Source organism: Pseudomonas sp. B6(2017) (genome assembly GCF_002112765.1).
Taxonomy (GTDB): domain Bacteria; phylum Pseudomonadota; class Gammaproteobacteria; order Pseudomonadales; family Pseudomonadaceae; genus Aquipseudomonas; species Aquipseudomonas piscis.
This window is the reverse complement of record NZ_NEIQ01000009.1, coordinates 222,959-278,112: the sequence shown is the minus strand read 5'-3', so window position 1 is coordinate 278,112 and position 55,154 is coordinate 222,959. Positions and strand designations below refer to the sequence as shown.

Sequence of the window (55,154 nt, the reverse complement as noted above, 5' to 3'; positions counted from 1 at the left end):
CAGTGCGCCGTCGTCGACGAACAGATCTTCGGCCAGCGCCGGATGACCGGATAGCATGCCCAGCAGCAATGACAGGCGAAGGGGGGAGGGACCAGCGGGCACGGCGCAGCCTTGAAACGTGAAAGATGGCGCGCATGTTAACCGAGACGGTCGAGTTTTCCATTCGATGGGCCTGCATCCGCCGAGCGCCTGCGCGGGTTTGCGACAGATCGCCCGGACAGTTGACCGGGGCTGGTGGTCGGATGGCCGCCCCGTATAATGCCGCCATCGCCACTGCTATGGAAAAACGGATTGCATATGACACAACAGCGCCCTATTGCGGTCCTGGGAGGCGGAAGTTTCGGTACCGCCGTGGCCAACCTGCTGGCCGAGAACGGCCAGGCGGTGCGGCAGTGGATGCGTGATCCCGAGCAGGCCGAGGCCATTCGGCTCAATCGCGAGAATCCGCGTTATCTCAAGGGCATCAAGATCCACCCGGCGGTGGAGCCGGTCACCGACCTGCTGGCCACCCTCGAGGACAGCGACCTGTGTTTCGTCGCCTTGCCCTCCAGCGCTCTGCGCGCGGTGCTGGCGCCCCATGCACAGCGACTCAGCGGCAAGATGCTGGTCAGCCTGACCAAGGGCATCGAGGCCCAGACCTTCAAGCTGATGAGCCAGATCCTCGAGGACATCGCGCCCCAGGCGCGGATCGGCGTGCTCTCGGGCCCCAACCTGGCCCGCGAAGTGGCCGAGCATGCCCTGACCGCCACGGTGGTGGCCAGTGAGGACGAGCAACTGTGCCAAGAAGTCCAGGCGGTGCTGCATGGCCGTACCTTCAGGGTCTACGCCAGTGCCGACCGCTTCGGCGTCGAGCTGGGCGGCGCCTTGAAGAACGTCTACGCAATCATCGCCGGCATGGCGGTGGCCCTGGGCATGGGGGAAAACACCAAGAGCATGCTGATCACCCGGGCCCTGGCGGAGATGACCCGCTTCGCCGTGAGCCAGGGGGCCAACCCCATGACCTTCCTTGGCCTGGCCGGGGTCGGCGACCTGATCGTCACTTGCTCCTCGCCCAAGAGCCGCAACTACCAGGTGGGCTTCGCCCTGGGCCAGGGCCTGAGCCTGGACCAGGCGGTGAGCCGCCTGGGCGAAGTGGCGGAAGGGGTCAACACCCTCAAGGTGCTCAAGGCCAAGGCCCAGGAGCTGGGGGTCTACATGCCGCTGGTAGCCGGGTTGCACGCGATCCTGTTCGAAGGCCGGACGCTCACCCAGGTGATCGAGCTGTTGATGCGCGGCGAACCGAAAACCGATGTCGACTTTATCTCCACCAGCGGATTCAACTGAGCAGTACAGGAGCGAGACATGAACGATACGAATTCCGAGGCCAAGTACGAATCCATTCTCCTGCGGGTGTTGTGGATGCTGGTATTCGCCCTGGTGTGGCAGGTGGCGCAGTTCCTCCTGGGGGCGCTGGTGGTAGTGCAGCTCATCTACCGATTGGTCTACGGCGCTCCCAATGCCAGCCTGATGAACTTCGGCGACAGCCTGAGCCAGTTCCTGGCGCAGATCGGCCGCTTCGGCAGTTTCCACACCGAACAAAAGCCCTGGCCGTTCGCCGACTGGCCGGCGCCCCGGGCTCCGGAGGGCGAGGCGCCCCACAGCGTGCCTCCGGCGCCGCATCCGGTGCGTGACGAGGAGCCCAAGCTGTGAGGCTCTGGGTATTGCGCCATGGCCAGGCCGAAGCCCATGCGGCCACCGATGCCGAGCGCAACCTGACGGCCCATGGCCGGCAGCAGGTGCTGGCCAGCGCCGCGCAACTGATCGGCCAGCCCCTCACCGGGATCCTTGCCAGTCCCTATGTCCGGGCCCAGCAAACCGCGCACCTGGTGCGCGAGGCCCTGGGCTTTGAGGGCGAGGTGCGTACCGTGTCCTGGCTCACCCCGGATGCCAATCCACTGCGGGCGCTGGAGCAACTGGACAGCGCCGAGAACCTGTTGCTGGTCAGCCACCAACCCTTGGTGGGCAGCCTGATCGGCCTGTTGCAGCATGGTCACCTGCGTGACCCGCAAGCCATGGACACCGCCAGCCTGGCGGAGTTGGCGGGCGACTGGCCGCTGGCCGGGGCCATGACCCTGGTTCGCGTCGACCATCCCTGATGCCCTCGCCGCCGGGCCCCTGGGCTCCGGTGGTGGGTGTCGGCAAGGCTGATGCCGGCTACATTTCTTAACTTGCAGCGCTCCCTGGTGCGTGGAATAGTCGACCGAGCAAGTGCTTGGTTGGTTAGCGGCTGTTCCCGAACACAACAAGAACAAAGGAGCGCGTCATGTCTGCTGCTTTTCGTTTGCCGTTGCAAGTGTTCTACCAGCGTGAAGCAAGTCATCCCCAGCAACTTTTCCTGGTCCAGCCCTGCGCCGGTGGCCAGGTGCAGGAACTGAGCTGGGCCGAGGTCGCCCAGCAGGTCCGACGCGCCGCCCAGTGGCTGCGGGAGCGGCAACTGCCGGCGGGCAGCAATATCGCGATCATCGGCAAGAACTCCGCCCACTGGATCATCGCCGACCTGGCGATCTGGATGGCCGGGCATGTCTCGGTGCCGCTGTACCCCAACCTCACCGCCGAGTCGGTGGCCCAGGTGCTGGAGCATTCCGGGTCGGCCCTGGCGTTCATCGGCAAGCTCGATGCCTGGCCGGAAATGTCCCGGGGCATCAGGCCTGGTTTACCCACCATCAGCCTGCCATTGGCGCCGCAGGGCAGCTTCGATTTCAGCTGGGAGGCGCTGCAGCGTTGCCAGCCAATGACCGACAGCCCCTGCCCGGGGCCCGACCAACTGGCCACCATCATCTATACCTCCGGTACCACCGGATCGCCCAAGGGCGTGATGCACAGCTTCGGCAACCTCGGGTTCACCGCCAGCCATGGAGTCCAGATGTTCGGCCTGGGGCCCGGCGACCGGCTGCTGTCCTACCTGCCGTTGTGCCATGTGGCCGAGCGCGTATTCGTCGAGATGGGCGCGCTCTACACCGGGCAGACGATCTTTTTTGCCGAGAGCCTCGATACCTTCCTGGCCGACCTGCGGCGTGCCCGGCCCACGGCGATGTTCGGCGTGCCACGGATCTGGACCAAGTTCCAGATGGGGGTCTACGCCAAGATGCCGGCCAGGCGCCTGGACCTGCTCCTGGGCCTGCCGCTGATTGGCAAGTGGGTCGGGCACAAGGTCCTGGCGGGGCTGGGGCTGGATGCGCTGCGCGTGGCCCTGTCCGGAGCCGCGCCAGTGCCTCAGGCCCTGTTGCACTGGTACCAGCGCCTGGGCCTGGATGTGCTGGAGGTCTACGGCATGACCGAGAACTGTGGTTACTCCCATCTGGGCCGCTCGGGAGAATACATCCCGGGTTGGATCGGCCGGCCCTGTCCAGAGGTCCAGGTGCGCATCGCCGTGGACGGCGAGGTCCAGGTCCGTAGCCAGGCGGTGATGCAGGGTTACTACAAGGACCCGCAGAAGACCGCCGAGACCATCACCGAGGATGGTTTTTTACGCACCGGCGACAAGGGCGAGCAGGATGCTGCCGGCAACCTGCGCCTGACCGGCCGGCTCAAGGAAATCTTCAAGACCAGCAAGGGCAAGTATGTGGCGCCTGCGCCCATCGAGATCCGCCTGGCCGAGCATGCGCACATCGAGCAGGTATGCGTGGTCGGCGATGGCCTGAGCGCGCCGTTGGGTTTGTGCGTGTTGTCGGCGGCCGGCCAGCGCGAGGCCGATGGCAGCGCTCGCGAAGGCTTGCACAGCAGCCTGGAAAACCTCCTGGCCCATGTCAATGGCGGCCTGGACAAGCACGAGCGCCTGCATCGGCTGGTGGTGGTCAAGGGTAGCTGGGCGGTGGAGAACGGTTTCCTGACCCCGACCCTGAAGATCAAGCGCAATGTGATCGAGTCCGCTTATGGCGACAGCTTCCAGGCCTGGAGCGAGCGCGAGGAAGTCGTGCTGTGGCAGGATTGAGCGACCAACCTACAAGAAGGAAGTGGCGATGAGCCTGTGGCGTACCACCCCCAACCTCGAGCAACTGAACGCGCTCCAGAAGAACACCATCGGCGAAGTGCTGGATATCCGCTTCGAGGCTTTCGACGAGCAGTCCCTGACCGCCAGCATGGTCATCGACCATCGTACCCACCAGCCCTACGGGCTGCTGCATGGTGGGGCTTCGGTGGTGCTGGCCGAGACCGTCGGCTCCATGGCCAGCTACCTGTGCATCGATGCCAGCAAGTTCTACTGCGTGGGGCTGGAGATCAATGCCAACCACCTGCGGGGTTTGCGCAGCGGGCGGGTCACGGCGGTGGCCAGGGCCATCCATCTCGGTCGCACCACCCACGTCTGGGACATCCGCCTGAGCAGCGACGAGGGCAAGGCCAGCTGTGTATCGCGCCTGACCATGGCGGTGGTGCCGCTGGGGCAGAACCCGCCGGCCGCCTGAACCCGCGGCCATAGGCCGGGCCGGGGTGTCAGTATTCCTGGCGGTTACGGTCATTGCCCTGGCGGCGGAGCTTGCGGAAAATCGCCGTTGATTTGGTAAATGGATGAGTCGGTATGTCGCAACAGGTGTTTTTCGCTCACGCCAATGGGTTTCCCTCCGGCACCTACGGCAAGTTGTTCGCCGCCCTGGCGCCGGAATTCGAGGTGACTCATCTGCAACAGCATGCCCATGACCCGCGTTTTCCGGTGGACGATAACTGGCGCAGCCTGGTGGACGAATTGATCCACCACCTGCAACAGCAGTCCCAGCCGGTGTGGGGCGTCGGGCACTCGCTGGGCGGCGTGCTGCACCTGCATGCGGCCCTGCGCTGCCCGGAGCTGTACCGGGGCGTGGTGATGCTCGACTCTCCGGTGCTGACCCGGGCCGACCAATGGGTGATCCGTGCGGCCAAGCGCTTGGGTTTCATCGATCGGCTGACCCCGGCCGGGCGCACCCTGGGACGGCGTGAGGAGTTCAGCGATATCGAGTCGGCCCGCAGCTACTTTTCGCGCAAGACGCTGTTCCGCGCCTTCGACCCCGATTGCCTGGATGCCTACCTGGAGCATGGCCTGCAACAAGTGGGGGATCGCTTGCGGCTGCGCTTCGACCCGGCCACCGAGATCAGCATCTATCGTGGCGTGCCGCACACCAGCCCCGGCAGCGCCCATCAGCTCAAGGTGCCCCTGGCGGTGGTGCGAGGCCAGCAGAGCAGGGTGGTGATGCGCCATCACACCAGTGCCGTGGGACGCATGTCCCAGGGGGTGTCGCTGACCATGCCCGGCGGGCACATGTTCCCCCTTGAGCGACCCGAGGCCACTGCGCTCTTGCTCAAGGACCTGTTCAACCGCTGGCAGCACGGCCAGCAGCGGAGCCTTGCATGAGCCAGGGTGTGGAGGAAGTGCGCCTGAGCCTGCCGCATATCGAGCTGGCGGCGCATTTGTTCGGTCCAGAGGATGGCTTGCCGGTGATCGCCCTGCATGGCTGGCTGGACAACGCCAACAGCTTCGCGCGCCTGGCGCCCAAGTTGCGCGGCCTGCGCATCCTGGCCCTGGACCTGGCCGGCCACGGGCACTCCGGGCATCGCCCGGCGGGAGCGGGATACGCCCTGTGGGACTACGTGTACGACGTATTGCAAGTGGCCGAGCAGCTGGGCTGGCGGCGCTTCGCCCTCATGGGCCACTCCCTGGGGGCCATCGTGTCCCTGGTATTGGCGGCGGCCATGCCCGAGCGAGTCAGCCAGCTGGCGCTGATCGACGGCGTCATCCCGCCCACGGCCAGTGGCGAGGGCGCAGCCGAACGCCTGGGCATGGCCCTGCAAGCGCAACTGGCCTTGCAGGACAAGCGCAAGCCGGTCTACAGCAGCCTGGAGCGCGCCGTCGAGGCGCGGATGAAAGGCCTGGTGGCCGTCAGCCGGGAAGCCGCCGAGCTGTTGGCGCAACGAGGCCTGATGCCGGTGGCCGGTGGTTATACCTGGCGCAGCGACAGCCGCCTGACCCTGGCTTCGCCCCTGCGCCTGACCGAGGAGCAGGCCATGTCCTTCGTCCAGCGGGTGGCCTGCCCGACGCAGCTGGTGGTGGCGGCCGATGGCATGCTGGCCCGGCACCAGGAGTTGCTGCAGCGTCTACCCTTCAACCTTGAACAGCTGCCGGGCGGGCACCATCTGCATTTGAACGATGAAACCGGTGCCACCTTTGTCGCAGACTGTTTCAATCGGTTTTTCGCCGTTCCTTGACTTGACCTGGTCAACTGTCGAGGCTTGGCGGGTTGAAATGGGAGACAACCATGATAGATCTGTACACCGCTGCGACCCCCAATGGCCACAAGGTTTCCATCCTGCTTGAAGAGCTCGGCCTGCCCTATACCGTGCACGCCTTGAGCTTCGACAAGAAGGAACAGAAGGCGCCGGCGTTCCTCAAGATCAATCCCAATGGGCGTATTCCTGCCATCGTCGATCGCGACAATGGCGATTTCCCGGTATTCGAGTCCGGGGCGATCCTTGTCTACCTGGCCGAGCGTACCGGTCGCCTGTTGCCTGCCGATGCCAAGGGGCGTTCGCAGGTCATGCAGTGGCTGATGTTCCAGATGGGCGGCATCGGCCCCATGCAAGGCCAGGCCAATGTGTTCTTCCGCTATTTCCCGGAGAAGCTGCAGGGCGCCATCGACCGCTACCAGCATGAGACCCGACGTTTGTACGAGGTGCTCGACACGCGCCTGCAGCAGGTCGACTACCTGGCCGGCGACTACAGCATCGCCGACATCGCCACCTTCCCCTGGGTGCGCGGCCATGACTGGTCGGGAGTTCCGGTCCAGGGGCTGGAAGCGCTACAGCGCTGGATGGCGGCCATGGAGGCGCGCCCCGCGGTCCAGCGCGGCTTGCAGGTTCCGCAACGCAGTGACGACGCCAGCGTCGTCAAGGGCGCCCAGGCCATGCTGATCCGATGAGGGCCCCGATGCGTTCACTCAGTTTCCTGGGCCTGTCCCTGGCCAGCGCACTGGCGGTTGCCGCCGACCTTCCCGGAAGCCAGGACCTGCCCCTGGTGCCCCGTCTGACCGATGCCCAGATCGTCGATTACCGCCCCGAGGTAGAACAGGAGCGGATCTACCCCATGGGCTCGATCCGCAAGATCAGCGGCCAGTTGCGTTTCGACGGCCAGGTCAATGCCCGGGGCAAGCTCACCGCCATCACCTACCAACTGCCGGCCGAGCGCAGCTCCAACGAAGCCTTCACCCTGGCCCGCGAGGCTTTGCAGAAACAGGGCGCCGAGCTGCTGTTCTGGTGCCAGGCGCGGGACTGCGGCGAAAGCAGCCTGTGGGCCAATGAGGTGTTCGGCAACGCCAAGCTGTACGGCGCCGACGAGCAGCAGGCCTACTTGTTGCTACGCCTGGCGGCCCCCCAGGACAACTCCCTGGTGGCCCTGTACAGCATCACCCGCGGCAATCGCCGGGCTTACCTGCATGTGGAGCAGTTCGCCGCCGGTGCTCCACTGGGCGAACTGCTGCCCACCTCCGCGACGTTGCTCCGGCAATTGAAAGACACTGGCCGGCTGGACCTGGCCAAGCTGGCCGAGCCGCAGCCAACCTGGCTCACCTTGCTGTCCCGGGGATTGAACCTGGACACCACGTTGCGGGTCAGTCTTTGCGGCCAGCACGCCGAAGCCTGGCGCCAGGCCCTGATCGGCCAGGGCGTGCGCGCTACGCGGTTGGAAACCGGCGACACCCAGGCCGCCGGCCTGCACTTCGAACTGCTGCGTTAAGCTTTGCAGGCGACCCGCGCTGGCGGGTTCGCCTACTCTTCACTGGTTACTCTTGCGCGAGACATTTCATGCCCAATAACGATCGCCTGCTGGTGCAGATCCTGCTCCTGGTGCTGTTCGGTGCCAGCTTCTGGGTGATGGCGCCCTTTTGGTCGGCCCTGTTCTGGGGGGCGGTGCTGGCCTTTGCCAGCTGGCCGCTGATGCGTTTGCTGACCCGCTGGCTGCATGGTCGCGAATCCCTGGCCGCGGGCCTGCTGACCCTGGGCTGGATGCTGCTGGTGGCGGCGCCGCTGGTCTGGCTGGGCCTCAACCTGGCGGACCATGTACGTGATGCCACCGCCTTCATCAAGGACGTCCAGGTCGATGGCCTGCCCGAGGCGCCAGCCTGGCTGGGCGGCTTGCCGTTGGTGGGCGAGCGACTGGTGGGCGTCTGGAACAGCATCGACGAACAGGGCGCGGCGCTGATGGTGGCGGTCAAGCCGTACCTGGGGCAGGTGGGCAACTGGTTGCTGGCCCGTAGCGCCCAGGTGGGCGGGGGCATCCTGGAACTGACCCTGAGCCTGGTCTTCGTGTTCTTCTTCTACCGTGACGGCCCGCGCCTGGCGCTGTTCGTGCACAAGCTGCTGGAGCGGCTGATCGGCGATCGTGCCGGCTACTACATCGACCTGGTAGCCGGCACCGTGCAGCGCGTGGTCAACGGTGTGATAGGTACTGCGGCGGCCCAGGGCCTGCTGGCTTTGATCGGCTTCATCATCGCCGGGGTGCCCGGGGCGCTGGTACTGGGGATCGTCACCTTCCTGCTCAGCCTGATCCCCATGGGGCCACCGCTGGTGTGGATCCCGGCCACGGCCTGGCTGGCCTGGAAGGGCGAGTACGGCATGGCGGTGTTCCTGGGAATCTGGGGCACCTTCATCATCAGTGGGGTGGATAACGTGCTCAAGCCCTACCTGATCAGCCGTGGCGGCAACCTGCCACTGGTGATCGTCCTGCTCGGGGTGTTCGGTGGCTTGATCGCCTTCGGTTTCATCGGCTTGTTCATCGGCCCGACCCTGTTGGCGGTGGCCTACAGCCTGTTGCTGGACTGGAGTGCCAGCCAGGCACGCAACCAGGAACCGCGCTGAGCTCAGGGACGGGTCAGCCGCAGTACCGCAGTCAGGCCGCCGCCCGGGGTTTCCTCGAGCTGCAGGCTGGCGCCCATGCGCTCCGCGGCTTCGCGGGCGATGGTCATGCCCAGGCCGACCCCGCCGGAATTGCGGTTGCGTGAACCCTCCAGGCGGAAGAACGGCTCGAACACCGCTTCACGCTGCTCGGCGGCGATGCCTGGGCCGTGGTCGATGACCCGGATCAGCAACTGCTCGCGATTGTCCTCCAGGGCCAGGGTCGCTTGGCCGGCATAGCGCAGGGCATTGTCCAGCAGGTTGTTCAGGCATGACTGCAGCGCCATGGGTTGCACCAGCAGCGGTGCGCAATGTCCCTGGGCCTGGACATCGGCGCCCCGGTCCTGGGCGTTCTCGCACATCGACTCCACCAGCGCTTGCACGTCCATCAGCTGCCAGATCTCGCTGGTGCGTTGCTCGTGCAGGTAGCTGAGGGTGGCGTCGAGCATCTTGATCATGTCGTCCAGGTCCTGGCGCATCTGGCTTTGCAACTTGCTGTCCTCGATCTGCTCCAGGCGCAGCTTGAGGCGCGACAGCGGCGTGCGCAGGTCGTGGGAAACCGCGCCGAGCATGCGCCCACGCTGCTGGACTTGCTCGCGAATGCGCTTTTGCATCTGGTTGAAAGTGTTGGCTGCCTGTCGTGCTTCATGGGGGCCGAGTTCTTCCAGGGGCGGGCTGTCGAGGTTTTCGCTCAGGCGCTCGGCGGCGGCGCTGAGGCGTCGTATGGGCCGCGACAGCAGCTTGGCGCCGTACCAGGCGGCGATGATCAGCGAGATGAACTGGAACGTCAGCGGCACCAGCGGGCCGTTGAACCAGTGGCGTGGCCGCCGGGGAAAATGCGGTGGCGGGCCCGCCGGTCGGCCGTCGTCCATTGCCGTTGCGGTCGGCGGTGGGGGCGGCGGCGGGCGTGGAGGGCCGTAGTGTTGGAACCAGAAGAAGGCCAGCAGGTGGGCGAGTACGATCGCGATCAGCAAGACGCCGAACAGGCGGCCGAACAGCGTATCGAAGCGCCCACGCATCAGCCTATGTCCCGGGCGTCGAACAGGTAGCCTTCGCCACGCACGGTCTTGATCAGTTGCGGTGATTTCGGATCCTCGCCGAGCTTCTGCCGCAGGCGCGACACCAGCAAGTCGATGCTGCGATCGAAGGCCTCGATGGAGCGCCCGCGGGCGGCATCCAGCAATTGCTCGCGGCTCAGCACTCGGCGTGGACGTTCGAGGAATACCCAGAGCAGGCGGAATTCGGCGTTGGACAGCGGCACCACCAGGCCATCGGCGGATATCAGCTGGCGCAGGACGCTGTTCAGGCGCCAGTTGTCGAAGCGGACGCTGCTCCGCTGCTCGCTGCGGTCATCGCGTACCCGGCGCAGGATGGTCTGGATCCGCGCCACCAGTTCCCGGGGCTCGAAGGGCTTGGCCATGTAGTCGTCGGCCCCCAGTTCCAGGCCGATGATGCGGTCGGTGGGTTCGCAGCGGGCGGTGAGCATCAGGATCGGGATGTCCGATTCGTTACGTAGCCAGCGGCACAGGGACAACCCGTCTTCACCCGGGAGCATGAGGTCGAGCACCACCACGTCGAAATGCTCGGTTTGCAAGGCCTGGCGCATTGCGGCGCCATCGGTGACGCCACTGGCGTGGATGTTGAAGCGTGCCAGGTAGCCGATCAGCAGTTCGCGGATCGGTACGTCGTCATCGACGATCAAGGCCCGGGTATTCCAGCGCTTGTCGTCGCCATTGAGCGGGGCTTTGCTGTCGTCGCTGAAGGGGGCTGGGGTGTTGTGCATGGGCGATCATCTGCCAGGTAGGCTGTCGTTGCCGGGCGGCGACGGCGAGGTTATGGCTTCAGCATAGGCGTCCGGCCCGGAGGCTGGAAGTGCTGTTCGAATGTGTTGCGGCAGGCGAGGGTAGCGGCGGGGGATGTTGCCGACGTGTCGTCAGTGTATCGGGATTGATACACAGGTCGGCCTGATCGTCGGCCCGGCGCCTTGTCGCGGACGAATTAGCGCACAGCGGGTCCCGGAGCGACGCGGCTTGCGCTACAATCCGCGCCGATTTCGACTTGCCTGAGAGCCTTTTCATGTCCGCCTGCCAGACACCTATCATCGTCGCCCTGGATTTCCCCACCCGTGACGCCGCACTGAAACTGGCCGATCAACTGGACCCGAAACTGTGCCGGGTCAAGGTCGGCAAGGAGCTGTTCACCAGCTGCGCCGCCGAGATTGTCGGCACCCTGCGCGACAAGGGTTTCGAAGTGTTCCTGGACCTGAAGTTCCACGACATCCCCAACACCACCGCGATGGCCGTCAAGGCTGCTGCGCAAATGGGCGTCTGGATGGTCAACGTCCACTGCTCCGGCGGCCTGCGCATGATGGCCGCTTGCCGTGAGGAGCTGGACAAGCGCAGTGGCCCGCAGCCGCTGCTGATCGGCGTCACCGTGCTCACCAGCATGGAGCGCGAGGACCTGGCTGGCATCGGCCTGGACATCGAGCCCCAGGAACAGGTGTTGCGCCTGGCCGCCCTGGCGCAGAAGGCCGGCATGGATGGCCTGGTGTGCTCGGCCCTGGAAGCCCAGGCGCTCAAGAGCGCCCACCCGTCCCTGCAACTGGTGACTCCGGGGATTCGCCCTGCGGGCAGCGCCCAGGACGACCAGCGGCGGATCCTCACTCCGCGCCAGGCCCTGGATGCCGGTTCCGATTACCTGGTCATCGGCCGTCCCATCAGCCAGGCAGCCGATCCGGCCAAGGCCCTGGCCGACGTCGTGGCCGAACTGGCCCTGTGACACCCACGGGAGCCGGCGTGCCGGCTCCCGCAGCTTGACCCTGGGCTCAGACCTTGAGCACCAGCTTGCCGAAGTTCTCGCCGCTGAACAGCTTCGCCAGGGTTTCCGGGAAGGTTTCCAGGCCCTCGACGATGTCCTCCTTGCTCTTGAGCTGCCCCTTGGCCATCCAGCCGGCCATCTCCTGCCCGGCGGCGGCGAACTGCGCCGCATGGTCCATCACCACGAAGCCTTCCATGCGCGCCCGGTTGACCAGCAGCGACAGGTAGTTGGCCGGCCCCTTGACCGCTTCCTTGTTGTTGTACTGGCTGATGGCGCCGCAGATCACCACCCGGGCCTTGAGGTTCAGGCGAGTGAGCACGGCATCGAGGATCTGGCCGCCGACATTGTCGAAATACACGTCGACCCCCTTGGGGCATTCGCGCTTGAGGCCGGCCTGGACGTCTTCGCTCTTGTAGTCGATGGCCCCGTCGAAGCCCAGTTCCTCGACGAGGAAGCGGCACTTGTCCTGGCCGCCGGCGATGCCTATCACCCGGCAGCCCTTGAGCTTGGCAATCTGCCCGGCAATGCTGCCCACCGCGCCGGCGGCCCCGGACAGCACCACGGTTTCCCCGGCCTTGGGCGCACCGACCTCCAGAAGGGCGAAGTAGGCGGTCATACCGGTCATTCCCAGCACCGACAGGTAGCGTGGCAGTGGCGCCAGCCGTGGGTCGATCTTGTAGAAACCACGGGGCTCGCCAACGAAGTAGTCCTGTACCCCCAGGGCGCCATTGACGTAGTCGCCGACGGCGAAATCCGGGTGTTTGGAGGCGGTCACCTGGCCCACGCCGAGGGCCCGCATCACCTCGCCGATCCCCACTGGTGGGATGTAGGACTTGCCTTCGTTCATCCAGCCACGCATGGCCGGGTCCAGGGACAGGTACTGGTTCTGCACCTGGATCTGCCCGGCGCCGGGCTCGGTCACGGCCACTTGCTGGTAGGTGAAGGTATCGCGGCTGGCCGCGCCAACGGGACGCTTGGCGAGCAGGAACTGGCGGTTGGTCAGGCTGGTCATGGCAGGTCCTCGAGAACTGGATGAAACCCTAGTTGATAGACCCTCGGGCCGGCAGCCGCAAGGCGTGCCTGCCCGGCGAATGAGCCGCGATCCAGGGGCGTGATAAATGGCCCGGGGCCTTCATCACCGGGATGCATGGAGTGGCAAACGAATGCCTGATAGTGCTGCCGCGGCGTCTGTGCTCTATGGCTAGATGGGCCAGGGTATTGGGCCCGTACTGGATTGAGGAGCTTTGCATGAGCATGACGTTTTCCGGCCAGGTGGCCCTGGTGACCGGCGCGGCCAACGGGATCGGCCGGGCCACCGCCCAGGCGTTCGCCGCCCAAGGGTTGAAGGTGGTGGTGGCGGACCTGGATGCGGTCGGCGGCGAAGGCACCGTGGCGCTGATCCGCGAGGCCGGTGGCGAAGCGCTGTTCGTGTCCTGCAACGTCACTCGCGAGGCCGATGTCCAGCAACTCATGGCCCGCACCATCGAGGCTTACGGTCGCCTGGACTACGCCTTCAACAATGCCGGGATCGAGATCGAGAAGGGCCGTCTGGCCGAGGGCTCGCTGGACGAGTTCGACGCCATCATGGGGGTCAACGTCAAGGGTGTGTGGTTGTGCATGAAGTACCAGCTGCCGCTGCTGCTGGCCCAGGGCGGCGGGGCCATCGTCAACACCGCGTCGGTGGCGGGCCTGGGGGCGGCGCCGAAGATGAGCATCTACGCCGCTTCCAAGCACGCGGTGATCGGCCTGACCAAGTCGGCGGCCATCGAGTACGCCAAGAAGAAGATCCGGGTCAACGCGGTGTGCCCGGCGGTGATCGACACCGACATGTTCCGCCGGGCCTACGAGGCAGACCCGAAGAAGGCCGAGTTCGCCGCGGCCATGCACCCGGTGGGGCGCATCGGCAAGGTCGAGGAAATCGCCAGCGCCGTGCTCTACCTGTGCAGCGATGGCGCCGCCTTCACCACCGGCCATGCACTGGCTGTCGACGGTGGCGCCACGGCCATCTGATCGATATCGCCGCCCCGGCGACCAAGGCGCCGGGGCGATGATGGAATCGACCTCCAGCGTCCTGAAAACGACCTCTAGCCTGGTTTTTGCCACTATTGCGACACCAGAGGCTTGTGCGTCGGTGCACGCCGTTGCCACCCTTCGAAAAAAAACCATGGCCTTGCAGCCATTGGGGACTTGAGGGGAGTTCGCAGCATGACGACGGCCGCAAGTGGACGCTTTGCCAACCTGGGCATGGCCAGGAAGTTGGGGGTGGGCTTCGCCCTGGTGTTGCTGTTGACGGCCCTGGTGGCCGGCATCGGCCTCTGGTCCCTGCAAACCGTCAGCCAGCGCTTCGAGGGCCTCAAGCGCATGTCGCAGCTCAACAGTGGCGTGCTCAAGGTCCGGCTGCTGGAGCAGGGGTATGCGCTGCACGGTGACAACCAGAGCGTCGATAGCCTGCGCGAGAACCTGGATGCGCTGCTGGCCCTGGCCCGCCAACTCGAAGAGCCGGGCAATCCGGCGACCATGGGCCAGGTCGACGGGATGCTGGCGGACTATAGCCAGGCTTTCGATGGATTCGTCGAGCTGACCCAGGCCAAGGACCTGGCGCTGGAGATGGCCAGTTGGTCGGTATCCAGCGTGGCCAACAACCTCGACGTACTGCAAGCCGGCCTGGCGGACGACGGCGCCTATGGCTTGAAAGAGTCCCAGGGCAAGGAGGGCGCCGAGTTCATCGAGCAGGCCAACCAGATCAGCCAGGTCTCGCGCTTGATGCTGCAAGCCATGAACGAGGCCCGGGTGCGCCTGGACCAGAACCGCAAGGGCGGCGATCAGGAGGCGGCCGGGCAGGGCAAGATCGAACAGGCCGAGCAGGCCCTGGCCCTGGTGGAGCAACTGAAGGCCAGCGTCAAGGATGCCGGTTACCAGACGGTCCTCAACGAGGTCTCGGGGCACATCGGCAATTTCAGCGAGAAACTCAACGAGTACACCGACCTGCTGGTTCAGGAACAGCAGGTCTACCAGCGGTTGCACGAGCGGGCCGCCCAGGTGATGCAGCAGGTCGACCAGGCCTATGCCGCCCAGGACCAGGCGATGCAGGAGGAGCTTACGAAGAACTCGTTGCTGATCCTCGGTTCCTCGGCCCTGGCGCTATTGGCCGGGTTGCTGGCGGCGCTGGGTATCACCCGGTTGATCGTCCGGCCGCTGCGCAGTGTGATGCAGGTGGCCCAGCAGATTGCCGCCGGTGACCTTCGCGCCACGGTGAGCGTGACCCGGCGCGACGAGATCGGTCAGTTGATGCAAGCCATGCAGCAGATGGGCGGCGGCTTGAGCGGTATCGTCAGCGGCCTGCAATCCGGGATCGAGCGCCTGGCCAGCTCGGCACAATCGCTGTCGGCGGTGACTGAGCAGACCAACCTCGAAGTCAGCACCCAGAAAGAAGAGACCGAGCAGGTGGCCACTGCCATGAACCAGATGACCGCCACGGTTCACGATGTGGCGCGCAATGCCGAGGAGGCGGCCCTGGCGGCCCAGGCGGCGGACGACAAGGTCGAGAGCGGCCAGCAGGTGGTGCGCCAGAGCATGCAGCGGATCGAGCAACTGGCCGACTCCGCGAACCAGGCCAGCAGCGGCATCCAGAGCCTGAGCGCGGAAATCGACAACATCGGCAGCGTGCTGGATGTGATCAAGAGCGTGGCCGAGCAGACCAACTTGCTGGCCCTGAATGCCGCCATCGAAGCGGCCAGGGCCGGTGAGCAGGGGCGTGGGTTCGCGGTGGTGGCCGACGAAGTCCGGGCGCTGGCCAAGCGGACCCAGCAGTCCACCGAGGAAATCACCCGCCTGGTGGCGACCCTGCACGCCGCGGCCGATGCTTCGGTGCGACAGATCCAGGGCAGTGGGGAGTTGGTCAAGCAGGCGGTCAGCGATGCGTTGCAGACCGAGAGCGCCCTGGGCAGCATCGCCGCGGCGGTGTCCCTGATCCAGCAGATGAACCAGCAGATCGCCGCGGCCGCCGAGCAGCAGAGTTCGGTGGCCGAAGAGATCAACCGCAGCGTAACCAGCATTCGCGCCAGTGCCGATCAGTCTTCGCAGGCGATGCAGGGCAGTGCGGCCTCGAGCATCGAGCTGGCGCAATTGGGGAGCGAGTTGAAATCCATGGTGGGGCATTTCCGCCTGTAGCGGCGGGGAGGGCGGTGTCGCGCTGCGCAGGTGCCCGGCGCGGGGCCGGGCACCTGCGGTCGATCAGTCGTAGATGACCTTCTTCTTCCAGTCGGCGTCGGCTTCCACTTCCTTCAGGCCCTGGGTCAACTCGTTGACCTCATCCTCGGCTGGCTCCAGGGTCGACAACACCATGGCGTTGGCGCGGGCCAGGAGCTTGTCCAGGTACTCCAGTTGCTCGCTGTAGGCCTTGGGCTCCGGCTGCTTGCGCAGGTACTGCACGCCGCGTTCGAAGGCCAGGCGGGCCTGGCCGGGCTGGTTCTGCTGCAGTGCGTATTGCCCCAGGTTGTTGAAGAACTCGATGTGCAGCAGGACCAGGATATGGCGGATCTCCTTGATCCAGCGCTTGGCTTCGTTGGGCTGCAGGAAACCGTCGTGGGCGGCGCGGGTCACTTGACCGTGCATGGCCTCCAGCAGAAAGCGCACGTCCTTGGCCTTGGCTTCGGTCTGGATCGGCGAGGGCGGGTTGTTCACAGGAATCGATTCGCCCTGGCCCACCAGGGTGTTGAGCTCGGCCAGGCGGGCCTTGAGCTTGGCGTCGGATTTGTCGAGGTTGAGCATGCGCTGCACGACGTTGAGTTCCAGGCGAGTCAGCAGCAGCTTGAGGCCTGGCGACATGAACTGGCCGGGGAAGGTTTCGGTGATTTCGCCGCAGCGGCGCAGGCGGTCATTGAGTTCGACCTTGGTGCGGGCCTTTTCCAGTTTGTTGTTTTCCACCACATGGTTCATGTAGCCAATGGCGATCAATAGTGCGATCCCGGCTATTACCAGCAGGGTGATCATGAGTGGTGTCACCGTTAAAACCTCGTTATAGGATTTCGCGTGCGAGTGTAGTGGCTTGGCATTTGGACGCATAGCGCCGCTCGACGAGCCGGGACGGATTGTGCGTGCGCCTTCTACTTCTATCAGGCATAGCAGGGCAGGGCCGGAGGTGGCCACTGGGTTCAAATTGATATCACCGGCTGCGAGGACTATAACGCCTTGGCGGGTGACAGAATATAGGCGTCAAAGCCCGGACGGCATAAAAGCCTGTGGCGACCTGAAAACAGCCTCGAAGTCATTGATTTAAATAAAGTTATATCTGGGGGTTGACGACCTTCCAAAGCATCCATAGAATGCGCGCCACTTTCAGCGGAAAGCAAAGCGCGAAACGCTGAAGGGAGTGAATGTTGTAGCGTGTCCCCTTCGTCTAGTGGCCTAGGACACCGCCCTTTCACGGCGGTAACAGGGGTTCGAGTCCCCTAGGGGACGCCAATGCGGGAATAGCTCAGTTGGTAGAGCACGACCTTGCCAAGGTCGGGGTCGCGAGTTCGAGTCTCGTTTCCCGCTCCAATTTTAAACGGTCTGGCCTTTTCGGGCGAGGCTGAGTGAAACCAGAATCCAAGTCTTCGGATGCGGTTCTGGAGTCCGAAACACAAACCATGTGTTCCGGGTAGTGTGTCCCCTTCGTCTAGTGGCCTAGGACACCGCCCTTTCACGGCGGTAACAGGGGTTCGAGTCCCCTAGGGGACGCCATTTGCGGGAATAGCTCAGTTGGTAGAGCACGACCTTGCCAAGGTCGGGGTCGCGAGTTCGAGTCTCGTTTCCCGCTCCAATTTTAAACGGTCTGGCCTTCGGGCGAGGCTGAGTGAAACCAGAACCAAGTCTTCGGATGCGGTTCTGGAGTCCGAAACACACACCATGTGTTCCGGGTAGCGTGTCCCCTTCGTCTAGTGGCCTAGGACACCGCCCTTTCACGGCGGTAACAGGGGTTCGAGTCCCCTAGGGGACGCCATTTGCGGGAATAGCTCAGTTGGTAGAGCACGACCTTGCCAAGGTCGGGGTCGCGAGTTCGAGTCTCGTTTCCCGCTCCAATTTTAAACGGTCTGGCCTTCGGGCGAGGCTGAGTGAAACCAGAACCAAGTCTTCGGATGCGGTTCTGGAGTCCGAAACACACACCATGTGTTCCGGGTAGCGTGTCCCCTTCGTCTAGTGGCCTAGGACACCGCCCTTTCACGGCGGTAACAGGGGTTCGAGTCCCCTAGGGGACGCCATTTGCGGGAATAGCTCAGTTGGTAGAGCACGACCTTGCCAAGGTCGGGGTCGCGAGTTCGAGTCTCGTTTCCCGCTCCAAATTTTGATCCGCAGACTTTTGGCAATGTCTGCAAGTCATTGAAAACAGGGGCGAAAGCCCCTTTTTTCATTCCGGCAAGCGCCACTGAAATCCACTCACACCCGGGACTTTTTAGTCCAATTTTTAGTCCATCAATACGGTTGTGTGAGACTCCGCATTCTTGCTGGGCGAAGGCGGCAGGCGAGACCAGGATCCAGTCCTAACTCAAGTTAGGAGCTAGAACCATGGCACTTTCAGACATGGCCGCTCGCCAGGCCAAAGCAACCGGCAAGCCTTATACCTCGGTGACATCGACGGCCTATCTTTTGCTGTGAGCGAACAAGGCGGTCATTCTTGGCACTTTCGCTACGTTTGGGTCGGCAAGCAAAAAGCGCATGTCGCTAGGCACTTATCCTGAAGTCAGCCTTACGTCCACACCACGGCGGAGAAAGTGCGGGCATGGCTCAATCAGTTGTTTCGCTTTGCCATGATCAAGATCGATCGCCCTGATATCAATCCGGCCTCCGATCTGGACGTGGTGGCCTTGCCTAAGCCACCAGTGCTGCATACCCCCCTTCCTGCGCTTACCTGAACTGCCCGAATTGCTGCACGCGGTGAGCCCTCCACGCAACTTGGCATCCGCTTGCTGTTCCTGACTGGAGTCCGAACCGGGGAACTGCGTCTGGCCACGCCCGACCAGTTCGACCTAGATCGGGGCCTCTGGAGTATCCCCCAGAAGTGGTCAAGCAACTCCAGAACGATATGCGCAAGAAGGGTAAGCGGCCACAGGACATTCCGCCGTACATCGCACCGCTGTCCGTTCAGGCAATGGAGATCGTGCGCTACCTACTAGGTTCTGTACGAAAAGTATTGTCGCAAACACCGCATGGCACAGGTCAATGAAACCATCGCCGCAAAACTTGTCGCGAGCTTGTCGAAACGCATAGCGATGCGGCGGTTTTCCTTCAGCCAGCCGAACATGCGCTCGATGATATTGCGCTGCCGATATTTGGGCCGATCAAACAACCTGGGCAGACCTGGTTTGGGCTTGCGCTTCATGTCGCGCAGCGGGATCACCGGTTGCATCCGATAGCGATCACGGTAGAGACGCAGAGCTTCAGCATCGTATCCCTTGTCAGCCAGCAAGCATCGGCAGCGTTTGCGAGGGCGGCCGTGCTGGCTGGGGGATACAAGCCTTGTCCAGCAACGGTTGGGCATAGGCAATATCGCTGGCTTGCCCGCCAGACAGCAGGAAACGCAGCGGCACACCATTGGCATTGCACAGCATGTGGATTCTGCTCGTCAGGCCGCCCCGGCTGCGCCCGAGCGCGTGATCTTGCGGTTCTTCAGGCCCCCTTTTTTTCCGGCGCCTGATGAGGCTCGGGTGGCACTAACGGCAGTGGAGTCGATCAGCCAGGTTTCCAGGTCGATCAAGCCTTGCTCGTTCAATCGGATATGAAGGCGCTTGAGCATCTGATCGAAAGCGCCGCAATTACGCCAATCGCGAAACCGCTGATACACCGTTGACCAAGGGCCAAAACGCTCCGGCATGTTTCGCCAAGCCGCGCCGGAACAGAGTACTCAAAGGACGCCGCTGAGCATCAGGCGATCATCGGCTCGGGGGCACCCGCTGCGGCGGATTTCAGTGAAGAGATCGGCAAACAAATCCCAGGCTGCACCGGGGAGCTCATGCCGTTTTGCCGTCATGGTGTCCTGGCGTTAATGGCGGCGGATTCTATCCAAATCGATATTTCAAAGGATTTCGTACAGAGCCTAGCTGCGTAGCTGAGGTTTTCAGAATCGCCTGATTAAAACCTGCGGCCCCGCTGGGTGTAATACGACTCGCAAGCACAGGCGCAACAACCCAAGAGTTGGGGCGACCCTTGCAAGATCAATCAATCCTCTGAGGCAATCATGAAAAAATCGATAAAAGCGGTGACGATTATTGCGATGTTGAGCGGCGCAAGTTCGGTCTACGCGACAGGCCAGATCCAGGGCGACCTGGACATCCAGCTTGCCATTGGCGACGGCTGCGAAATCAGCAACGGTACCTCCTCCGGCAGCAGCACCGGCAACTCGTTTGGCAAGATCGATTTCGGTACCCAGTCTTCGCTGACGACCAGCGTGATCGACGCACAGTCCGTGGCGTCCACCGGTACCGGCACCATCCAGTTGAACTGCACCAAGGATGTGGCCTATACGATCAGCCTGGGCAACGGCCGCAACGCCACTAGCGGTCAGCGCAACATGAAGGCCTCCGGCACTGATCTGGTCGCCTACAACCTCTACCAGGATGCCGCCCGCAGCAAGGCCTGGGGCGACACTCCGAGCAACCAGCTCACCGGCAAGGGCACGGGCGCCCCAATCGACCTGACCGTGTACGGTCGCGTGCCCAAGGCCATGACGCCCCCCGCTGGCGTGTACACCGACTCTGTGCTGGTCACGGTGGCCTGGTAAATGCACCGCGCCTTCATGGGCGACGATCGCATTCGCCGCCCTGCCGCCACGGGAACTCTACTGATCCTAGTTCTCGCGTCGCTGCATGCCAGCGGCCCCGTGCAAGCCGCCAGCAAGAGCGCCACGATTGGCTTCAGGCTGATGGTGGCGCAGGCCTGCGAAGCCGGCGGCAGGGCGGGCGCCGCGGCGGTCAACTTCGGCACGCTGGACATGGGCACCGTGCCGTCCTTGCGCAACCAGGTTGAAGCCGCCGGCACCCTGAGCAACGCGGGCGCGATACGCGTGAAATGCGCGCCGGGCATCGCCTACAAGGTATTCCTCGGCAAGGGGCTCAACGACACCGGCGCGCAGCGCCGGATGATCGGACCTCAAGGCGGGCTGATCGAGTACGGGCTGTACCAGGACAGCGGCCACAGCCGCCCCTGGGACAGGACGAATGGGGTCAGCGGGCAGGGCTCGGGCGCTGACGCGCTGTTGCCGGTCTATTCCGTGGTCAAGCCGCAGCGCACGCCCGTAGCGGGCGTCTATCGCGACACGGTCCAGGTCGTGGTGGAGTGGTGATGCGTATGTCCAGACTGCGCACGGTACTGCTTGCCCTGGCCATTGTCACCTCACCCCTGACCGGCACGGTCCATGCCGGTTCAAAGCAACAGACCTTGACGGTCGCCGCCGCCATCACGCCCGGTTGCCGTCTGGGAAGCGGTCAGACCGATGTCAGCACTTACGGCGATATAGACCTGGGTTCGGTCGCCGATGTCGACGACGCCATATTCGCCACCTCCAGCGTCGGAGCCGGCACCATCGTCATGAACTGTACGCCGGGCACCGACTATCGGATCTCCATCAACAATGGACAGTGGTCCGTCGGGCCCCGCGGTCATCGGCGCATGAAGAACATGACGTCGAACGACAACTCTTTTGTCACCTACATCCTTTACCAGAATTCCAATCACGCGCAGATCTGGGAGGAAGGTTCATGGGCCAAGAGCGGTCTGGCCAAGGGCGGCGCCGAAGAGTTCCCGATCTACGTCGTCGTGCTTCCAACACCTAGTGCGAAGCCCGGCATCTACACCGATACCGTGGTCGTCACGGTTTCCTATTGAGTACCCACAACATGAGTTTTCTTGCCCGGACGCTGGGCGTCCTGATCCTCGGCATGGTTTTGCCCGCGGCAACGCAGGCGCAATCGTCGCTGCTGGTCTGGCCCATCGATCCCACGATCGAACACGACCAGAACGGCACCGCCCTCTGGCTGGAAAACAACAGCAAGATGCCGTCTCGGCTGCAGGTCCGCGTGCTGGGCTGGAACCAGGCAGAGGGAGAGGAAGACTATACGCCGCAGGACATCATCGTTGTCAGTCCGCCCGCCGCCGAAGTGCAGCCGGGACAGCGCCAGCTGCTGCGATTGATCCGTACCCAACCTGTGCCCGCCGGCACCGAGCGCGCCTTCCGCGTGCTGATCGACGAGATACCCGCAGCCCCATCTCCCGAGGCCGAAGGTCCGGCCGCGGCGCCCGGCAAGCGCTCCGTGGGGCTGGCCCTGCAGATGCGCTACTCGGTACCGCTGTTCGTCAGCGGCGAAGGCGTCTGGACGCGCCAGGACTATCAGAAACCCCGCGACATGACGAAAGCCACGCAACCACAGCTCAAGTTCCGCGTGGAATCCCGCGACGGCGGCCAATGGCTGGCCGTGCGCAACGATGGGCAGGCGCATGCGCGGCTGTCGGCGGTGACGTACCAGCAAGGCGGCCGCCCGACCTGGGAAGTGCCGGGCCTGCTGGGCTACGTGCTGGCGCATTCCGAAATGCGCTTCAAGCTCGCCGGCGTCGGCGCGGGCGGGGTATTGAAGGCCAAGGTCAACAGCAACCCGGACGCGCAAGCGATCCCCGCCTGCGGAACATGCTCGCCATGAAACGACGCCTCGTACGATTCCGCAACGTGCCTTGCACGCTGGCTTTCGCGCTGGTGATGGCCGCGAGCGCCCCCGCGCGGGCCAAGGACAAGCTCCGCGATTTCAAGCTGCCTGACTCCACGCTGTACCTGGAGCTGGTCGTCAACGGCAAGACGTCCGGCGAGATTCTGCCCGTGCCCTATCGCGACGGACACTACTATCTACCGACGGACAAGCTGCGCGCCATGGGCGTCTCGGTGAGCGTCGAGCAGGAATCGCTGGTGGCGGTGGATCTGATCCAGGGCGTCAAGGCGACGCACGACAACGCCAGGCAGCAATTGCTGATCGAGCTGCCGCCCGACTGGCTGCCCGACCAGATGTTCGGCGGCGAGAGCCAGCGCTACATGCAGGCCCGCAGCAGCGTCGGCCTGCTGATGAACTACGACATCTACGCCAACTTCAACCGCACGCGCGGCCTGCGCAACAACAACCGGCTGTCCGCCTGGAGCGAACAGCGCCTGTTCAGCCCCTACGGCATCTTCTCGAACACCGGCGTCTGGTATGGCGGCACCAGTATGGGCGGCGACAACGACCGCTCGCGGTACCAGCGATATGACACCGGCTGGTCCTACAGCGACCCCTTGTCGATGCGCAAGTACGCGGCGGGCGACCTCGTCACGGATGCCCTGGCGTCCTCCAGTTCGGTGCGCATGGCCGGGTTTCAGATCGGCAGGAACTTCGCCACGCGCCCCGATCTGGTGACCTACCCCCTGCCCAGTTTCGCCGGCCAGACGGCGGTGCCCAGCACGGTGGATCTGTTCATCAACAGCTACAAGATGGACTCCTACCGGGTGGACCCGGGCCCGTTCACCTTGCAGACCATGCCATACATCAATGGCGCGGGCAGCGCCACGGTGGTGACGCGCGACGCGCTCGGCCGGGAAGTCAGCAAGGACGTGTCGTTCTACGTCTCCAACGACCTGCTCAAGCCCGGCCTGACCGACTACAGCCTGTCCGCCGGCCTGCTGCGTCAGGACTACGGGCTGGCGTCCGGCCGGTATGCACATCCCGCGGCCTCGGGTGTGTTCCGCCACGGCGTGACGCCGGAGTGGACCGTGTTCGGCTGGGGAGAAGGCGCCAGTGGCCTGCACGATGGCGGGCTGGGCTCGAACGTGCAACTGGGCATGCTGGGCGTGCTGACCGGGTCCTGGGGCGCCAGCAAGACCGACCCGCGCGCCATCGGCCCGCAGCGCGCCTGGCGCAACTCGCGCTGGGACGACCGCTGGCCCTATCGCGACGAGGACATCGACCTGAAGCCCACGGAGGCCGACAGCGGCAGACAGCTTTCCTATGGCTACTCCTACAGCTCGTCGCAGTTCAGCCTGAACGCCAGGCGCACCCAGCGCAGCGCGCACTACGCCAATCTGGGCACGTACCGCAATACCGGCCGGCTGAGCCGGCGGGAAGACGTGGTCACCGCCAGCGTGGCGCTGGGCGACTACGGCACTGTGGGCGCCGGCTGGGTCGACACCCAGGACGCCACCGGACGACAGCTGCGCCTGATCAACCTGTCGCACAGCGTCAGCCTGTGGCGTAGTGCCTTCCTGTACACCAGCGTCAATCGCGAGGTGGGCGGCAACGACGTCAACGCGCAGGTCACCCTGTCCATCCCACTGGGCGAGCGTTCCACGACCAGCGTGTCGCTCATACGCGGCAACGACGGCCGGCGTTCGGGGCAGGTCAACTACAACCATTCCGCGCCGGCCAGCGGCGGCCTGGGCTACAGCCTGGGCCTGAGCGACGGTCAGGACATGGACCAGTACCGACGCGCGGACTTGTCATGGCGCGGCACCCAGTATGAAGTGCGCGGCGGCACCTATGGCACGCGCTCGTCCCAGAATGGCTGGGCGCAGCTCAGCGGTTCGCTGATTGGGCTGGACGGCCAGCTCTACGCCGCCAACAAGGTCAACGATGCCTTCGCGCTGGTGTCCACCGCCGGCTATCCCGACGTTCCTGTGCGCTACGAAAACCAGTACCTGGGCAAGACCAACAACAACGGCTATTTCCTGATTCCGTCCATGACGTCCTGGTACCCGGCGCGCATCCAGATCGATCCGATCGACCTGCCCGCCGACGTGAAGACGCCGGACGTCGAGACCCAGGTGGCGGTGCGCGCGGGCAGCGGCTACGTGGTGGACTTCAAGCTGGAAAAGCTGCGTGCCGCGCTGCTGCAACTGCGCGACAGCAACGACGAGGTTCTGCCGCGCGGCAGCCAGGTGACCGACATCAGCTCGGGCGCGACTGGCTGGGTGGGCTGGGAAGGCGAAGTCTACCTGGAGAACGTGCGCGACGCGCTGCGTTTGAACGTCGTGCGCGCCGACGATGGCAAGGCTTGCCAGGCTTCGGCCGCACTTCCGCCGATGGCTGGCATAACGCGTATCGGTCCTCAAACATGTCAATGATTAAAGTTTCAACCATGATCAGAATTTTTACTCATCGTTTCTCCTGGTTTTTGGCACTGGTTTTGCCGCTATTGACGAATATCGTCCAGGCTCAACCGAGAGCGGGCGAAAACTGTTCGGGGGGGCAGGTCTATATGGTCGATTTCGGACCGACCGACTCGATTCAACTATCCAATCAACGGATGGGACGAGAGTTCGACTCGAGCTTCCGATGCAACAAGTTCACGCTGACTTTCCTGACCCAATCCAAGCTCTGGATCAAGGTGAACAACACGAACGGCTACAAGCTGAACAACGCTGGCTCGGGCAGCATTCCGTATCGCATATTTCTTGACGGCAATATGTCGGACGAAATACGCAGTAACACCGAATTCGAGATTTCGAGCAAGATCAACATCATCCTCAACGGAGAGGCGTTGTCGAACAGAAAGCTCTATATCCAGACGCAACCTGCCGGCCCAGGGCTTGTCGCCGGGCGCTACACGGACACCTTGTCCATCACGTACCGTTGGCGCATCTGCACGGTGGGCTTTGTCTTTTGCGCATGGTGGTACGAAGACTCGGCCACCGTAACGGTGAATCTGGCCCTCACCGTCGTCCCGACCTGCGAATTTCGCACCACGCAACCCCGCATCGACTTCGGCGCCCAACCTCTGGTATCCCAATTTGGCGATGCCCGCGCCGATATCGACTTCGTATGCACCAACCAGTCCGTCTACAACGTCCACATCAGCGACGGCGACAACCCATCGGGCTCCTGGCGCCGCATGAAAGGAACAGGCGTCGCCTCGAGCAACAGCTACATCGAGTACCAGTTGTTCGAGTCGGGCGGCAATTCACCGATCAGCGCCAGCAACCGCCAGCGCGGCCAGGGCACGGGCCAGATGCAACGGCTTTCGGTGACGGGCCGGGTAAACCTGAATCAAGCGGACGTCCCCGTCGGCAGCTACATCGACCGGCCAGTCGTCATAATCGAATATTGAACATGCCAGCGGCTGCCGCTCAGAAGAGCAGCAGTGGCTGGCATGGTTGTTCATAGATGCTGGCCTGCGCCCGGCTTGAGCATCTGCACTGGCGTCTCGTCGGCATGTAGCACTGATTTGCCCAGCACTTCGGCTTTTAGCGCATCGACCAGCGGGTGCAACCGCTGCCCGCACACGCCGACTCACTCGCCCAGCGTCGAGCGCGTCGGCGCCAGGCCGGAGCGCGTAAAGGTGCCTTCCTGGCGGTATATCGGCAGGTGGTCGGCGAACTTGGCCACCAGCACCTGCGCCAGCAGTCCCGCCGTCGGGATACCCTTGTCGATGACCTACGCGGGCACGGGCGCCTGCGTGAGCGCCTGGCAACGCTCGCACACCCATTTTCCGCGGATGTGGCGCTCGACCGTAAAGACGCCCGGCAGGTAGTCCAGCTTCCCGCTGACGTCCTCGCCGATGCGCTTCAAGCCGCAGCGGCACGTCGTGGACTCCGGTTCGTGATGGATGTCGGTGCGTGGCAGTTCGACCGGCAGCCTCATGCGGCGCGGGCTTGGCGGGTACCGCCTCGTGCAGCGCGTTGGCTTCCTCTTCGATAGCCGCCATGTCGGCATCCATCGTCTCTTCCAGAAGGCTTGCCTGCGCGGGGGGCAACCGCTCGCTGCGCTTGCCATAGCGCCAGCGCTTGTACAGCGACAGCTCCTGCATGAGCGGGTCGATGTGCGTCTGTTTGATGTGCATACCCGATCTCGCTCGGCAACCACCGCATCGTGCGTTGCTATCTGGGCGTCACGCGTGGCTGAGGAAACAACCTATTGGAGCATCACACTTAGGTATCAGGACAGGCCGTGAAAAAGACTTGCTGTGAGGCAAGAGTTTGTCCGTAATACAGTTCTTCCTTACAGCAGGAATAGATAAAGTCCATTTATAAATCATATGCTTATGGACTTAATGCTAGCCTCGTTTCCCGCTCCAAATTCACAAAAACGCCGCTCATTCGAGCGGCGTTTTTGTTTGCGCGTCATAAAAGCCTCTTCACTACGTTGGTTTATCGCGAGCCCTTGTCCGGGGGCTCCAGCGGTCTGCAATCATGTCGGAAAATGATATTTGATTGATCGAATATGATATTGAACCCAATGGCGCCGGGACCTAGTTTCTCCATCGAAAGCAGCTTGCCCCTACCTATAAGAATAAAGGTATGCATCGATGACCCCCGGATCGCCTTCTGCCACCACCATCGAAAGCCGTGGTGTCGACACTGTCCCGGTCGGTGAAAGAAACTACCGCCCCTGGCATGTATTCACGGTCTTGTACGGCAGCAACCTGACCTACAGCGTCATCATCTTCGGATCCTTTCCTATCCTGTTCGGCCTGAGTTGGTGGGCTTCGGTCGCTTCCATCCTCTGCGGCTGCCTGATCGGTTCCCTGCTGCTGGCGCCCATGAGCCTGTTCGGCCCGCGCACCGGCACCAACAACGCGGTGTCCAGTGGCGCGCATTTCGGTGTCGCCGGACGTTTCATCGGCACCTGCCTGGCCTTGTTCTCGGCCCTGGGTTTCATCGCCATCACCATCTGGACCAGCGGCGATGCCCTGGCGGCGGGTTTCGGCAGAATGATGGGGATCACTCCCGGGCCATTGCACCAGGCCGCCTGCTACGCCCTCATCGCGATCGTGGTGATAGTGGTGGCGGTACGCGGTTTTCATCTGTTGGTGCGTATCCAGGAGCGCCTGATGATGCCGTTGATGAGCGCGGTGCTGTTGCTCGGCTTGCTGGCATTCGGCGAGGGTTTCGATGCCGGTTACGCCGGCGGGGAATATGCCCTGGGCGATTTCTGGCGGACCTGGATCAGCAGCATGCTGATCAATGCCTCGGTGGTGCTGTCCTATGGCGTCTTCGTCGGTGACTGGACGCGCTATATCGATCCCCAGCGCCACTCCTGCCCGAGCATCATGGCCTGCACCTTTTTCGGCGGCGTCCTGGGCATGGGCGGGCCCATGCTCTGGGGTGCCTTCGTCTGCGTCAGCTTCGCCGGCGAGGCGGCCAACTTCATCCCGGCGCTGATCTCCCATTCACCCTCCTGGTATGTCGCCGGCCTGGTGCTGCTGGGCCTGGTCGCCGGCATCGCCCAGGCGACGGTCGGCCTCTACGGCACCGGGCTGGACACCTCGTCGTTGATCCCGCGCCTGAATCGCCAGCAAGCCACGCTGGGAATCGCGATGGTCGCCGTGGCGCTGGTCTACCTGGGGGTGTTTGCCTGGAGTGCGGTCAGCGTGGTCAATGCCTTCCTGGTCTTGCTGCTGGTGATCACCGCGCCCTGGATCCTGATCATGACCATCGGCTATGCCCAGCGGCGTGGTCACTACTACTGCGATGACCTGCAGGTCTTCACCCGGGCACAGACCGGCGGGCGCTACTGGTATGTCCGCGGCATCAATTGGCGGGCCACGGGTGCCTGGCTGGCCGCCGCGCTACTGGGCCTGGCCTTCTGCGCGGCACCGCCGCTGTATACCGGGCCCTGGGCCCACCTGGCTGGAGGCCTGGATCTGAGCTTCGTCGTGGCTTTCGTCTGCGGCGGCCTGCTGTTCTATCTGTCGCTGCTGCTCTATCCCGAGCCGGCCTATGTCTTCGGGCCTTCGGGCCCCGGGCTGGGCACCCGGGAGGCGGCGGGGGCGGCGCCCCGTGAAATCCACTTGCACTGACTTTCCTTCCTTCGTCTGTCCAGGAGTATCCCGACCATGGCTTCAGGTCCCGCTGTTTTCGCAGATAGTTGCGTCATCGTCACCGGAGGTGCCCAGGGCATGGGCGCGGAACATGCGGCCGAGTTGCTGCGGCGCGGAGCCCGGGTGGCGATTTTCGATATCGATGAAACCGCGCTGGGGCAGGCTAGGGTGCAACTCGCCGGCCTCGGACCGTTGCTGGCACTGAAGGTCGACATGAGCGATCGCCCAGCGGTGGAGGCGGCGGTGGCCTGTACCGCACAGCTGTTCGGCGGGATCGACGCCCTGGTCTCCAACGCTGGCACCGTGCACGCCCAGCAGGGCCTGCTCGACACCGACGATGCCGACTGGGACCGGACCATGGCGGTACATGTGGGTGGGGCCCGGAACCTGTGCCGGGCGGCGCTGCCCTGGTTGGAACAGAGCCGCCACCCACGGATCGTCATCATCTCCTCGATGTGGGCCCAGCGCGGTCCGGGCTTCGGCCATGCCTACTGCGCAGCCAAGGGCGCGTTGCTGGGCTTGGCGCGCAACCTGGCAGTGGAACTGGGGCCCAAGGGCATCCTGGTCAATACCGTGGCCCCGGGGAGCGTGGCCACGCGGATGGCCGCCGACTACGGCCCCGACGCGATCGCCGAGGATTGCAAGAGCATCCCCCTGGGACGCTGGGGCGATGCCTGGGAAATCACCCGGCTGGTGTGTTTCCTGGCATCCGCCGAAGCCGCCTACCTGACCGGCCAGACCATCGCCATCAACGGCGGCCAGATCATCGCGGGGTATTGACGCCATGGCTCCACAAGCATGCGGTACGACGGTGGCCACGGCCCTGGGGGCACGGCGAGTGCTGGGGCGCACGGGGCTGCGGGTATCGCCGGTGGCCCTGGGCACGATGCAGTTCGGCTGGACCGCCAGTGACGTGCAATCGATGCGCATCCTCGACGCCTACCGCGCAGCGGGCGGCAACCTGATCGATACCGCCAACATGTATGGCGGTGACCAGAGCACCGAGCAGTTCGCTGCCAACCGGGCCCATGTCGGCATGAGCGAAGACATCATCGGCCGCTGGTTGCAAACCCGGGGCGGGCGCGATGACCTGGTGCTGACCACCAAGGTGCGGGCGCGCATGTGGGAGGGGGCCGACGGCGAAGGATTGACCCGGGCCCACATCATGCGTGCGGTGGAGGACAGCCTGCGGCGCCTGCGTACCGAGTGCATCGATGTGTTGTATGCCCATTGGCCCGATCCCCAGGCCCATCCCGAGGAGTGGCTGGAGGCCTTCGGCGACTTGATTCGCCAGGGCAAGGTCGGGGTGGCCGGCACCTCCAACTTCTGCGGTTTCGAGACGTTCGGCGACTTGCTCACACCGCTGCTGGACCTGGCCCGGCGCGGCAGCGGGTATCCGGCGATCCAGGTGGAGCAACCACGTTTCAACCTGCTCAACCGTGGCGAGTACGAACCGGCACTGCAACGCATCGCCCTGGACCATGGGCTGGGCATCGTCACCTACTCCAGCCTGGCCAGCGGTTTTCTGGCCGGGGCGGTGCCGCTGCGCCAGGCACCTTGCGGATCGCGGGCGCGCTTCCTGGCGCAGTACTGCGTGGAGGAGGGCTGGCAACTGCTCGAGGCCCTGCAGCAGATCGCCCGGGACCTGCAGGTCCCGGTGGCCGCCGTGGCCCTGGCCTGGACCCAGGCGCAGCCGGGCGTCACCTCGACCCTCATCGGTCCGGACCGGCTCGAGCAACTGGCCGAGGCCTCCTGGTCGCCTGCCATCCGCCTGGACCAGGAGCAACTGGCCTGCCTGGACCGCCTGTCCTGGCGGCTGTCCCGGCCCGAATTCGTGCAGTGGTGAACGGCCGCCGGAGTACCGGCCCCGACACCCTGTCTCCATCGATATTTTCTTGAGGACCCTCATATGTCCGGATCACTCCCCGATCTGCCGCGCTTTCCCTGGCCCCATGGCAAGCAGGCCGCCGTGGCCTGGAGCTTCGACGTCGACGCCGAAGCCGCGATCCTGAGCAACGATCCCGTGGCCCGGTATCGCCTGGCGATGATGACCCACCAGATGTTCGGGCCCGAGGTCGGGGTGCCGCGGATTCTCGATGTCCTGCGGCGTTATGGCTTGCGCAGCACTTTCTTCATCCCCGGCTATACCGCCGAGCGTTATCCCGATATGGTGCGCGCCATCGTCGATGGCGGGCACGAGATCGGCCACCACGGCTACCTGCATGAGCCTTTGCGGGACATGAGCGCGCAACAGGAAGCGGATGTACTCGATCGCGGCCTGGAGGCCCTGGAGCGGGTCGCCGGGATGCGTCCCCGGGCCTTTCGCGCACCCCTGGGTGAAATGTCCTTCCTCACGCCGCCATTGCTGGCCGATCGCGGTTTTCACTACGACAGCTCGCTGATGGACAGCGACGCTCCGTACCTGCTGGATGTCGGCGATGGCAGCGGGCGGACCCTGGTGGAATTGCCGTTCCACTGGTCCAGCGACGATTGGGAGCAATACAACTGGATTCCCGGTTTCGACGATGGCCGCCCCATCGAGACTCCGCGCAAGGTACACGAGCTGTGGTGGACGGAGATCGAGGCCCAGGTGCGTTATGGCGGCCTGTTCAACCTGGTCAACCATCCCTTCGTCAGCGGACGTGCGTCGCGCATCCACGCCATGGAGCAGATGATCGAGCGCCTGTTGGACGACGAGCGCATCTGGTTCGCTTCGCTGGGGGACATCGCCGAGCATGTCCGCTCGCTGGAGCTGGCGCCACGGGTGCATGCGCCTTACCACTGGCCTTATTGAATGACGCTTATGGGGCTAGCCTGCTGTGAGCACAGGTTGCCGGGAGGAGAGCAGGAACATGGTGCGCTTGATCGCCACGCAGGAAACCAATCGTATCGCCGCCAACTTCCTGCGGCATCTGCGTCGCTGCCTGCGGGACTTTGCCCCGCCGTTCGACTTGTCGGCGGCGCTGCACCAGGTGGGTGTCGACGCCAAGGCCGTGCTGGCCGGCGACGAGCACGGCCTGAGTTTCCGGCAGTACTACCAGTTGCTCGAGCAAATCCCCGAGACCATGGCCGAGCAGGGCTTCTACCTGCGCCTGGGAGCGCTCTACGACATCACCGATATCGGCCTCTTGGGGTATGCCTGCCTGAGTGCGGAAAACCTGCGCAAGTCCTGGGACCTGACCTTCGGCAGCACGCCGTTGCTGCCCCATCCGCTGAACGGCACCAGGCAGGTGTGCGACGGGCGGGTCGAGGTGATCCTCGATTCGCCCCTGCACCCGAGCAATATCCGGGGCTTGCAGGAGGAATGGCTGGCCTCCACCTGGCACTGGATCTGCCAGCGCCTGCCCGCAGTCAGCGGCAGTCGGGAGCTGCGCCTTGAACTGGATTACCCGGCGCCGGCCTACAAGGCGCTCTATGGCGAGATCTTTCCTGGGCGGATCGAGTTTTCCCGGCCCTGCACCCGATTGTCGTTTCCCGAAGCCTGGTACGAATTGCCGTTTCCGGCGGCCAACCCCTCTACGTCGCGCCTGTGTCATGAACAATGCCTGTTGGTCATGGCCCAGCTCGATGGCAACAAGAGCGATCTGATCGATGAGGTGCGGCGCCGCTTGCTGATGAATCCCCAGCGCGAGTTTCCCAGCCTCGAGGCCATGGCCGAACGGTTCAGGATGACCCCGGTGACTTTCTACCGGCACCTGGCCAGGGCCGGAGTCAATTACCGCACGGTGGTCCTCGAGGTGCGCATGGGGCTAGCCAGGGAGTACCTGGAGAAGACTCGTATTCCCTTGCAGGAAGTTAGTTACACCCTGGGTTATGACTATCCGCCGAACTTCTACCGAGCGTTCAAGAAGTGGTTCGGCATGACCGCCCAGGAGTGTCGTTTCGGCCTGGAACAAGTCGCTCGGTGATCAACTTGCCGGTTGCCGCCTAACAGGCTGTTGAAAAACGTAGGCGAGGCAGCCAGCGCAAGGCAAAAACAGGCGAAAAAGCGCAGTTTACATGGGGTAAATGAGCATTTTGAGCCTGTTTTTAACGCAGCGATGGCAACGCAGTTAGTTTTTCAACGGCCTGCTAATGATATTCGAATGCCGGAAGATGATATTGAGGGCACGTTGGGGTTGATGGATCTTGTTCGCTAGATATCCCTGGCGAAGGTGTTCACATGAACAGCAACAAGAACAACAACTTCAAGTCGAGCCACACCGGGCATGGCACCGCAAAATCCGACACGGTATTCATCAACGGCAGCATCTACACCGTCGATGAACGACAACCCTGGGCCGAGGCGGTGGCGATAAAGGACGGGGTCTTCGTCGCGGTAGGCAGCAATGCCCAGATCCAGGCGCATGTCGATGAACACACCCGGGTGGTGGACCTGGAAGGTGCGTTCGCCATGCCGGGTATCTATGACATGCATACCCACCCCGACCTGGCCCTGGCGCCAGGCTACTCGGGCTACCTGGAGGTCGGCCTGGACAGCCCCACGCCGCAAGACATCGAGGCCAGCATCCTCAAGTACGCCAGCGAGCATCCGGGCGACGGCTGGATCTACGGGCAATACTTCGTCCACTTCGAGTTTCGCAAGGCCGGGATCGAGCCTGGCCGTGCCTGGCTGGACCGGATCATCGCCGATCGCCCGGTGGCGATCCTCGACCGCTCCTGGGGTTCGATCATGGTCAACTCCAAGGCCCTGGAGCTGGCCGGCATCGATGCGCAGACCAAGGACCCGGCCAACGGCTACATCGTCCGTGACTCGGTGACCGGCGAGCCCAGCGGCATCCTGGTGGACGGTGGCTACGCCATGATCCATGCGGCGATGCCGCCCACCCCGATGCACGCCCTGGTCCGTGCCTATAGCGAAGGCGTGCAGTACCAGACCGGTCGCGGGGTGGTCGGGACCAAGTATGTGCACGTCTGCGAGCATCGCCTCAATGCCCTCAAGACCCTGGACGACGCCGGGGACCTGACGCTGCGGGTCGAGGCGGCGATCAGTTGGCAAGACGATATCTTCCCGGTCAGGCGGCGTTGGGAGTTGCTCGCCGGCGAGCGGCACTTCTATCGCAGTGCCCGCTTGAATGCCGGCGCGGTGAAGTTCCACTTCGACGGCACCCACGAGACCCAGTCCTCGTATTTCGCCACGCCCTACAGCGGCGCCGGGCAGTGGCGCGGCAGCCTGAACCTGACCCCGGAGCACATCACCGATCTGGTGGTGGACCTGGACCGCCAGGGCATCCGCGTGATCGCCCACTGCACCGGCGATGCGGCGTCGGATATTTTCCTCGACGCGGTGGCCGAGGCCCGGCGGCGCAATGGGCCCGACGGCGTACGCCATCACTGTGCGCATTCATCGGTACTGCTGAACGAGAACCTGCCGCGTTTCAAGGAGCTGCAGGTCACCGCCGACTTCTCCCCGGTAGCCTGGTATCCCTATCCGTTCTCCATGGCCCGGGCCCAGGCCAATGGCGAGGAGCGCTCCCAGCGCCTGTTCAACTTCAAGGGCGTGCTCGAGGCCGGCGGGGTGGCGGTGTTGGGCACCGACTGGCCGGTATCCAACATCAACCCGTGGATCGGCTTCGAGACCATGATCACCCGCCAGAACCCCTGGGATCAGAGCGACGAGCGTTACTACGGCAGCCCCATTTCCCTGGAGCAGGCGATCCGCGTGATGACCATCAACGGCGCCTGGTGCATGGAGCTTGAGCATCGTTGCGGCAGCATCGAGGTGGGCAAGTCGGCGGACCTGATCGTGCTCGACCGCAACCTGTTCGAGCTCGAGCCCCGGGGCAATATCCACAACACCCAGGTCGAGCTCACCGTCCTGGAAGGCAGCGTGGTCTGGGATCGGCACGATCGTTTCGGCGGCACGTCCTGGCAGGCGCGCTGGCGCAAGGACCTGCCGCGGTTCTACGACAAGATGTAGCTGGTTGCGGGTGTGCCAGTCATTCGCGCGTTGAGCGCTCTGAACTTTCAAGGGTGAGAAAACAATGTCATCGATACTTCCAACCATTCATGTGAGTGTCATCTCCGGCTTTCTCGGCTCCGGAAAAACCACATTGTTGAACCGTATCCTCAATGGCGACCATGGATTGAAGATCGCCGTCATGGTCAATGATTTCGGTGAGATAAACATCGATGCCGGTTTGATCGTCAGTGCCACGCAAAACATCACCAGCCTGGCCAATGGCTGTATTTGCTGCACGGTGGAAAGCGATCTCATCGAGCAACTCGAGAAGTTGTGCAGCATGGTCGAGGGGCGGCCCGAGCATATCCTGATCGAAACCAGTGGCGTCTCCGATCCCGGGCGGGTGGTGCACACCTTGAGGTACCCGCAGTTTCGCCAGCGGCTGGCCCTGGACACCGTGGTGGTACTGCTCGATGCCGAACGCCAGGGCGAACTGCCGCAGGAAGTCAGGCCCCTGGCCCAGGAACAACTGGCTGCCGCCGACATCGTGGTGATCAACAAGGTCGACCTGGTGAGCCCCGAGCGCCTGCAGGCGCTCAAGCACCAGTGGCTGTTTCCCCGGGCCAAGGTCCATGAGGCGGTGTTTGCCGACATCCCCCTGCCGTTCATTTTCGATATCCGTCCCAATCGCCTGGTGCCGCTTGCCCGCCATGACGGCCAGCCGGCCTCCCGTCGGCACGACCAGTTGTTCAGCAGCTTCAGCTGGCAGAGTGCGGCGCCCTTGTCCCTGCAAGAGCTGCGCAAGGTCCTGGGGGAGTTTGCGGAGCATGTCTATCGCGCCAAGGGTTTTGTCCAGCTGGAGGACTATCCCGGGCAGCGCTTCATCCTGCACCTTGTGGGCTCGCGCCTGGATATCCAGCCCGCTGGGGCCTGGCCGGAGCAAGACGCGCCGGGCAGCCATTTGGTGGTGATCGGGTCCAGGCAACTGGATGCCGATGCATTGCGCGCTTGCCTTGAGCGTTGCGTCGGCCGCCGGGCATTGGCGGCCGTCAGCTAGCATGGCGGTCCGGGCGGCTCAGAGCGAGAGCAGCAAGCGCCCGGCGAACAGCAGCAGGACCAGGCCCATGCCGCGTTCGAACCAGTGTCCCAGGCGCATGAACAGCGAGCGCACCCGGGCGCTGGAAAAGAACAGCGCGACGATGACGAACCACACTCCGTTCACCAGGCACATCCAGGCGCCATACAGCGCCTGGATAGCCAAGGGCGTGGTGGCGCTGACCAGGGTGGTGAAGATCGCCAGGAAGAACAGGGTCGCCTTGGGATTGGTGGCGTTGGTCAGGAAACCGGTGACGAAGGCCCGGGCCGCCGTCGGTTGCGGCCCCTGGTCGGGCGAGTCGCCGGGCAGGGCGGACTTGGCCTTGCTGCGTAGCAGGCTGATGCCCAGGTACAGGATGTAGGCGGCGCCCAGCAGCTTGGCGCCGCCCAGCAGCCAGGGCGTGGCGTGCATCAGGGCCCCGACCCCCAGCAAGGTATAGAGCACGTGGACCGAGATGCCGGCGCCGATCCCCAGGGCGGTGCAGGTGCCGACCAGCCGGCTGAAGCGCACGCTCTGGCGGATGGTGACGGCGAAGTCCGGCCCGGGAGCGAGCACGGCGAGAAAGTGAACCAGCGCCAGGGTGGCGAATTCACCCAGATAGGTGGACAACATGGAGACTCCGCAAAGCAGGTGGGCGAGCGAGGGCAGGTTCAGGCCAGGTCGTAGCTGACCGAGAGCACGCCCTTTTTTTCCGTTACCGATTCAATTCGTACCTGGCCCAGTTCTCGCAGCCGAGACACGTGGGTACCACCGCAACCGAAGGTGGGCAGCGGGCCGAAGCCGACCTGGCGCATGCCGTCCTGCAGCTCGATGCGGCGTTGCAAGTCCGCGCTTATCCATTGCTCGATGGCGTTGTGCACCAGGTCGGCATCGATGGCCTGGGCTGCCGGCCCCGGCTTGAACGACACCCGGCCTTCGCCCGGCCAGTGGTGGGCCTTGACCGGTATCCAGCCCTGGCTCTGGCCGAAGTGGCCGATCAGGTGCCCGGCCGAGTGCATGCGGCTGTTGAACAGGCGTTGGTCCGGGTCCACCCGGGCGATGAAAGAGCCGGGCTCCAGGGGCTGGGACAGGTGGTGCAGGATCTGTTCACCCTCCTGCAGCACCCGCAATACCCGGGCCTCGCCAATCCAGCCGGTGTCGCTGGGTTGGCCGCCGCCCTGGGGGTGGAAGGGCGTGGCGTCGAGGGTGGCGATGAACGAGTCGTCCACCCTGGTGCAGTCCAGGACTTGCACCGGGACATTCAGTTCATCGTCTTGGAAATACAGGCGCAGCGTCATGGTCGAGACCTTGCAAGTGAGTGTTTTTTTATTATGTGGCGGTCTCGATTGCGTGATAATCCGTTCGGAACTCAATGGACTATTGCGTCGTGAGCATAAATCTACCCCTGCCTTTGCTGGCCGAAATGGCCATTTTCGTCCGCGTGGTGGAGACCGGCAGCTTCTCCGAGGCCGCGCGCCAGCTGGGTTCTTCGCCTTCGGCGGTGAGTCGCAGCGTTTCGCGCTTGGAGAAGGCCCTGGCCACCCGCTTGCTGCAACGCACCACCCGCAAGCTGCGCTTGAGCGACGGTGGCGAGGAAGTGTTCAAGCGTTGCTGCGAGATGGTCAGCGCGGCGCGTTCGGTGATGGAGATCAGCGGCCAGTTCACCCACGAGGCCCAGGGCGTGGTGCGGGTCAGCGTGCCCAAGGCGGTGGGGCGTTTCGTGGTGCACCCGCACATGCCCGAGTTCCTGCGGCGTTACCCGAAGGTGGATGTGGAGTTGCTGCACGAAGACCGGGACGTCGACCTGATCGACGATCATGTCGACCTGGCGATCCGCATCACCGACCGGCCGCCACCAGGGTTGATCGGCCGCCAGTTGTTGCGCATCGACCATTTGCTGTGTGCCACGCCGCAGTACCTGGCGGAGCACGGTACGCCGGTCCATCCCCAGGACCTGCGCCAGCACAGTTGCATCTACTTGGGCGAGACGCCCAGCGACGCGCGCTGGAAGTTCACCCAGGGCAGCAAGGCGGTCACCGTGGCGGTGCGTGGGCGCTATGCCGCCAACCACACCGGCGTACGCCTGGATGCGGTGCTGCAGCACCTGGGGATCGGCAGCCTGCCGTACTTCACCGCGCGCCATGCCCTGGAGCAGGGCTTGATCGTGCAGGTGCTGCCGGAGTGGACCTTCTTGGCCTCCTACCATGGCGGCGCCTGGCTGCTGCACTCGCCGACCCGCTACCTGCCGCCCAAGTTGCGGGTGTTCATCGATTACCTGGTGGAGTGCCTGGCCAAGGAGCCGACCCTGGGCCGGCCGGGCAGGGCGCCCTAGTCGCCGGCAAACGGCGCCCATGAAAAAGGCCCGCCGGTGCAACCGTGCGGGCCTTGGTGACGCCAGGCGTGTCGATCAGTGCTTGCTGTCCTGGTCGGAGAGCGCCAGCAGCTGTTTTTCCTGGTTCCAGTCGAAGGGCTCGTCGTTCTGCTCGGCCTCGTAGCGCCGTTCCTCGAGGGCCTGGAACAGGTCGATTTCCTCGTCGGGCATGTAGTGCAGGCAGTCGCCGGCGAAGTACCACAGCAGGTCGCGCGGCACCAGGTGGGCGATCTGTGGGTAGCGTTGCATGATCTGGCACAGCAGGTCCTGGCCCAGGTACTGGCTTTCGATCGGATCGATTGGCAGCGAGGCGCGCAGTTCATCGAAGCGCTCCAGGAACAGCGCGTGGCTTTCTTCGGGAACCTGTTCGGCTTCTCCCACGGCCACCAGGATGCTGCGCAGGTGGTCCAGCAGGACGAGATGATCGGCGACGGCGTTGGACATGACAGGGTCCTCAAGAGCAAAACGGGCGCGGGAGTATATAGCCCCCACGCCCGGTTTCATAATCGACCAGCCCAAGGGCGGTCGCTTAGCGGGTCTTGCCTTCGCTCAAGGTCAACTCTTCCTTGGCGAAATCATCCACATCGATGACTTTGCGCCGCGCTGCTTCGGCCGCGTGCAGGCTTTGCGCCTCGGCTGCCTGCAGGACACCGGCCTCCAGCGCGGCGTCGATGATCGACTCGCCGGCAGCAGGCTTGAACTGGCCGCTTTTCAACGCCTCGTGCAGGCGCTTGTATTGTGGATGGGCGGCGCTGAGCAGTTCGCAGGCATGCTGCAGGGCCCCCACCGGATCGTCCGCCGCTTGCGGGCGGTAGCAACCTTCGAGCACGGCTTCCAGGGCCGGGTCGCCCTTGGCCCGGCCGATGATCGCCGCCACTTCGGCGTCCAGTCGATCCGAGGGGCCGGTATGGCGCCGGCCGAAGGGAAACACCAGGACCCGCAGCAGGCAGCCGAAGGTGCGGCTGGGGAAGTTGCGCAGCAGTTCGTCCAGGGCTCGCTCCGAGTGGCCAAGGCTTTCTTCCATGGCCCAGGCCAGCAGCGGTTGCAGGTACTCCGGCGAGTCCAGGTCGTGGTAGCGCTTGAGCGCCGCCGAACCCAGGTACAGGTGGCTCAGCACATCGCCCAGGCGTGCGGACAGGCGCTCGCGGCGCTTGAGTTCGCCACCCAGGAGCATCATCGACAGGTCGGCGAGCAGGGCGAAGGCCGCGGCCTGGCGGTTCAAGGCGCGGAAGTAGCCCTGGCTGAGGCTGTCCCCCGGGGCTTTTTCAAAGCGGCCCAGGCCCAGGTTCAGCACCAGGGTGCTGGCGGCGTTACTCACGGCGAAGCCGATGTGCTTGAGCAGCAGGGCATCGAACTCCTTCAGGGCCTGGTCATGGTCCTCGCGCCCGGCCAGGGCCATTTCCTTGAGCACGAAGGGATGGCAGCGGATCGCTCCCTGGCCGAAGATCATCAGGTTGCGCGACAGGATGTTGGCGCCTTCCACGGTGATGAAGATCGGCGCGCCCTGCCAGTTGCGGCCCAGGTAGTTGTTGGGCCCCATGATGATGCCCTTGCCGCCGTGCACGTCCATGGCGTGGCCGATGCATTCGCGGCCGCGCTCGGTGAGGTGGTACTTGAGGATCGCCGACAGCACCGAGGGTTTTTCCCCCAGGTCCACGGCATTGGCGGTGAGCATGCGCGCGCTGTCCATCAGCCAGGCATTGCCGCCGATGCGCGCCAGGGCTTCCTGGATGCCTTCGAAGGCCGCCAGCGGCACGTTGAACTGCTCACGTACCTGAGCGTACTGGCCGGTGACCAGGCTGGTGAACTTGGCGGCGCCGGTGCCCACTGCCGGTAGCGAGATGGAGCGTCCCACCGACAGGCAGTTCATCAGCATCATCCAGCCCTTGCCGAGCATCTCCTGGCCGCCGATGAGGAAGTCCAGGGGGATGAACACGTCTTTGCCGGAGTTGGGGCCATTCATGAAGGCGGCGCCCAGGGGCAGGTGGCGGCGGCCGATTTCCACCCCGGGGGTGTCGGTGGGGATCAAGGCCAGGCTGATGCCCAGGTCCTCTTCGTCGCCCAGCAGGTGGTCCGGGTCATGGGCCTTGAAGGCCAGGCCCAGCAGGGTGGCGACCGGCCCCAGGGTGATGTAGCGCTTTTCCCAGTTCAGGCGCAGGCCGAGGGTTTCCTGTCCTTGCCACTGGCCCTTGCAGATGATCCCGGTGTCCGGCATGGCGCCGGCGTCGGAGCCGGCCAGGGGGCCGGTCAGGGCGAAGCAGGGAATGTCGTCGCCCCGGGCCAGGCGCGGCAGGTAGTGGTTGCGCTGTTCGTCGGTGCCGTAGTGCAGCAATAGTTCGGCCGGGCCCAGGGAGTTGGGGACCATGACCGTGGAGGCCAGGTCGCCGCTACGGGTCGCCAGCTTCATGGCCACCTGGGAGTGGGCGTAGGCCGAGAAGCCCTTGCCGCCGTACTCCTTGGGAATGATCAGGGCGAAGAAACCATGCTCCTTGATATGTGCCCAGGCCTCGGCAGGCAGGTCCATCTGCTGGCCGATCTGCCAGTCGCTGACCATGGCGCAGAGCTCTTCGGTGGGACCATCGATGAAGGCTTGTTCTTCCTCGGTGAGCTGGACTTTGGGGTAGGCCAGCAGGGTGTTCCAGTCAGGACGCCCGCTGAACAGCTCGCCATCCCACCATACGGTGCCGGCGTCGATGGCGTCGCGCTCGGTTTGCGACATCGGCGGCAGGACTTTCTGGAACCAGTTGAACAGCGGGGCGCTGAAATGCTTGCGCCGCAGGTCGGGTAGCAACAGGGGCGCCGCCACTGCCGCCAAGAGCACCCAGCACACCAGTAGCAACCAGCCGGGAGCGTGGCTGAAGATGCCCATGGCCAGCAGGTAGATGGCGACTGCGCCCAGGGCGGGCAACGGAGCGGTGCGGCGGTGTGCCAGGTAGGCGATGCCTGCCAACAGAACCAGTATCCACAACAACAGCATATTCAATCCTCCATGAGGCCAGGGACCCGAAGCACCTTCAGAGCTTAGCCGGCGTGCGGCCAAGCGGGTGCCCGGGGCGGTGCGGGGCAGGCTGGCCCTGGCCGGTGAACGTCGGCTGCACATTCCGTCCGGCTGGGTGAAGCAGGCCATGATCTTTGGCCGAAACGTCGTTATCTCTGTGCTGGATGCCTCTATAGACTCAGGGTTCACCTGGAGGTAATGCCCATGCACGAGTACCTGCGTCCCAGCCGCTTCATCGATAGTGACCACCCTGCGGTGGTGGAGTTCGCCGAATCTCATCGCGGCATCGATCGTGATCCCCGGCAGCAGGCTATGAGCCTCTACTACGCGGTGCGCGAGGCCGTGCGCTACAACCCCTATACCTTCAGCCTCGATCCCGGAACCCTGCGCGGCAGCCATGCCCTGGCCACGGGGGAAAGCTATTGCGTGCCCAAGGCCACCTTGCTGGCCGGTTGTGCCAGGCACTGCGGGATTGCGGCACGCATCGGCCTGGCCGATGTGCGTAATCACTTGTCGCCCCCGCGCCTGCTGGAGTTGTTGCGCAGCGACGTGTTCGCCATGCACGGCTACACCGAGTTGTACCTGGATGGGCGCTGGGTCAAGGCCACGCCGGCGTTCAACCAGGACCTGTGCGAGCTGTTCGATGTGGCACCGCTGGATTTCGATGGTGTGCAGGACAGCGTGTTCCAGCCCTTCAACCGCCAGGGCGAGCAGGCGATGGAGTACCTGGTGGACCATGGGCAGTTCGCCGATGTCCCGGAGCACTTCTTTTTCGACCACCTGAAAAAATGCTATCCGCATCTGATCGGCCAGCCGCAATTCACGGGACTTGGTGATATGCACAGCGATTTGAGTCGCGACTGATCAGGCGTAGACTGCCCCGGCATTCATTACCGAGGGATGGTCATGCTGAAGATCTGGGGACGCAAGAATTCATCGAATGTCAGGAAGGCGCTGTGGTGCGCCGAAGAGCTAGGGCTGGCCTATGAGTCCCTGGATGCCGGCGGCGCCTTCGGCGTGGTGGACACCCCGGAGTACCGGGCGCTGAACCCCAACGGGCGGATCCCGATGATCGAGGACGAAGGCTTCGTGCTCTGGGAATCCAACACCATCGTGCGCTACCTGCTGGCCCGGCATGCCGCCGGCACGCCCTGGTATCCGACCGACGTGCAGGCCCGGGCCAGCGCCGAGAAGTGGATGGACTGGACCACCTCGACCTTCGCTGATGTATTCCGTCCCCTGTTCTGGGGGGTACTGCGCACCCCTTCGGCCGAGCAGGACTGGGTGCGAATCGACGCCGCCAGGGACACCTGTGCCCAGTTGCTGGAGCGGGTCGACCAGGCCCTGGCGAACCAGCCTTACCTGTCCGGCCAGGAGATCGGCATGGGCGATATTCCCCTGGGCAGCTTCATCTACGCCTGGTTCGAGATGCCCATCGAGCGCCCGGCGCTACCCCACCTGCAGGCCTGGTACCAGCGGCTGGCGGCACGGCCGGCCTACCGTCGAGCGGTGATGACCGCTTTGACTTAATACCCACTATCGATACGCATGACTGTACTTGCAGGGCGCCGGCCCGCAACATGGCGGGCGTCCGGCAATGTTGCAATCGACCCGGCCTGCCCTTACCTATAAAACTTCCCCTTCTTGGTGCATGAATCCGATATGAGTTCCGCTCTGTCCATCCGGCAGCTAACCAAAACCTACGGCAACGGTTTCCAGGCCCTGAGTGGTATCGATCTGGACGTCGCCGAGGGTGATTTCTTTGCCTTGCTCGGTCCCAATGGGGCCGGTAAATCCACCACCATCGGCATCCTCTCGACCCTGGTGAACAAGACCAGCGGCACGGTGAATGTCTTCGGCCATGACCTGGACCGCCAGCCGGCCGCGCTCAAGCGCAGCATTGGCGTGGTGCCCCAGGAGTTCAACTTCAACCAGTTCGAGAAGACCTTCGACATCGTCGTGACCCAGGCCGGCTACTACGGCATCCCGGCGAAGATCGCCAAGGAGCGGGCCGAGCAGTACCTGACCCAGCTCGGCCTGTGGGACAAGCGCGATGTACCTTCGCGCTCGCTGTCCGGCGGCATGAAGCGCCGGTTGATGATCGCCCGGGCCCTGGTCCACGAGCCGCGCCTGCTGATCCTCGACGAGCCGACCGCCGGGGTCGACATCGAGCTGCGCCGTTCGATGTGGAGCTTCCTCACCGAGCTCAACCAGAAGGGCATCACCATCATCCTCACCACCCATTACCTGGAAGAGGCCGAGCAGCTGTGCCGCAACATCGGCATCATCGACCACGGCACCATCGTCGAGAACACCAGCATGCGCCAGCTGCTCAGCCAGCTGCATGTGGAAACCTTCCTGCTCGACCTCAAGCATGACTTGCACGTGGTTCCGCAACTGGCCGGCTATCCGACCCGTCTGGTGGATAGCCATACCCTGGAGGTCCAGGTGGACAAGGCCGTGGGCATCACGGCCCTGTTCAGCCAGCTGGCGCTGCAGAACATCGAGGTGCTGAGCCTGCGTAACAAGACCAACCGACTTGAGGAGCTGTTCGTGTCCCTGGTGGAGAAAAACCTGTCGAAGGTGGCGGTATGAGTTCGGAGTTCAAGCCCAACCTGGTAGCGCTCAACACCATCGTCTACCGCGAGGTCCGGCGCTTCACCCGGATCTGGCCGCAGACCCTGCTGCCGCCGGCCATCACCATGGTCCTGTACTTCGTCATCTTCGGTAACCTGATCGGCCGGCAGATCGGCGACATGGGTGGCTTCACCTACATGGAGTACATCGTGCCGGGGCTGATCATGATGTCGGTGATCACCAACTCCTACGGCAACGTGGTGTCGAGCTTCTTCGGCAGCAAGTTTCAGCGCTCCATCGAGGAATTGATGGTGTCGCCGGTCTCGCCCCACACCATCCTCATCGGCTATACCCTGGGCGGCGTGTTGCGCGGGCTGATGGTGGGGATCATCGTGACCTTGCTGTCGCTATTCTTCACCAAGCTGCAGGTGCACCACCTGGGCGTCACTGTGCTGGTGGTGGTGCTGACGGCCACGATCTTCTCGTTGCTGGGCTTCATCAACGCGGTATTCGCGCGCAACTTCGACGATATCTCGATCATCCCGACCTTCGTGCTGACGCCGCTGACCTACCTGGGCGGGGTGTTCTACTCGATCAACCTGCTGCCGCCGTTCTGGCAGACCGTGTCCCTGGCCAACCCGGTGCTGCACATGGTCAACTCGTTCCGCTACGGCATCCTCGGGGTATCGGATATCAGTATCGGCACGGCGATCACGTTCATGCTGGTGGCCACCGCGGTGCTCTACATAGGCTGTGCCAGGTTGCTGGTCAGCGGGCGCGGCATGCGCCAGTAGGCAACTGCCCCATCAACGACAACGGCCTCCCTCGGGAGGCCGTTGTCGTTTCTAGCGCCGCTGCAGCTTGCGGCGTTGCCATTGGCGGCCGACCCACCAGCGCCAGTAGAGCATGGTCAGGCAATAGGCCAGGGCGCCCAGGGCCAGGCCGGCCACCACCGAACCGAGCAGGAAGGGTTGCCAGAGGGTGGCCAGTTGGCTGCTGATCCACTCCCAGGTGAGGCTGTCGGGCAGGGTGCGCGGCGGCACGTTCATTAGCCAGGCGCCTAGCTGATAGGTGCAGAAGAACACCGGGGGCATGGTGATGGGATTGGTCAGCCATACCAGGCTGACGCTGATGGGCATGTTGCCCCGCAACCAGATGGCCAGCACCGCGGCCAGCAACATCTGCATCGGGATCGGGATGAAGGCGGCGAACAGGCCCACGGCCATGGCGCGGGCCACGGAGTGCCGGTTGAGGTGCCAGAGGTTGGCGTCATGCAGCAAGGTGCCGAGAAAGCGTAAGGACTTGTGTTCCCGGATGCTGGTGGGATCTGGCATGTAACGTTTGAATAAGCGCCGGGGCATAAGGCTTCTCGGTCGGGTCAAGCGGTAATTATGACTGGATTGTAAACAGGGCAAATTCAGACATTGTGACAAATGATAAAGCCGTGTCCGGCCGTCCTCGGCTAAGCCAAGGGTAGGGCTCGTCATGGATGGATTGGCTGATGCGAACAGGGATGCTGGGCTTGGCCGCGGGGCTTCTGGCGCTGGGTTTTCTGCCGGCCTTGCCGCCGCTCTGGTGGTTGTTGCCGGTATTGGTGCTGGCCTTGCTGCTGTTGCCGTTTCGTACACATCCGGTGGCATTTTTCCTATTCGGCTTCAGTTGGGCCTGTGCCTGTGCGCAGTGGGCGCTCGACGATCGGTTGGCGTCGCGCCTGGACGGCCAGACTCGCTGGCTGGAAGGACGGATCAGCGGTTTGCCGGAGGCTGGGGCACAGGTGGTGCGGTTCGAGTTGCAAGATGCCCAGGCCCGACGCGAGCGCCTGCCACGGCGAATTCGCGTGAGCTGGCGTGACGGGCCGCCGGTCAAGAGCGGCGAGCGCTGGCGCCTGGCGGTGACACTGCGCCGCCCCGTGGGGTTGCTCAACCTACAGGGGTTCGACTACGAGGCGTGGCTGCTGGCGCGGCGTATCGGCGCCGTCGGTACGGTCAAGGATGGCCAGTTGCTGGCGCCGGCCCAGGGCGCCTGGCGCGACCGCTTGCGCCAGCGCTTGCTGGCGGTCCAGGCCCATGGCCGGAGCGGAGGGCTGGCCGCATTGGTGATGGGGGATGGTTCCGGGCTGACGCGAGAGGACTGGCAGCTGTTGCAAGACACCGGCACCGTGCACCTGATGGTCATTTCCGGACAGCACATCAGCCTCTTGGCGGGGGTGATCTATCTCGTCGTGGCGGGGCTGGCGCGGCTCGGCGCCTGGCCCGCGCGCTGGCCATGGCTGCCGTGGGCCTGTGTCCTGGGCTTTCTCGGGGCGTTGGGCTACGGGTTGCTCGCGGGGTTCGACGTGCCGGTGCAGCGCGCCTGCGTGATGGTGGCCCTGGTCCTGCTCTGGCGCTTGCGCTTTCGTCACCTGGGCACTTGGTGGCCGCTGCTGCTGGCGCTGGATGCGGTGCTGTTGCTCGAACCCCTGGCCAGCCTGCAACCGGGCTTCTGGCTGTCGTTCGCGGCGGTGGCGATCCTGATCTTCACCTTCGCCGGGCGGCTGGGGGCCTGGCGCTGGTGGCAGAGCTGGACCCGCGCCCAATGGCTGATAGCGATCGGCCTGCTGCCGCCGATGCTGGCCCTGGGCCTGCCCATCAGTCTCAGCGGTCCGCTGGCCAACCTGCTGGCGGTGCCTTGGGTCAGCCTGCTGGTGCTGCCGCCGGCTTTGCTGGGAAGCCTGTTGTTACCCTTGCCAGTGGTGGGCGAAGGCTTGTTGTGGCTGGCCGGTGGGCTGCTGGAGGGACTGTTCCGTGTGTTGGGGCTGATCGCCGGATGGCGGCCGGCCTGGGTCGCGCCGCTGTTGCCCGCCTGGATCTGGAGCCTCGCCAGCCTGGGGGCGTTGTTGCTGTTGCTGCCGCCCGGCGTGCCGCTGCGGATTCTCGGCTGGCCGCTGTTGCTGCTGGTGGCCTGGCCGCCGCAGCCGCGAGTGCCCTTCGGCGAGGCCGAGGTCTGGCAGCTGGATGTGGGCCAGGGGCTGTCGTTCGTCCTGCGTACCCGTAACCACGCGATGCTGTACGACGCGGGCGCCCGTAGCGGCGATTTCGACCTCGGCGAGCGGGTAGTGGTGCCGACCCTGCAGCGCTTGGGCATCCACCAGCTGGACCTGATGTTGCTCAGCCATGCCGATAACGATCATGCCGGTGGCGCCCTGGCGGTGCAGCGGGCGTTGCCGGTTCGCCTGGTGCGTAGTGGCGAGCCCGAGGCATTGCCGGCCATCTTGCAGGCCATGCCGTGCGAGTCCGGGGCGAGCTGGCAATGGGATGGCGTGCGTTTCCGCCAGTGGCAATGGGCCGGCGCGCGCGATGGCAACCAGGCTTCCTGTGTGTTGCAGGTCGAGGCCCGGGGTGAGCGCCTGCTGCTCACTGGCGACATCGATATCCATGCGGAACGGGCTTTGCTCCAGGGCCCGCTGGCGCAGCGGACCCATTGGTTGCAGGCGCCGCACCATGGCAGCCGGACCTCTTCGTCCATGGCCCTGCTACAACGGTTGGCGCCCGACGCGGTACTGGTTTCCCGGGGCCGGGGCAATGCCTTCGGTCACCCGCACCCGCAGGTGGTGGCGCGTTATCGGAGCCTGGGCGTGGCGCTTTATGACAGTGCCGAGCAGGGCGCGTTGAGGTTGCGCCTGGGGGCTTTTGCGCCGCCCTACAGCGTGCGCGAGCAACGGCGGTTCTGGCGTGAGCCGGTCACAATGCCTTAAATAACCGTGGGTTATTAAAGCCTGGAAACATGCGACATCACGGTCTTCGGTGCGTCCGGCCCCTATGTTAGAGTGGCGCACTTTTTCGAGGGGGCTGTCACTGTGTGGGAATTGGTCAAATCCGGCGGTTGGATGATGCTGCCGATCATCCTGAGTTCCATCGCTGCCGTGGGCATCATCGCCGAGCGCTTGTGGACCCTGCGGGCCAGCCGTGTAACCCCGCCCCACCTCCTGGGCCAGGTCTGGCGCTGGATCAAGGACAAGCAGCTGAACAAGGACAAGCTCAAGGAACTGCGTGCCGATTCGCCCCTGGGCGAGATCCTGGCCGCGGGCCTGGCCAACTCCAAGCATGGCCGCGAGATCATGAAGGAATGCATCGAGGAAGCGGCGGCCCGGGTCATCCATGAGCTGGAGCGCTACCTCAACGCCCTGGGCACCATCGCCGCCATGGCGCCGCTGCTGGGCCTGCTGGGCACCGTGCTGGGCATGATCGATATCTTCAGCTCGTTCATGGGCTCGGGCATGACCACCAACGCCCATGTGCTGGCCGGAGGTATCTCCAAGGCCCTGATCACCACCGCTGCGGGCCTGATGGTGGGGATCCCCTCAGTGTTCTTCCACCGTTTCCTGCAACGCCGGGTCGATGAGCTGGTGGTGGGCATGGAGCAGGAGGCGATCAAGCTGGTGGAAGTGATCCAGGGCGACCGCGATGTCGACCTGGCCGAGGGCGCAGCGTGAAATTCCGTCGCAAACCCCGGGAAACAGTGGACATCAACCTCGCGTCGTTGATCGATGTGGTGTTCATCCTGCTGTTGTTCTTCGTGGTCACCACCACCTTCACCCGGGAAACCGAATTGCGTGTCGACCTGCCCGAAGCCGTCAGCGGCTCGCCGGCCGAGGACCAGCAGGTCAAGCAGCTGGATATCGCCATCAGCGCCGACGGGGCTTTCTCGGTGAACAACCAGGTATTGCCCAAGAACGACCTGGCGACCCTGATCGAGGCCTTGCAGAAGGAATCCGCTGGCGATACCAACCTGCCGCTGTCCATCAGCGCCGACGGCAAGACCCAGCATCAAGCGGTGATCACTGCCATGGACGCGGCCGGCAAGCTCGGTTTCAGCCACCTGCGCATGACCACCGTCGAGGCGGCGCCGGCTCCCTGATGGCACTTTCCGATCGTTTGCTCGCCGCCTGGTACCAGGGCCATCGCGCACTGAAACTGCTGCAGCCACTGGAATGGCTGTACCGCCGTGTCGTGGTGGGCAAGCGCCAGCGCTTCCTGGCCGGCGAGGGCGAGATCTACCAGCCGCCCGTGCCCCTGGTGGTGGTGGGCAACATCACGGTCGGTGGCACCGGCAAGACTCCGTTGATCCTGTGGTTGGTGGAGCATTGCCAGCGCCTCGGCCTGCGCGTCGGCGTGGTCAGCCGTGGTTATGGCGCCAAGCCAGCCCAGTTGCCCTGGCGGGTCACGGCCACGGACAGCGCCGAGGTGGCGGGCGACGAACCGCTGCTGATCGTCCAGCGCTGCGGCGTGCCATTGATGATCGATCCCGATCGTAGCCGCGCGGTGCAAGCCCTGCTCGCCGCCGAGCCGCTGGACCTGATCCTCTCCGACGATGGCCTGCAGCATTACCGCCTGGCTCGCGACCTGGAGCTGGTGCTGATCGACGCGGCACGCGGCCTGGGCAATCGCCGTTGCCTGCCGGCCGGCCCGCTGCGCGAGCCGGTGGAGCGCCTGCACAGTGTGGATGCCGTGCTGTACAACGGTGCCGCCGCCGATCGCGACGATGGTTTCGCCTTTGAGCTCCAGCCTTCGGCGCTGATCAACCTGCAAAGCGGCGAGCGTCGTCCGCTGGCGCATTTCACCCCGGGGCAAGCGGTGCACGCGGTGGCCGGCATCGGCAACCCCCAGCGTTTCTTCAATACCCTTGAAACGCTACACTTGCGACCTGTCCCCCATGCATTTGCCGACCATGCCCAATACAGTGCGCAGGCCTTGGCCTTCACCCCGTCGTTGCCGCTGGTCATGACCGAGAAAGATGCGGTCAAGTGCCGCGAGTTCGCGGCGGCCCACTGGTGGTACCTGGCGGTCGACGCGGTGCCGTCGCCAGCCTTCGTCGCCTGGTTCGACACCCAGTTGATGCGCCTGCTGCCTGACCGTCTATTGCCTTAAACCGCTTCTATCCAGGGAAACCCTCATGGACACCAAACTGCTCGACATCCTGGCCTGCCCGATCTGCAAGGGCCCTCTCAAACTCAGCGCCGACAAGACCGAGCTGATCAGCAAGGGCGCCGGCCTGGCCTATCCGATCCGCGACGGCATCCCGGTGATGCTGGAAAGCGAGGCTCGCACCCTGACCACCGAGGAGCGCCTGGACAAATGACCAGCGCCTTCACCGTTGTCATCCCGGCGCGTTTCGCCTCCACCCGCTTGCCGGGCAAGCCGCTGCAGATGATCGCCGGCAAGCCGATGGTCCAGTGGGTCTGGGAGCAGGCCCGCAAGAGCCGCGCCGAGCGCGTGGTGGTGGCTACCGACGACCAGCGTATCGTCGATGCGTGCCAGGGCTTTGGCGCCGAAGCGCTGCTGACCCGTGAAGACCACAACTCCGGCACCGACCGCCTGGCCGAGGTCGCCACCCAGCTGGGGCTGGCGGCGGACGCTATCGTGGTCAACGTCCAGGGTGACGAGCCGCTGATCCCGCCGGCGGTGATCGACCAGGTGGCGGCCAACCTGGCGGCCCATCCCGAAGCGCGCATGGCCACCCTGGCCGAGCCGATCGAAGATGCACAGACCCTGTTCAACCCCAACGTGGTCAAGGTGGTCAGCGACCTCAATGGCCTGGCGCTGACCTTCAGCCGCTCGACCCTGCCTTGGGCCCGTGACGCCTTTGCCCGCAATCGTGACGAACTGCCCGCCGGCGTGCCTTACCGCCGCCATATCGGCATCTACGCCTACCGTGCCGGTTTCCTCCATGACTTCGTCAACTGGGGGCCTTGCTGGCTGGAGAACACCGAGTCCCTGGAGCAGCTGCGGGCCTTGTGGCACGGCGTGCGCATCCATGTGGCCGATGCCCTCGAAGCCCCGCCCACCGGCGTGGATACCGCCGAAGACCTCGAGCGCGTCCGGCGCCTGCTGGAGGCCTGATGCAGGTCCTGTTCGTCTGCCTGGGCAACATCTGTCGTTCACCCACCGCCGAAGGCGTGTTGCGCCACAAACTGCGTGCAGCCGGTCTTGCCGAGCAGGTACAAGTGGCTTCCGCCGGCACCAGCGACTGGCACGTCGGCAAGGCGCCGGACTCCCGCAGCCAGCGGGCGGCGTTGCAGCGCGGCTACGACCTGTCGGCGCAACGGGCGCAGCAGGTCAGCAGCGCCGACTTCTCGCGCTATGACCTGATCTTCGCCATGGACCAGAGCAACCTGCGCAACCTCAAGGCCCTGCAACCGGCCAATGGCAAGGCCGAGCTGGACCTGTTCCTGCGCCGCTACGAGGCGGTGCGCGACGAGGTGCCGGACCCGTACTACGACGGTGAAAAGGGTTTCGAGCAAGTTCTGGACCTGATCGAAGCGGCCTGTGATCGCCTGGTGATCGAATTGAAGGGGCGCCTATGAGCCTGGTCATCCAACCCGATGTGTCGCTCAAGCCGTTCAATAGCTTCGGGGTCGAGGTCAAGGCCCGGCTGTTCGCCCAGGCCCATGATGACGCCGAAGTCCGTGAGGCCCTGGACTACAGTCGCGAGCACCAGTTGCCATTGCTGGTGATCGGTGGCGGCAGCAACCTGCTGCTGGCCGGGGATATCCAGGCCCTGGTGCTGCGCATGGCCAGCCGCGGTACCCGCCTGCTCGAGGACGATGGGCAGCGGGTGGTGGTGGAAGCCGAAGCCGGGGAGCCCTGGCACCCCTTCGTCCAGTGGACCCTGGGGCAGGGCTTGTCCGGGTTGGAGAACCTCAGCCTGATTCCCGGCACCGTCGGTGCCGCGCCGATGCAGAACATCGGTGCCTATGGTGTCGAGATCAAGGACGTGTTCGCCGGTCTCACCGCCCTCGATCGGCAGACCGGCGAGTTGCGCGAGTTCGACCTGGAGCAGTGCCGGTTCGCCTACCGCGACAGCCTGTTCAAGCAGGAGGTTGGTCGTTGGCTGATCCTGCGGGTGCGTTTTGCCCTGAGCCGGGCCGAGCATCTGCACCTTGAGTACGGCCCGGTACGCCAGCGCCTGGCGGAGCAGGGCATCGAGCGGCCCACTGCCGGCGATGTCAGCCAGGCGATTTGCAGCATTCGCAGCGAAAAACTCCCCGACCCGGCGGTGCTGGGCAACGCCGGCAGCTTCTTCAAGAACCCGGTGGTGCCGGCGGCGCTGGCGGAGCGCATTCGCCAGGCGCACCCAGGCCTGGTGGCCTACCCCCAGGCGGATGGGCAGGTGAAGCTGGCGGCCGGCTGGCTGATCGAGCAGGCAGGCTGGAAGGGCTTTCGCGAGGCCGATGCCGGGGTCCATCGCTTGCAGTCGCTGGTGCTGGTCAACTACGGCAACGCCAGCGGACGGCAGTTGTTGGCGTTGGCCCAGAGGATCCAGCGCGACATCGCCGAGCGTTTCGGCGTCGAGCTGGAGATGGAGCCCAACCTCTACGGGGCATGACCGTTCGCCGCCCCCTGGCCCGAAAAAAGCCTTGCCCGAATGACGTTCGGACAAGGCTTTTTGCTTAATTAGGGCTTAACTTAGCAGGCTAAGAATGTGCTTCTTGCTGTTCCCAAGGGCCCGGTGAAGCTCGAACTTCACAAGAGAGCCCGATTAGCCTGAACCGATCTGCGTGCCCTGCGGTCGCGGTGCCGCGCGACAGATGGTTCGACCCCATCCCTCCATAGAATGCGGGCGTGCCCATGATTACCCTGAAACTCAACGGACAAGACCATCCACTGGACGTCAGCGAGGATATGCCCCTGTTGTGGGCGATCCGCGACGTGATCGGCTACAACGGCACCAAGTTCGGCTGCGGCATGGGCTTGTGTGGTGCCTGCACCATCCATATCGACGGCGATCCTGCCCGCAGTTGCATCACCCCGGTTGGCTCGGTGCTGGGCAAGAACGTCAGCACCATCGACAACCTGCACAACGATCCGGTGGGCCAACTGGTGCAGCAGGCCTGGCTGGACACCGCGGTAGCCCAGTGCGGCTATTGCCAGGGCGGGCAGATCATGTCCGCCACGGCGCTGCTCAAGATCCACCCCAACCCCAGTGACGAACAGATCGAGGAGGCGATGCTCGGCAATATCTGCCGCTGCGGCACCTACAACCGGATCAAGACCGCGATCCGTCGCGCTTCCGGCCAATTGCAGGAGGCCAAGGCATGAGTCCTCTACCCACTGATTTCACCCTGGCCAACCTGAGTCGCCGGGGCTTTCTCAAGGGCGTGGGCGCCACCGGTGCCCTGGTGCTGGCCGCCAGCTGGGGTTGGCAGGATGCCTTTGCCGAGGACAAGAAGTTCGGCGCCGACGGCATGCCCCACGGCTGGGTCGACGATCCCAAGGTCTATGTCAGCATCGATGCCGACGGCAGCGTAACGGTCACCTGCAACCGCTCGGAAATGGGCCAGGGCGTGCGTACCAGCCTGTGCATGGTGGTGGCCGACGAGCTGGAAGCCGACTGGGCCCTGGTCAAGGTCAGGCAGGCGCCGGGTGACGAGGCGCGTTATGGCAACCAGGACACCGATGGCTCGCGCAGCATGCGCCATTGGTACGAGCCCATGCGCCGTTGCGGCGCGGCAGCGCGGACCATGCTCGAGCAAGCGGCCGCCGCCCAGTGGCAGGTGCCACTGGCGGAATGCCGGGCGCAGTTGCACAAGGTGGTCCACCAGCCCAGCGGGCGTGAACTGGGCTACGGCGCCCTGGCCGTCGCCGCCGGGGCCCTGGCGGTGCCGCCGCGGGACAGCCTGCGCCTGAAGCCAGCTTCGCAGTTCCGCTACATCGGCAAGGAAGCGACCCGGGCGATCGACGGCCAGGACATCGTCAATGGTCGTGCGGTGTACGGCGCCGACGTGCATTTCGAAGGCATGCTGTTCGCCGTGGTGGCCCGGCCCCGGGTCTATGGCGGCAAGCTCAAGTCCGTCGATGACAGCGCGGCGCTGAAGGTGCCCGGGGTGATCAAGGTGATCCCGATCGAAAGCCGTCCCTTGCCCTCGGAGTTCCAGCCCCTGGGCGGTGTCGCGGTGGTGGCGAGCGATACCTGGGCGGCGATCAAGGGCCGCGAGGCGTTGAAGCTCGAGTGGGAGGATGGGGTCAACGCCGGTTACAACTCCATCGACTACCGCAAGGAGCTGGAGGCGGCCGCGCACCAGCCAGGCAAGGTGGTGCGCAGCACCGGCAACCTCGAGCAGGCCCTGGAGAGCGCCGACGGCAGCCTGGAGGCCACCTACTACTTGCCGCACCTGGCCCAGGCGCCGATGGAGCCGATGGTGGCCGTGGCCCGCTTCCAGGACGGTCGCTGCGAAGCCTGGGCGCCGAGCCAGGCGCCCCAGGTGACGCGCGAGCGCATCGCCGAGCGGCTGGGGATCGGTTTCGACCAGGTCACGGTGAACGTCACCCTGCTGGGCGGCGGCTTCGGTCGCAAGTCCAAGCCCGATTTCATCATCGAGGCGGCGATCCTGGCCAAGGCCTTTCCCGGCAAGGCGGTGCGGGTGCAGTGGACCCGCGAGGACGATATCCACAACTCGTATTTCCACACCGTGTCGGCCGAATACCTCAAGGCCGGGTTGAACAAGGACGGCATGCCTGCGGCGTGGCTGCACCGCACCGTGGCGCCGAGTATCACGGCCTTGTTCGCCCCGGGCATGAACCATGAGGCGGCTTTCGAGCTGGGCATGGGTTTTACCAACATGGCCTATGCCATTCCCAACGTGCGCCTGGAGAACCCCGAGGCGGCTGCTCACACCCGGGTCGGCTGGTATCGCTCGGTGTCCAACATTCCCCATGGCTTCGCGATCCAGAGCTTCGTCGACGAGCTGGCTCACAAGGCCGGTGAAGATCCGTTGCGCTACCAGTTGCGCCTGCTGGGGCCTGATCGGCAGATCGATCCGCGGACCTTGAGCGAGGAGTGGAACTATGGCGAATCCCCCGAGCGCTATCCCATCGACACCGGTCGCCTGCGCACGGTGCTGGAAACCGCCGCCAAGGCCGCCGGTTGGGGGCGGGAGCTGCCCAAGGGTCGCGGCCTGGGACTGGCGGTGCACTACAGCTTCGTGACCTACGTCGCAGCGGTGATCGAAGTGGAGGTCAAGGGCGATGGCACCCTGATTGTGCACAAGGCCGATATCGCCGTGGATTGTGGTCCGCAGATCAACCCCGAGCGTATCCGTTCGCAGTTCGAGGGGGCTTGTGTCATGGGCCTGGGCAACGCGGTGCTGGGGGAAATCAGCTTCAAGGACGGCAAGGTCCAGCAGGACAACTTCCACATGTACGAGGTGGCGCGCATGTCCCTGGCGCCCAAGGAGGTGCAGGTGCACCTGGTGACGCCGCCCGGGGAGGTGCCACTGGGTGGCGTCGGCGAGCCCGGAGTGCCGCCGATTGCGCCGGCGTTGTGCAATGCGATCTTCGCCGCTACCGGCAAGCGCATCCGCAACTTGCCGGTACGCTACCAGCTGCAGGGCTGGCAGCAGGCGAGCGCCTGATGGACAGCGTCGACCTGAATGTCCTGCGCAGTGTCCTGGAGTGGCGGCGCGCCGGTCGGGCGGTGGTGCTGTACAGCGTGGTCCAGACCTGGGGCAGTGCACCGCGACCGCCAGGCGCCATGCTGGCGCTGCGCGATGACGGGGTGGTGATCGGCTCGGTGTCCGGTGGCTGCATCGAGGATGACCTGATCGCGCGCCTGGCAGATGGGCGCCTGGCGATGCAGGGGCCGCCGGTCCAGTTGGTGACCTATGGCGTGACCCTGGAGGAGGCGGCGCGTTTCGGCTTGCCGTGTGGCGGCACCCTGCGCCTGGCCGAGGAGCGGGTCG

At 64.5% G+C, this 55,154-nt stretch carries 52 protein-coding genes, 8 tRNA genes and 4 pseudogenes (2 of these 64 running past the window's edge); 52 read left to right on the top strand and 12 right to left on the bottom strand.

The window, feature by feature from the left end; all coding sequences use genetic code 11:
* On the bottom strand, positions 1-57 hold the beginning of the coding sequence (locus CAG11_RS17660; protein ID WP_177409091.1) for a TonB-dependent siderophore receptor. Its footprint begins 2,019 nt before the window's first position; 57 of the gene's 2,076 nt are visible here — the first part of the coding sequence; the start codon lies at positions 55-57; the stop codon falls past the left edge of the window.
* A 240-nt stretch (positions 58-297) separates the two neighbouring features.
* Between CAG11_RS17660 and CAG11_RS17655 the strand changes: the two genes are divergently transcribed.
* From CAG11_RS17655 to CAG11_RS17610, 10 genes are all read left to right on the top strand, one after another.
* Complete coding sequence (locus CAG11_RS17655) at positions 298-1,323, top strand: NAD(P)H-dependent glycerol-3-phosphate dehydrogenase (protein ID WP_085597232.1); 1,026 nt, start codon at positions 298-300, stop codon at positions 1,321-1,323.
* Between the two features lie 18 nt (positions 1,324-1,341).
* On the top strand, positions 1,342-1,689 hold the full coding sequence (locus tag CAG11_RS17650) for a DUF4389 domain-containing protein (RefSeq protein WP_022643127.1): 348 nt from the start codon (positions 1,342-1,344) through the stop codon (positions 1,687-1,689).
* On the top strand, positions 1,686-2,135 hold the full coding sequence (sixA, locus tag CAG11_RS17645; RefSeq protein ID WP_085597231.1) for a phosphohistidine phosphatase SixA: 450 nt from the start codon (positions 1,686-1,688) through the stop codon (positions 2,133-2,135). Before CAG11_RS17650 ends, sixA begins: the two co-directional genes overlap by 4 nt.
* 167 nt (positions 2,136-2,302) lie before the next feature.
* Positions 2,303-3,970, top strand: a complete 1,668-nt coding sequence (locus tag CAG11_RS17640) for an AMP-binding protein (RefSeq protein ID WP_085597230.1) — start codon at positions 2,303-2,305, stop codon at positions 3,968-3,970.
* 28 nt (positions 3,971-3,998) lie between these two features.
* Entirely contained in the window at positions 3,999-4,442 is a 444-nt protein-coding gene (locus tag CAG11_RS17635) for a hotdog fold thioesterase (protein ID WP_022643130.1), read from the top strand.
* Between the two features lie 113 nt (positions 4,443-4,555).
* On the top strand, positions 4,556-5,362 hold the full coding sequence (locus CAG11_RS17630) for an alpha/beta fold hydrolase (protein ID WP_053134976.1): 807 nt from the start codon (positions 4,556-4,558) through the stop codon (positions 5,360-5,362).
* Positions 5,359-6,213 carry an alpha/beta hydrolase gene (locus tag CAG11_RS17625; protein WP_022643132.1) on the top strand — a complete coding sequence of 285 codons (855 nt, stop codon included), beginning with the start codon at positions 5,359-5,361 and terminating at the stop codon, positions 6,211-6,213. Before CAG11_RS17630 ends, CAG11_RS17625 begins: the two co-directional genes overlap by 4 nt.
* A 50-nt stretch (positions 6,214-6,263) precedes the next feature.
* Positions 6,264-6,923, top strand: coding sequence for a glutathione S-transferase family protein (locus tag CAG11_RS17620; RefSeq protein WP_085597229.1), 660 nt, complete (start codon positions 6,264-6,266; stop codon positions 6,921-6,923).
* Between the two features lie 8 nt (positions 6,924-6,931).
* Positions 6,932-7,735: a DUF4892 domain-containing protein gene (locus CAG11_RS17615; protein WP_177409085.1), complete on the top strand. Its 804-nt coding sequence runs from the start codon at positions 6,932-6,934 to the stop codon at positions 7,733-7,735.
* A gap of 68 nt (positions 7,736-7,803) precedes the next feature.
* Positions 7,804-8,856: an AI-2E family transporter gene (locus CAG11_RS17610; RefSeq protein WP_022643135.1), complete on the top strand. Its 1,053-nt coding sequence runs from the start codon at positions 7,804-7,806 to the stop codon at positions 8,854-8,856.
* 2 nt (positions 8,857-8,858) lie between these two features.
* On the opposite strand, the gene CAG11_RS17605 is transcribed toward CAG11_RS17610, so the two are convergent.
* Together CAG11_RS17605 and CAG11_RS17600 are read right to left on the bottom strand one after the other, a co-directional pair.
* Positions 8,859-9,911 (bottom strand): HAMP domain-containing sensor histidine kinase, encoded by a 1,053-nt coding sequence (locus CAG11_RS17605; protein ID WP_085597227.1) that lies wholly within the window; start codon positions 9,909-9,911, stop codon positions 8,859-8,861.
* A complete protein-coding gene (locus CAG11_RS17600; protein WP_085597226.1) occupies positions 9,911-10,675 on the bottom strand; it encodes a response regulator in 765 nt (254 codons plus the stop codon). The genes CAG11_RS17605 and CAG11_RS17600 overlap by 1 nt, the downstream gene beginning before the upstream one ends.
* A gap of 293 nt (positions 10,676-10,968) precedes the next feature.
* Here CAG11_RS17600 and pyrF point away from each other — a divergent pair, with 293 nt between their 5' ends.
* Positions 10,969-11,670: an orotidine-5'-phosphate decarboxylase gene (pyrF, locus tag CAG11_RS17595; protein WP_058434025.1), complete on the top strand. Its 702-nt coding sequence runs from the start codon at positions 10,969-10,971 to the stop codon at positions 11,668-11,670.
* Between the two features lie 46 nt (positions 11,671-11,716).
* Here the strand turns inward: pyrF and CAG11_RS17590 are convergent, their stop codons facing one another.
* Positions 11,717-12,721: an NADP-dependent oxidoreductase gene (locus tag CAG11_RS17590; RefSeq protein WP_022643139.1), complete on the bottom strand. Its 1,005-nt coding sequence runs from the start codon at positions 12,719-12,721 to the stop codon at positions 11,717-11,719.
* A 236-nt stretch (positions 12,722-12,957) separates the two neighbouring features.
* Between CAG11_RS17590 and CAG11_RS17585 the strand changes: the two genes are divergently transcribed.
* The 3 genes and pseudogenes from CAG11_RS17585 to CAG11_RS34505 all read left to right on the top strand — a co-directional run bounded on the left by CAG11_RS17585 (position 12,958) and on the right by CAG11_RS34505 (position 15,879).
* Entirely contained in the window at positions 12,958-13,719 is a 762-nt protein-coding gene (locus tag CAG11_RS17585; RefSeq protein WP_085597225.1) for an SDR family oxidoreductase, read from the top strand.
* Between the two features lie 195 nt (positions 13,720-13,914).
* A pseudogene (locus CAG11_RS34510) lies at positions 13,915-15,018 on the top strand (HAMP domain-containing protein); the annotation flags it as partial.
* A complete protein-coding gene (locus tag CAG11_RS34505; protein ID WP_371916604.1) occupies positions 14,998-15,879 on the top strand; it encodes a methyl-accepting chemotaxis protein in 882 nt (293 codons plus the stop codon). The pseudogene CAG11_RS34510 and the gene CAG11_RS34505, both read left to right, overlap by 21 nt.
* 63 nt (positions 15,880-15,942) lie before the next feature.
* On the opposite strand, the gene CAG11_RS17575 is transcribed toward CAG11_RS34505, so the two are convergent.
* Positions 15,943-16,701, bottom strand: coding sequence for a hypothetical protein (locus tag CAG11_RS17575; protein WP_022643141.1), 759 nt, complete (start codon positions 16,699-16,701; stop codon positions 15,943-15,945).
* A 395-nt stretch (positions 16,702-17,096) separates the two neighbouring features.
* On the opposite strand from CAG11_RS17575, the gene CAG11_RS17570 reads away from it, so the two are divergent.
* From CAG11_RS17570 to CAG11_RS17530, 9 genes and pseudogenes are all read left to right on the top strand, one after another.
* Positions 17,097-17,172: transfer RNA gene (locus CAG11_RS17570), tRNA-Glu, on the top strand.
* Between the two features lie 2 nt (positions 17,173-17,174).
* Positions 17,175-17,250 (top strand) — tRNA-Gly (locus CAG11_RS17565).
* Between the two features lie 107 nt (positions 17,251-17,357).
* Positions 17,358-17,433: transfer RNA gene (locus CAG11_RS17560), tRNA-Glu, on the top strand.
* 3 nt (positions 17,434-17,436) lie between these two features.
* A tRNA-Gly gene (locus CAG11_RS17555) sits at positions 17,437-17,512 on the top strand.
* Between the two features lie 104 nt (positions 17,513-17,616).
* Positions 17,617-17,692, top strand: a tRNA-Glu gene (locus CAG11_RS17550).
* 3 nt (positions 17,693-17,695) lie between these two features.
* Positions 17,696-17,771 (top strand) — tRNA-Gly (locus CAG11_RS17545).
* Positions 17,772-17,875: 104 nt separating this feature from the next.
* Positions 17,876-17,951 (top strand) — tRNA-Glu (locus CAG11_RS17540).
* A 3-nt stretch (positions 17,952-17,954) separates the two neighbouring features.
* Positions 17,955-18,030 (top strand) — tRNA-Gly (locus CAG11_RS17535).
* Between the two features lie 225 nt (positions 18,031-18,255).
* Positions 18,256-18,871, top strand: a pseudogene (locus CAG11_RS17530) (tyrosine-type recombinase/integrase); the annotation flags it as partial.
* Here CAG11_RS17530 and CAG11_RS17525 read toward each other — a convergent pair.
* Positions 18,860-19,717: pseudogene (locus CAG11_RS17525) on the bottom strand (IS5 family transposase). The pseudogenes CAG11_RS17530 and CAG11_RS17525 sit on opposite strands and share 12 nt — an antisense overlap.
* Before the next feature lie 243 nt (positions 19,718-19,960).
* Between CAG11_RS17525 and CAG11_RS17520 the strand changes: the two are divergent.
* The 6 genes from CAG11_RS17520 to CAG11_RS17495 are packed head-to-tail and all read left to right on the top strand — an operon-like array spanning position 19,961 to position 25,803.
* A complete protein-coding gene (locus tag CAG11_RS17520) occupies positions 19,961-20,467 on the top strand; it encodes a spore coat U domain-containing protein (protein ID WP_218191773.1) in 507 nt (168 codons plus the stop codon).
* Positions 20,468-21,028, top strand: coding sequence for a spore coat U domain-containing protein (locus CAG11_RS17515; RefSeq protein ID WP_085597222.1), 561 nt, complete (start codon positions 20,468-20,470; stop codon positions 21,026-21,028). It abuts the gene before it with no gap.
* Between the two features lie 5 nt (positions 21,029-21,033).
* Positions 21,034-21,570: a spore coat U domain-containing protein gene (locus CAG11_RS17510; protein WP_158091423.1), complete on the top strand. Its 537-nt coding sequence runs from the start codon at positions 21,034-21,036 to the stop codon at positions 21,568-21,570.
* 11 nt (positions 21,571-21,581) lie between these two features.
* Positions 21,582-22,379, top strand: a complete 798-nt coding sequence (locus CAG11_RS17505) for a molecular chaperone (RefSeq protein WP_085597220.1) — start codon at positions 21,582-21,584, stop codon at positions 22,377-22,379.
* The gene (locus CAG11_RS17500; protein ID WP_158091422.1) at positions 22,376-24,820 is read left to right on the top strand and encodes a fimbria/pilus outer membrane usher protein; all 2,445 of its coding nucleotides are present in this window, start codon (positions 22,376-22,378) and stop codon (positions 24,818-24,820) included. The genes CAG11_RS17505 and CAG11_RS17500 overlap by 4 nt, the downstream gene beginning before the upstream one ends.
* 14 nt (positions 24,821-24,834) lie before the next feature.
* Complete coding sequence (locus CAG11_RS17495) at positions 24,835-25,803, top strand: spore coat U domain-containing protein (RefSeq protein WP_158091421.1); 969 nt, start codon at positions 24,835-24,837, stop codon at positions 25,801-25,803.
* A 68-nt stretch (positions 25,804-25,871) separates the two neighbouring features.
* Here CAG11_RS17495 and CAG11_RS34075 read toward each other — a convergent pair.
* Positions 25,872-26,576: pseudogene (locus CAG11_RS34075) on the bottom strand (transposase); the annotation flags it as partial.
* 424 nt (positions 26,577-27,000) lie between these two features.
* Between CAG11_RS34075 and CAG11_RS17485 the strand changes: the two are divergent.
* From CAG11_RS17485 to CAG11_RS17455, 7 genes are all read left to right on the top strand, one after another.
* Positions 27,001-28,494, top strand: a complete 1,494-nt coding sequence (locus CAG11_RS17485) for a cytosine permease (RefSeq protein WP_085597217.1) — start codon at positions 27,001-27,003, stop codon at positions 28,492-28,494.
* A gap of 36 nt (positions 28,495-28,530) precedes the next feature.
* Entirely contained in the window at positions 28,531-29,295 is a 765-nt protein-coding gene (locus CAG11_RS17480) for an SDR family NAD(P)-dependent oxidoreductase (RefSeq protein WP_085597216.1), read from the top strand.
* A 4-nt stretch (positions 29,296-29,299) separates the two neighbouring features.
* Entirely contained in the window at positions 29,300-30,361 is a 1,062-nt protein-coding gene (locus CAG11_RS17475) for an aldo/keto reductase (protein WP_085597215.1), read from the top strand.
* Between the two features lie 63 nt (positions 30,362-30,424).
* Positions 30,425-31,309: a polysaccharide deacetylase gene (locus tag CAG11_RS17470; protein WP_085597214.1), complete on the top strand. Its 885-nt coding sequence runs from the start codon at positions 30,425-30,427 to the stop codon at positions 31,307-31,309.
* 58 nt (positions 31,310-31,367) lie between these two features.
* Entirely contained in the window at positions 31,368-32,423 is a 1,056-nt protein-coding gene (locus tag CAG11_RS17465; protein WP_085597213.1) for an AraC family transcriptional regulator, read from the top strand.
* A 254-nt stretch (positions 32,424-32,677) separates the two neighbouring features.
* Positions 32,678-34,435, top strand: a complete 1,758-nt coding sequence (locus tag CAG11_RS17460) for an amidohydrolase (protein WP_085597212.1) — start codon at positions 32,678-32,680, stop codon at positions 34,433-34,435.
* A gap of 64 nt (positions 34,436-34,499) precedes the next feature.
* Positions 34,500-35,474 (top strand): GTP-binding protein, encoded by a 975-nt coding sequence (locus CAG11_RS17455; RefSeq protein WP_085597211.1) that lies wholly within the window; start codon positions 34,500-34,502, stop codon positions 35,472-35,474.
* 18 nt (positions 35,475-35,492) lie between these two features.
* Here CAG11_RS17455 and CAG11_RS17450 read toward each other — a convergent pair whose 3' ends face one another.
* Positions 35,493-36,125: a LysE family translocator gene (locus CAG11_RS17450; RefSeq protein ID WP_085597210.1), complete on the bottom strand. Its 633-nt coding sequence runs from the start codon at positions 36,123-36,125 to the stop codon at positions 35,493-35,495.
* Between the two features lie 38 nt (positions 36,126-36,163).
* On the bottom strand, positions 36,164-36,790 hold the full coding sequence (locus CAG11_RS17445) for a hypothetical protein (protein ID WP_085597209.1): 627 nt from the start codon (positions 36,788-36,790) through the stop codon (positions 36,164-36,166).
* An 89-nt stretch (positions 36,791-36,879) separates the two neighbouring features.
* Between CAG11_RS17445 and CAG11_RS17440 the strand changes: the two genes are divergently transcribed.
* Positions 36,880-37,824, top strand: coding sequence for a LysR family transcriptional regulator (locus CAG11_RS17440; RefSeq protein WP_031321230.1), 945 nt, complete (start codon positions 36,880-36,882; stop codon positions 37,822-37,824).
* A 75-nt stretch (positions 37,825-37,899) separates the two neighbouring features.
* Here CAG11_RS17440 and CAG11_RS17435 read toward each other — a convergent pair whose 3' ends face one another.
* Positions 37,900-38,307, bottom strand: coding sequence for a PA2817 family protein (locus CAG11_RS17435; RefSeq protein WP_053135767.1), 408 nt, complete (start codon positions 38,305-38,307; stop codon positions 37,900-37,902).
* Between the two features lie 85 nt (positions 38,308-38,392).
* Positions 38,393-40,840, bottom strand: a complete 2,448-nt coding sequence (locus CAG11_RS17430) for an acyl-CoA dehydrogenase (protein ID WP_085597208.1) — start codon at positions 40,838-40,840, stop codon at positions 38,393-38,395.
* 225 nt (positions 40,841-41,065) lie between these two features.
* Between CAG11_RS17430 and CAG11_RS17425 the strand changes: the two genes are divergently transcribed.
* From CAG11_RS17425 to CAG11_RS17410, 4 genes are all read left to right on the top strand, one after another.
* On the top strand, positions 41,066-41,725 hold the full coding sequence (locus CAG11_RS17425; protein WP_085597207.1) for a transglutaminase family protein: 660 nt from the start codon (positions 41,066-41,068) through the stop codon (positions 41,723-41,725).
* 42 nt (positions 41,726-41,767) lie between these two features.
* Positions 41,768-42,391, top strand: coding sequence for a glutathione S-transferase family protein (locus CAG11_RS17420; RefSeq protein WP_031321232.1), 624 nt, complete (start codon positions 41,768-41,770; stop codon positions 42,389-42,391).
* A 132-nt stretch (positions 42,392-42,523) separates the two neighbouring features.
* Positions 42,524-43,456 carry an ABC transporter ATP-binding protein gene (locus CAG11_RS17415; RefSeq protein WP_022643151.1) on the top strand — a complete coding sequence of 311 codons (933 nt, stop codon included), beginning with the start codon at positions 42,524-42,526 and terminating at the stop codon, positions 43,454-43,456.
* Positions 43,453-44,232 carry an ABC transporter permease gene (locus CAG11_RS17410; protein ID WP_022643152.1) on the top strand — a complete coding sequence of 260 codons (780 nt, stop codon included), beginning with the start codon at positions 43,453-43,455 and terminating at the stop codon, positions 44,230-44,232. Before CAG11_RS17415 ends, CAG11_RS17410 begins: the two co-directional genes overlap by 4 nt.
* 51 nt (positions 44,233-44,283) lie before the next feature.
* Here the strand turns inward: CAG11_RS17410 and CAG11_RS17405 are convergent, their stop codons facing one another.
* The gene (locus CAG11_RS17405; protein WP_031321234.1) at positions 44,284-44,799 is read right to left on the bottom strand and encodes a DUF2062 domain-containing protein; all 516 of its coding nucleotides are present in this window, start codon (positions 44,797-44,799) and stop codon (positions 44,284-44,286) included.
* A gap of 140 nt (positions 44,800-44,939) precedes the next feature.
* Here CAG11_RS17405 and CAG11_RS17400 point away from each other — a divergent pair, with 140 nt between their 5' ends.
* The 11 genes from CAG11_RS17400 to CAG11_RS17350 form a co-directional block, all read left to right on the top strand.
* On the top strand, positions 44,940-47,171 hold the full coding sequence (locus CAG11_RS17400; protein WP_085597206.1) for a DNA internalization-related competence protein ComEC/Rec2: 2,232 nt from the start codon (positions 44,940-44,942) through the stop codon (positions 47,169-47,171).
* Positions 47,172-47,273: 102 nt separating this feature from the next.
* Entirely contained in the window at positions 47,274-47,909 is a 636-nt protein-coding gene (locus CAG11_RS17395; protein ID WP_022643155.1) for a MotA/TolQ/ExbB proton channel family protein, read from the top strand.
* Positions 47,906-48,334 (top strand): biopolymer transporter ExbD, encoded by a 429-nt coding sequence (locus tag CAG11_RS17390; protein WP_085597205.1) that lies wholly within the window; start codon positions 47,906-47,908, stop codon positions 48,332-48,334. Before CAG11_RS17395 ends, CAG11_RS17390 begins: the two co-directional genes overlap by 4 nt.
* Complete coding sequence (gene lpxK, locus CAG11_RS17385) at positions 48,334-49,344, top strand: tetraacyldisaccharide 4'-kinase (protein ID WP_085597204.1); 1,011 nt, start codon at positions 48,334-48,336, stop codon at positions 49,342-49,344. The genes CAG11_RS17390 and lpxK overlap by 1 nt, the downstream gene beginning before the upstream one ends.
* A 25-nt stretch (positions 49,345-49,369) precedes the next feature.
* Complete coding sequence (locus tag CAG11_RS17380; protein WP_011060103.1) at positions 49,370-49,555, top strand: Trm112 family protein; 186 nt, start codon at positions 49,370-49,372, stop codon at positions 49,553-49,555.
* Complete coding sequence (kdsB, locus tag CAG11_RS17375) at positions 49,552-50,316, top strand: 3-deoxy-manno-octulosonate cytidylyltransferase (protein ID WP_053135780.1); 765 nt, start codon at positions 49,552-49,554, stop codon at positions 50,314-50,316. The genes CAG11_RS17380 and kdsB overlap by 4 nt, the downstream gene beginning before the upstream one ends.
* The gene (locus tag CAG11_RS17370) at positions 50,316-50,780 is read left to right on the top strand and encodes a low molecular weight protein-tyrosine-phosphatase (protein WP_022643158.1); all 465 of its coding nucleotides are present in this window, start codon (positions 50,316-50,318) and stop codon (positions 50,778-50,780) included. The genes kdsB and CAG11_RS17370 overlap by 1 nt, the downstream gene beginning before the upstream one ends.
* Positions 50,777-51,802, top strand: a complete 1,026-nt coding sequence (gene murB, locus CAG11_RS17365; RefSeq protein WP_085597203.1) for a UDP-N-acetylmuramate dehydrogenase — start codon at positions 50,777-50,779, stop codon at positions 51,800-51,802. Before CAG11_RS17370 ends, murB begins: the two co-directional genes overlap by 4 nt.
* Before the next feature lie 242 nt (positions 51,803-52,044).
* On the top strand, positions 52,045-52,515 hold the full coding sequence (locus CAG11_RS17360) for a (2Fe-2S)-binding protein (RefSeq protein ID WP_022643160.1): 471 nt from the start codon (positions 52,045-52,047) through the stop codon (positions 52,513-52,515).
* Positions 52,512-54,827: a xanthine dehydrogenase family protein molybdopterin-binding subunit gene (locus CAG11_RS17355; protein ID WP_085597202.1), complete on the top strand. Its 2,316-nt coding sequence runs from the start codon at positions 52,512-52,514 to the stop codon at positions 54,825-54,827. Before CAG11_RS17360 ends, CAG11_RS17355 begins: the two co-directional genes overlap by 4 nt.
* Positions 54,827-55,154, top strand: partial view of an XdhC family protein gene (locus CAG11_RS17350; RefSeq protein WP_085597201.1) — the start only. It continues 668 nt past the right edge of the window; the window shows 328 of its 996 coding nt (coding positions 1-328); its start codon is at positions 54,827-54,829; the stop codon falls past the right edge of the window. The genes CAG11_RS17355 and CAG11_RS17350 overlap by 1 nt, the downstream gene beginning before the upstream one ends.

What these genes read in the sequence shown, in the direction of transcription:
- CAG11_RS17655 (WP_085597232.1), top strand. Translation starts at nt 298, where the DNA reads ATGACACAACAGCGCCCTATTGCGGTCCTGGGAGGCGGAAGTTTCGGT.
- CAG11_RS17650 (WP_022643127.1), top strand. Translation starts at nt 1,342, where the DNA reads ATGAACGATACGAATTCCGAGGCCAAGTACGAATCCATTCTCCTGCGG.
- CAG11_RS17640 (WP_085597230.1), top strand. Translation starts at nt 2,303, where the DNA reads ATGTCTGCTGCTTTTCGTTTGCCGTTGCAAGTGTTCTACCAGCGTGAA.
- CAG11_RS17635 (WP_022643130.1), top strand. Translation starts at nt 3,999, where the DNA reads ATGAGCCTGTGGCGTACCACCCCCAACCTCGAGCAACTGAACGCGCTC.
- CAG11_RS17630 (WP_053134976.1), top strand. Translation starts at nt 4,556, where the DNA reads ATGTCGCAACAGGTGTTTTTCGCTCACGCCAATGGGTTTCCCTCCGGC.
- CAG11_RS17625 (WP_022643132.1), top strand. Translation starts at nt 5,359, where the DNA reads ATGAGCCAGGGTGTGGAGGAAGTGCGCCTGAGCCTGCCGCATATCGAG.
- CAG11_RS17620 (WP_085597229.1), top strand. Translation starts at nt 6,264, where the DNA reads ATGATAGATCTGTACACCGCTGCGACCCCCAATGGCCACAAGGTTTCC.
- CAG11_RS17615 (WP_177409085.1), top strand. Translation starts at nt 6,932, where the DNA reads ATGCGTTCACTCAGTTTCCTGGGCCTGTCCCTGGCCAGCGCACTGGCG.
- CAG11_RS17610 (WP_022643135.1), top strand. Translation starts at nt 7,804, where the DNA reads ATGCCCAATAACGATCGCCTGCTGGTGCAGATCCTGCTCCTGGTGCTG.
- CAG11_RS17605 (WP_085597227.1), bottom strand. Translation starts at nt 9,911, where the DNA reads ATGCGTGGGCGCTTCGATACGCTGTTCGGCCGCCTGTTCGGCGTCTTG.
- CAG11_RS17600 (WP_085597226.1), bottom strand. Translation starts at nt 10,675, where the DNA reads ATGCACAACACCCCAGCCCCCTTCAGCGACGACAGCAAAGCCCCGCTC.
- pyrF (WP_058434025.1), top strand. Translation starts at nt 10,969, where the DNA reads ATGTCCGCCTGCCAGACACCTATCATCGTCGCCCTGGATTTCCCCACC.
- CAG11_RS17590 (WP_022643139.1), bottom strand. Translation starts at nt 12,721, where the DNA reads ATGACCAGCCTGACCAACCGCCAGTTCCTGCTCGCCAAGCGTCCCGTT.
- CAG11_RS17585 (WP_085597225.1), top strand. Translation starts at nt 12,958, where the DNA reads ATGAGCATGACGTTTTCCGGCCAGGTGGCCCTGGTGACCGGCGCGGCC.
- CAG11_RS34505 (WP_371916604.1), top strand. Translation starts at nt 14,998, where the DNA reads ATGCAAGCCATGCAGCAGATGGGCGGCGGCTTGAGCGGTATCGTCAGC.
- CAG11_RS17575 (WP_022643141.1), bottom strand. Translation starts at nt 16,701, where the DNA reads ATGATCACCCTGCTGGTAATAGCCGGGATCGCACTATTGATCGCCATT.
- CAG11_RS17520 (WP_218191773.1), top strand. Translation starts at nt 19,961, where the DNA reads ATGTTGAGCGGCGCAAGTTCGGTCTACGCGACAGGCCAGATCCAGGGC.
- CAG11_RS17515 (WP_085597222.1), top strand. Translation starts at nt 20,468, where the DNA reads ATGCACCGCGCCTTCATGGGCGACGATCGCATTCGCCGCCCTGCCGCC.
- CAG11_RS17510 (WP_158091423.1), top strand. Translation starts at nt 21,034, where the DNA reads ATGTCCAGACTGCGCACGGTACTGCTTGCCCTGGCCATTGTCACCTCA.
- CAG11_RS17505 (WP_085597220.1), top strand. Translation starts at nt 21,582, where the DNA reads ATGAGTTTTCTTGCCCGGACGCTGGGCGTCCTGATCCTCGGCATGGTT.
- CAG11_RS17500 (WP_158091422.1), top strand. Translation starts at nt 22,376, where the DNA reads ATGAAACGACGCCTCGTACGATTCCGCAACGTGCCTTGCACGCTGGCT.
- CAG11_RS17495 (WP_158091421.1), top strand. Translation starts at nt 24,835, where the DNA reads ATGATCAGAATTTTTACTCATCGTTTCTCCTGGTTTTTGGCACTGGTT.
- CAG11_RS17485 (WP_085597217.1), top strand. Translation starts at nt 27,001, where the DNA reads ATGACCCCCGGATCGCCTTCTGCCACCACCATCGAAAGCCGTGGTGTC.
- CAG11_RS17480 (WP_085597216.1), top strand. Translation starts at nt 28,531, where the DNA reads ATGGCTTCAGGTCCCGCTGTTTTCGCAGATAGTTGCGTCATCGTCACC.
- CAG11_RS17475 (WP_085597215.1), top strand. Translation starts at nt 29,300, where the DNA reads ATGGCTCCACAAGCATGCGGTACGACGGTGGCCACGGCCCTGGGGGCA.
- CAG11_RS17470 (WP_085597214.1), top strand. Translation starts at nt 30,425, where the DNA reads ATGTCCGGATCACTCCCCGATCTGCCGCGCTTTCCCTGGCCCCATGGC.
- CAG11_RS17465 (WP_085597213.1), top strand. Translation starts at nt 31,368, where the DNA reads ATGGTGCGCTTGATCGCCACGCAGGAAACCAATCGTATCGCCGCCAAC.
- CAG11_RS17460 (WP_085597212.1), top strand. Translation starts at nt 32,678, where the DNA reads ATGAACAGCAACAAGAACAACAACTTCAAGTCGAGCCACACCGGGCAT.
- CAG11_RS17455 (WP_085597211.1), top strand. Translation starts at nt 34,500, where the DNA reads ATGTCATCGATACTTCCAACCATTCATGTGAGTGTCATCTCCGGCTTT.
- CAG11_RS17450 (WP_085597210.1), bottom strand. Translation starts at nt 36,125, where the DNA reads ATGTTGTCCACCTATCTGGGTGAATTCGCCACCCTGGCGCTGGTTCAC.
- CAG11_RS17445 (WP_085597209.1), bottom strand. Translation starts at nt 36,790, where the DNA reads ATGACGCTGCGCCTGTATTTCCAAGACGATGAACTGAATGTCCCGGTG.
- CAG11_RS17435 (WP_053135767.1), bottom strand. Translation starts at nt 38,307, where the DNA reads ATGTCCAACGCCGTCGCCGATCATCTCGTCCTGCTGGACCACCTGCGC.
- CAG11_RS17430 (WP_085597208.1), bottom strand. Translation starts at nt 40,840, where the DNA reads ATGCTGTTGTTGTGGATACTGGTTCTGTTGGCAGGCATCGCCTACCTG.
- CAG11_RS17425 (WP_085597207.1), top strand. Translation starts at nt 41,066, where the DNA reads ATGCACGAGTACCTGCGTCCCAGCCGCTTCATCGATAGTGACCACCCT.
- CAG11_RS17420 (WP_031321232.1), top strand. Translation starts at nt 41,768, where the DNA reads ATGCTGAAGATCTGGGGACGCAAGAATTCATCGAATGTCAGGAAGGCG.
- CAG11_RS17415 (WP_022643151.1), top strand. Translation starts at nt 42,524, where the DNA reads ATGAGTTCCGCTCTGTCCATCCGGCAGCTAACCAAAACCTACGGCAAC.
- CAG11_RS17410 (WP_022643152.1), top strand. Translation starts at nt 43,453, where the DNA reads ATGAGTTCGGAGTTCAAGCCCAACCTGGTAGCGCTCAACACCATCGTC.
- CAG11_RS17405 (WP_031321234.1), bottom strand. Translation starts at nt 44,799, where the DNA reads ATGCCCCGGCGCTTATTCAAACGTTACATGCCAGATCCCACCAGCATC.
- CAG11_RS17400 (WP_085597206.1), top strand. Translation starts at nt 44,940, where the DNA reads ATGCGAACAGGGATGCTGGGCTTGGCCGCGGGGCTTCTGGCGCTGGGT.
- lpxK (WP_085597204.1), top strand. Translation starts at nt 48,334, where the DNA reads ATGGCACTTTCCGATCGTTTGCTCGCCGCCTGGTACCAGGGCCATCGC.
- CAG11_RS17380 (WP_011060103.1), top strand. Translation starts at nt 49,370, where the DNA reads ATGGACACCAAACTGCTCGACATCCTGGCCTGCCCGATCTGCAAGGGC.
- kdsB (WP_053135780.1), top strand. Translation starts at nt 49,552, where the DNA reads ATGACCAGCGCCTTCACCGTTGTCATCCCGGCGCGTTTCGCCTCCACC.
- CAG11_RS17370 (WP_022643158.1), top strand. Translation starts at nt 50,316, where the DNA reads ATGCAGGTCCTGTTCGTCTGCCTGGGCAACATCTGTCGTTCACCCACC.
- murB (WP_085597203.1), top strand. Translation starts at nt 50,777, where the DNA reads ATGAGCCTGGTCATCCAACCCGATGTGTCGCTCAAGCCGTTCAATAGC.
- CAG11_RS17360 (WP_022643160.1), top strand. Translation starts at nt 52,045, where the DNA reads ATGATTACCCTGAAACTCAACGGACAAGACCATCCACTGGACGTCAGC.
- CAG11_RS17355 (WP_085597202.1), top strand. Translation starts at nt 52,512, where the DNA reads ATGAGTCCTCTACCCACTGATTTCACCCTGGCCAACCTGAGTCGCCGG.